Below are 54064 nucleotides of genomic sequence, written 5' to 3'. Positions count from 1 at the left end.
TGATCGCCTTCTATGAGCGCCGCGGCTACGTGCGCACCGGGATCAAGAAGCCGTTCCCGTACGGCGACGCGCGCTTCGGCACGCCCAAGCGCGACGACCTGCGCTTCGAGATCCTGGAAAAGCCGCTGGCGGCCCAGGCGTGAGCGAGACCTGGACCTTCGTCTGCGCCAGCGCCGAGCTGCTGGCCGGGGAAATGAAGAGCACCTTCGACGAGGTCACCGGCACCCCGATCGTGGTGTTCAACCTGGACGGCGAGCTCTACGCGCTGGAAGACCAGTGCACCCACGATGAGTTCGAGCTGTCCTCGGGCACGTTCGACACCGCCGAGGCCAGCATCGAGTGCGTTCTGCACGGGGCACGCTTCGACATCCGCGACGGCCGCGCCCTGTGCGCCCCGGCCTACTCCCCGGTGGCCAAGTTCCCGGTCAAGCGCGAACACGACGGGGTCTGGACCCGCGACGACCGCGACTGAACGCCCGGCGTTTTGAAAATGCGAATTGCTAGCATTACCATGTGCACCGCGGCCGCCTGGCCGCGCCTGCTTGGTCGCCCGTGTCTCTCACCCGTTCCGCCATCGGTGTTGTCGTCCTGTGGGCCACGTTCTGCGTGGTTCTGCTGGCCGCCGGTTGGCTGAATACGGGCGCCACCCGCGGCCTGCAGGACGGTCCTGGACCGCTTGCACAGCAGGTTGAATCCGGCGCCATGGCCACCGACACCGGCCAGAAAGCGCCTTCGCTGCCCTGCCCTGATGCGCCGGCCAGCGAAAACAGCGCCAAAAGCGACGCGAGTGCCGATGCCGAGCCCGGGAGCGCTGCCGCACTGTTCCCGTTGCGCCGCAACGCGTGGGTAGCGGCGATTCCGCCATGGCCTGCCGATGCACTGCGCTGGCAGCGGATGGAGCCTTCGCTGCGCCTCAACCCCGGCCACGCCCCTCCCACCGCCTGATCCCGGCCGCACGCCCCGCGTGACGGCCCCGCCCTGTCTGCGCCTGCGCAGCCAGCGGCCCCGCCTGTTCGTTTGTTCGCTTTCCCGACCTTCCCACCCGCTCGCCGCCGTGACCGCCCTGCCGGTCCGCCCTTGCCCGTACGTCCAGGACCTCCCATGACCGTTCGCCCGACCCCGTTGTCGTCCGCCCTGCTGCTGGCCATTGCCGCCCCCGCCATCACCCATGCCGAAACCGACGCTGCCGCCGAGCCGCAGCGCGCGACCGAACTGGACGGCGTGGACGTGCACGGCGAGCGCGTGCGCGCGCAGTCGTCCAAGTTCACCGCGCCGCTGCTGGATACGCCCAAGTCGGTCAGCGTGATCTCCCAGCAGGTGATCGAGCAGACCGCGGCCACCACGCTGCTGGACGCGCTGCGCACCGTGCCGGGCATTACCTTCGGTGCCGGCGAAGGCGGCAACCCGACCGGCGACCGTCCCTTCATCCGCGGCTTCGATTCGGCCTCGGACATCTACGTGGACGGCCTGCGCGATGCCGGCAGCCAGACCCGCGAGGTGTTCGCGATCGAGCAGATCGACGTGGTCAAGGGCCCCAGCTCGGCCTACTCCGGTCGCGGTTCGGCCGGCGGCACCATCAGCCTGGTCAGCAAGACCCCGAAGCTGGACAACTTCGTGCAGGGCTCGCTGGCCGCCGGTACCGACAACTACTACCGCGGCACGCTGGACGCCAATCAGGTCATCGGCGACGGCATCGCCGCGCGCGTGAACCTCATGAAGCACGAGGCCGACGTGGCCGGCCGTGATGAAGTCAACAGCAGCCGCTGGGGCATCGCGCCGTCGCTGGCGTTCGGGCTCAACGGTCCGACCCAGGCGGTGATCAGCCACTACCACATGGAAACCGACGACCTGCCCGACGCCGGCGGCTTCCCGTACAGCAACCCGTTCACCAGCGGCGCCAACCTGGCGCTCAACGGCAACGGCAGCCCGATCGTGACCAACCGCGACGCGTTCTACGGCCTGGTCGACCGTGACTTCCAGAAAACCCGCGCCGACATCACCACCGTGAACCTGTCGCATGATTTCGGTGGCATCGTGCTGCGCAACATCACCCGCTACGGTGATACCCGCAACGATTACCTGTGGACCCAGCCCGACGACAGCAAGGGCAACCCGAACCTGTACGGCACGGTCTGGCGCCGCACCAACTCGCGCGCGACCCAGACCGACAGCTTCATCAACCAGACCAGCGTGACCGGCGACATCGAGACCGGCCCGCTGCGCCACAGCTTCAACGCCGGCGTGGAATACAGCAGCGAAAAGACCGTGCGCGGCAACTACCTGATCGGCGAGGTGCGTCGCCCGAACGGACAGACCACCGCCGGCACCAACAACCCGATCACCGGCAACCAGAACTGCCCGACCACCGGCGCGGCCACCGGCTACAACTGCACCGACCTCACCAATCCGAACCCGAACGATCCGTGGGCGTCGCTGCACACCGTGACCCGCAGCAACCCCGCCAATGACGTGCGCCAGACCACGCGCACGAAGTCGGCGTACGTGTTCGACACCATCAGCTTCAGCGAGCAGTGGATGCTCAACCTGGGTGCGCGCTTCGACGACTACAGCACCCACCAGTTCAACCCGACCGCCGCGGCCAACCTGCAGCACCTGCGCAACGACACCTCGTTCTGGAACGGCCAGGCCGGGCTGGTCTTCAAGCCGGTGGAAAACGGCAGCATCTACCTGTCCTGGGGCACCTCCTCCACCCCGGTGGGCACCGACGGCGGTGATGGCGCCGATGGCATCAGCGCCACCATCCAGGATCTCAAGCCGCAGCGCAGCCGCAACATCGAACTGGGCACCAAGTGGGACCTGTTCGATGCGCGCCTGTCGCTGACCGGTGCGATCTTCGAAACCGAGATGACCAACGCGCGCGTCACCAGCGATGCGGGCACCACCCAGAACGCGGGCAGCAAGAAGGTCAAGGGCGCCGAGATCGGCTTCAGCGGCACGATCGTGCAGGGCTGGCAGGTGTTTGGTGGCTATACCTACCTGGACGCGGTAGTCGAGGACAACGGCTTTGCCCTGGTCAACGGGGTGTACGTGCCCTCGCCGTTCAACGGCAACCAGTTCCCCAACACCGCCAAACACAGCGCCAGCCTGTGGACCACCTGGGCGCCGTCGTTCGTCGAAGGCCTCAGCCTCGGCGCCGGCGCGAACTACGTGGACAAGGTCTACGGCAACGTCAACAACACCAAGTGGGTGCCGTCCTACACCCGCTGGGATGCAATGGTGGGCTACGCCTTCAGCGAGCGCTACAGCCTGCAGTTGAACGTGCAGAACCTGACCAACAAAACCTATTTCACCAAGGCGTACGCTTCGCACTACGCTGCCATCGCGCCGGGTCGTTCGGCCACGCTGGCCTTCAACTTCACGTTCTAAGCGATACGCTCCCTCCCGCGCTCCGGTGCGGGAGGGGCTGGAGCCGATCATGCTGCTGCACATCCCCGACGTCCTCAGCGCCGAGCAGGTCACCCTGGCCCGCAAGCAGCTGGCCACCGCCGGCTGGACCGACGGACGGCTGACCGCGGGCTACCAGTCCGCGCAGGCCAAGCACAACCTGCAGCTGCCCGAGTCCGACCCGGCCGCGCGTGCGGTGGGTTCGACCATCCTGGATGCGCTCGGGCGCAACAGCAGCTTCTTTTCGGCCGCCCTGCCGCGACGGATCTTTCCGCCGCTGTTCAACTGCTACCAGCCCGGCCAGACCTTCGGCTTCCACATCGACAACGCGGTGCGCTACGACTACAGCGTGGCCGGGCAACCGCAACCGGTGCGCACCGATGTGTCGGCGACCTTGTTCCTGAGCGATCCGGACGAGTACGAAGGCGGCGAACTGGTCATCGAGGACACCTTCGGCACCCAGCGGGTGAAGCTGCCCGCCGGGCACATGGTGCTGTACCCCGGCACCAGCCTGCACCAGGTCACGCCGGTCACCGCCGGGACGCGACTGGCCTCGTTCTTCTGGATCCAGAGCATGCTGCGCGACGACGGGCAGCGCCGCCTGATGTGGGACATGGACAACGCAATCCGGCGCCTCACCCACGACCACCCCGACCATCCCGCGCTGGTGAACCTTACCGGCGTGTATCACAACCTGCTGCGGCAGTGGGCTGATGTCTGAGCCGACCCCGCCCGCACTGGATGCCACCGCGCTGGCCGCGCAGCTGCAGCACGACCCCACCGCCGCACTTGCCACGCTGATCCCGATCGCCCAACGCGGCGACGTGCAGGCGCAGTTCCTGCTCGGCCAGGCCTGCATGGAAGGCCGCGGCATCCCGCAGGATCCGGCCGCCGCCGTGCTCTGGTTCGAGCGCGCCGCCAACGGCGGGCTGGGCATCGCCATGAACATGCTCGGGCGCTGCCATGAGCTGGGCAGCGGCACCGTGCAGAACCTGGAACTGGCGGCGGTCTGGTACCGCAAGGCCGCCGACAGCGGCCTGGACTGGGGCATGTACAACCTGGCCAACCTGCTGGGCACCGGCCGCGGCGTCACCCGCGATGAACCTGCCGCGTTTGCGCTGTACCTGCAGGCCGCGCGCCTGGGCCATGCCAAATCGATGAACCTGGTCGGCCGCTGCCTGGAAGACGGCGTTGGCGTGGCCGCCGATCCGGCCGCCGCTCCGGCGTGGTACCTGCGCTCGGCTGAGGCGAGCGACTTCCGCGGCCAAGCCAGCCATGCCTCGGTGCTGCTGGCGGCGGGTGAGATCGATGCGGCTGCGGCGTGGCTGGAACGCGCACTGGCCCATGGCAGCCCATCATTCCTTGCCCACCTCCGCACGGCCCTCGCGGCCTCGCCGCATGCCGCATTGCGGGCACTGGTCGATCCGCCTTCGACGCGGTAGATCCAAAATCCCCTATTCGCAAATCATTCCTATTTGCGTCCGCGAACGGATCTCACTACACTCCGCCGCGTCATCGAGGTCCGCTCGTGATCGGGAGCGTCATGTTCCCCACCCAACACGCTTGAGCAGGGATTCCGTCTTGCGCCACCCGCACCGCCTTCGCAACTTCGCCCCCGCCGTGCGCGGGCAGCGTCCGGCGTTGGCGAGCGTGCTGGCGTGGCTGGGCCTGCTGGCGATGCTGTTCACCGCCCTGCCGGTGCTGGACCGGGCGTTGCCGGGCAGTGCCGCGCTGGTACTGCAACTGCCGGCCGAAGAACGTCGCGGTGGCGGTGAAACCACGCCGCAGGAAGAAGTAGCGGCCAAACCGCGTCGGCTCACCAGCGTGCGTCCGGCCAACACCCCGCCACCGTTGCCGCCGGCCTTGCCCGACGCGCTGGACCGGTTGCTGGCGACCTGGGTCGACCTGCCGCCGCAGGTGGCCCCGTCGGTGGATTCGGCGCCTGCCATTCCGCTGCCGGCTGCGCCCGGCCTGCGCGTTCAACGCGGACAAGCCCCACCGCAGGGCTGATTCCGACACGCGCGTCGCGGTAGTGACGCGCCCCCCGTCGATGGCGACACCTGCCTGTTCCCGGGCACTTCCCTGATTCCTGCAGCGCTGCGACCGCCGGTCGTGGCGTCCCGCGTCCGTCTTTCCTTTTCGAGGTTACCCCCATGGCCCAACGCGATCGTCGTCGCATGTCCCTGTCCCGCCACGCCCTGAGCCTGGCCCTGCTCGGCGCGATCAGCGCGCCCGCCTTCGCCAACGGCGACGCCGCCGCACCGACCACGCTGGACAAGGTCGTGGTCACCGCCGCCGGCTTCGAACAGAAAATCACCGACGCCCCGGCCAGCATCAGCGTGGTCAGTCGCCAAGAGCTGAGCAAGCGGCCCTACACCAGCCTGGTCGACGCGCTGCGCGACGTGGAAGGCATCGATGTGGGCATGGAAACCACCGACAAGAACGGCCGCGCCACCCTCTCCATGCGCGGCATGCCGTCGGAGTACACCCTGGTGCTGATCGACGGTCGCCGCCAGAGCAACGTCGGCCAGCTCTATCCGAACAACTTCGGCGGCGGCCAGTTCTCTTACCTGCCGCCGCTGGATGCGATCGAGCGCATCGAAGTGGTGCGTGGCCCGATGTCCACCCTGTACGGATCGGACGCGATGGGCGGGGTGATCAACATCATCACCCGGCGCAACCAGGACAGTTGGCACGGCTCGCTCACCCAGGGCGCCACCGTGCAGCAGGACGACCAGTTCGGCGATGCGCGCACCACCGATGTGTACCTGACCGGGCCGCTCGTCAAAGATCGCCTGGGCCTGGCGGTGCGGGGCAGCTACTACGACGCCAAAGCCTCCAACCCGGAATGGGACGACCTGCCGCTGCCGGACGGCACGCTGTGGGAGCGCAGCATCGGCTTCGGTGGCGGCGGCAAGGCGGTGGCCAATACCAACTGGAACACCGGCGTGCGCGTGAACTGGACGATCAACGACGACCACGACCTGACCCTGGACTACGACGTGTCGCGGCAGAAATACGACAACAGCGAGGGCCAGACCGGCACCCTGGACAGCCTGGCCAGCCTGTGGCGCGTCGGCAACGCCACGGTCCCCCATCCGAACGGCACCGGCACCCTCACCCGCCGCGTAGTTCAGCCGCGCGTGGGTTATACCGCCTACCAGCGCTACGAGCGCGACCAGCTGGCGCTGAGCCATCAGGGCCGCTACACATTCGGCACCTGGCAGACCACGCTGACCCACACCATCAGCAACAACCTCGGCCGTTCGCTGCCATTGACGCTGGACGAACGCGATGACCTGCAGACGCTGTGGAACGACGTCTGCCGCCGTACCGGCGCCGCCGCCAACTGCGCGGCCGGCCGCGGCAACGCGCTGAGTGCGCTCAATGCCAGCGAGCAGGCACGCCTGCAGGCATTCCTGCCGCGCCCGCTGCGCACGATGGAGCTGGAAGGCTACGTGCTGGACACGATGCTGGACATGACCTTCGGCGCGCACAAGCTGACCGTGGGCGGCCAATACAACGACACCGACATGGTCGACGGCGTGTTCGGCATGGACGGCGCCGGCTACCGCGCCAACGTGAAGCAGCAGCATCGGATGTGGTCGGTGTTCGCCGAGGACAACTGGTCGCTGACCGACACGCTGACCGCCACGGTGGGCGTGCGTTATGACGACCACAACATCTTCGGCAGCCACGTCAGTCCGCGCGGATACCTGGTGTGGAACGCCAGCGATGCATGGACGATCAAGGGCGGCGTGAGCACTGGCTACAAGACCCCGCGCCCCGACCAGCTGTTCCCGGGGGTGACCGGCTTCGGCGGCCAGGGCGTGCTGCCGTTGGTGGGTTCGCCGAACCTGAAGCCGGAAACCAGCACCAACTATGAGATCGCGACGTACTACGAGGGCGCGCAGTGGGGCTTCAACGTGACCGGCTTCCTCAACAAGTTCGACGACAAGATCGCCAGCGGCGGCACCTTCCCGAACTGCGAAGTGGCACCGGCCGGCAGTGGCTACTGCGTTGACGTCGGTCCGGGCTGGGCAGCGTTGGGCTACAGCACGTTCGCGCAGAGCGTGAACGTGGACAAGGCCGAGACCAAGGGCATTGAAACGGCCGCTTATGTGGACCTGCTGGACAACCTGCAGCTGCGTGGCAACTACACCTACACGCGCTCCGAGCAGACCAGCGGCGTGGACAAGGGCAAGCCGGTGGGCGGCACCACGACGCCGGCCAGGCACATGGCCAATGCCAGCCTGAACTGGCAGCTCAGCGATGCGGTCAGCCTGTCGTTGATCGGCGAGGGGCGTTACGACCGTTACCGCGACACGCTGCTGAGCAACGTGGGCGGGGTAAGCACGTCGCAGGTGCGCTACTACGAGGACTACACGATCTTCCACCTGGGCGGCAGCTGGAACATCAATCCCTGGCTGACGCTCAACGCGCGGGTGAACAACCTGTTCGACAAGGACTTCGTGTCGCAGTCGTGCGTGCTGATCAGCGACAGCGAGTACAACTGCGTGGACGATTACGCCACCAAGGACCAGCGCCGGAGTTACTGGATCTCGGTGAACGCGAAGTTCTGAGGGCGACGGCAACGGCGGACGGCCTGCGCACTGCGGGGGCGGTGCGGTGGGGGCGGAAGTGGGATCCGGAGCAAGGGCAAGGGCGGGAGCGGGAGCAGGAGCAAGAGCAGGAGCAGGAGCAGGAGCAGCCGAGCATGGCTCGGCTCTACTACCAGGGGCCGTGTACCGGTAGTGCCGAGCCATGCTCGGCAGCCCTCAGTAAACAAACTGCGAGGCACCCGCTTTTACCCACATCCGTCGGCCAGCTACGGATCTGGACGTCCCGCGCTTGCGACGCTCGCCTCCAAGCACAGGAGCCCCGCGAACCCAGAAATTGCGAACCATTCTCATCAATGGTGTAATTCGCCATTCAGTTCCCAGCAGCGTGACCGTGGCCACTCCCTCCTCCAGCGTGCAGCAGCAACAACGTCGTGGCTTCTGGCTGCGCACCCTGCACCAGTGGCACTGGATCAGCTCGGCCGTGTGCCTGATCGGCATGCTCCTGTTTGCCGCCACCGGCATCACCCTCAATCACGCGTCCAGCATCGAAGCCACCCCGAAGGTGGTCAATCGCCAGCTCGAATTGCCCGCCGACCTGCTCGCACAACTTGGCGACCGCACCGACGGCAACGCCCCGATTCCGCGCCCCGCCGCGCGCTGGCTCGATGCGCAGCTGGCCATTTCCGTCGGCGGCCGCCGCGCCGAATGGTCCGAGGGCGAAATCTACCTGTCCATGCCCAGCCCCGGCGGCGACGCCTGGCTCAGCATTGATCGCGACAGCGGCGCGGTCGAATACGAAGCCACCTCGCGCGGCTGGATCTCCTATTTCAACGACCTGCACAAAGGCCGCAACGCCGGACCGGCCTGGGGCTGGTTCCTGGACGTGTTCGCCGTGGCCTGTCTGGTGTTCTGCATCACCGGCCTGTTCCTGCTGCACCTGCATGCCCGCCAGCGCCGCATGACCTGGCCGCTGGTCGGCCTGGGCCTGATGATCCCGCTGCTGATCGCCCTGATCCTGATCCACTGACCCTCCTACCTTGATCGTCCCCCACGGAGCCGCACCATGCGCGTCACCCTGACCATCGCCCTGAGCGGCCTGCTGGCCGCCACCCCGGCCTACGCCGCCACCCTCGACATCAACGTCGAAGTGCCCAAGCTCAACGTCGCCGAATACCATCGCCCGTATGTCGCCGTGTGGCTGGAAGGGGCCGACCAGAAAGTGGCCGCCAATCTCTCGGTCTGGTACCAGCAGACCGGCAACAGCGAAGGCCACGGCACCAAGTGGCTACCCGACCTGCGCCAGTGGTGGCGCAAGAGCGGCCGTACCCTGGACGTGCCCGTGGACGGCGTCACCGGCCCCACCCGCCCGGCCGGCAAGCAGGCGCTGTCGTTCGACGACAAGCAGCCGGCACTGAAAGCCCTCGCCCCGGGCAATTACACTCTGGTGGTCGAAGCGGTGCGCGAAGTCGGCGGCCGCGAACTGCTCAAGATCCCCTTTACCTGGCCGGCCACCACCGTCCAGAACGGCAAAGCCCAAGGCGCCACCGAACTCGGTCTGGTCACCCTCACGGCCAAGCCCTGACTTGTCGCCCGCCCTCACCGGCGGGTTCCCCTCGGGACGTCGCGCAGCGGCGTAGCGTCGGCCTCCGGGCCGATCCCCAGTTCACCGAAGCTGTCCACTACATGGAGTTTTTGATGAAGCGCTCGCTCGTCCTAGCCGCCGCCCTGGCCGCCGCACTTCCGTTCTCCGCCCTGGCCCACAAAGCCTGGCTGCAGCCCTCGCAGACCGTGATTGCCGGTGAGAACCCGTGGATCACCGTCGATGCGGCCGTGTCCAACGACCTGTTCTACTTCAACCACGTGCCGCTGCGGCTGGACAGCCTGGTCATCACCGCGCCGGACGGCAGCACCGTGCAGCCGCAGAACGCGTCCACCGGCAAGTACCGCAGCGTCTTCGACGTGGAACTGACCCAGCAGGGCACCTACCGCCTGGCCTCGGTCAGCAGCGGCCTCTCGGCCAGCTGGGAAGAAGCCGGCAAGCCCAAGCGCTGGCGCGGCACCCCGGCCACCTTCGCCACCGAAGTGCCGAAGAAAGCCAAGAAGCTGCAGGTGTCGCAGTCGGTCAACCGCATCGAGACCTTCGTCACCAACGGCACCCCGAACGCCACCGCGCTGGCCCCCACCAAGCAGGGCATCGAGCTGGTCGCTCTGGGTCACCCCAACGACCTGGCCGCCGGCGAAGCGGCAAGCTTCCGCGTGCTGGTCGATGGCAAGCCGCGCGCCGGCCTGGCGTTCGAGATCACCCGCGGCGGCACGCGTTACCGCAACGCCCAGAATGAGATCAAGGTGAGCACCGACAAGAAGGGCGAGTTCACCGTCACCTGGCCCGAAGCCGGCATGTACTGGCTGGAAACCAGCAGCGAAGACAAGAAGACCTCGCTGAAGCAGGCCAAGACCCGTCGCCTGAACTACGTTGCCACGCTGGAAGTGCTGCCGCAGTAATCGCCCAAGGCGTTCACCGCCGCGCAGGTCACGTCCAGCCTGCGCGGTTGCCACGCCCCCTTCAGCATGGAGGGGGCCTTTCACCAGACCCTTATCGGCAATCGGGCCGACCGTGCCCGCCATGCCCACCTCATGAACAACACGGATTTCGACATTGCCAGCCTCGGTGGCCACACCATGGGCACCACCTGGCAGGTAAAGCTGGTGGTGGCGCGTACGCGCGATCTGCATTCGCTGCACACCGGCATCCAGGCCCAGCTCGACGCCATCGTCGCGCAGATGAGCACCTGGGAAGCCGGCAGCGATATCTCACGCTTCAACCGCGCCGACAGCGGCAGCGTACATCCGCTGCCGCCCTTGTTCGCGCAGGTACTCGACGCCGCGCTGGACATCGCCGCGCGCAGCGGCGGTGCCTTCGATCCCACCGTCGGCCCGCTGGTGGCGCTGTGGGGTTTTGGCGCGCACGCCCACGCCCAGCGCATCCCCGATCCGGCGGTGCTCGCGGCCACCCGCGCGCGTTGTGGCTGGCAACGCCTGCTCTGGCGGGACCGCGCGCTGCAGCAACCCGGCGGCGTCGCGCTGGACCTGTCGGCGATCGCCAAGGGCTTCGGCGTGGACCAGGTGGGCCACTGGCTGCGCGAACAGGGCGTACGCGCGGCGCTGGTCGACGTTGGCGGCGAGCTCTACGGCTACGGTCGCAAGCCCGATGGCCAACCGTGGCGCGTGCTGGTGGAAGCCGGCCCGGAAGAAGAGGCCAGCACCGACCTGCCGCCGCGCGTGCTTGGGTTGGATGACCTGGCCGTGGCCACCTCCGGCGACCGGTGGCACCACTTCGAGCAGGACGGCGCGCAGTTCAGTCATACCCTGGACCCACGCAGCGGCGCACCGGTCACCCGTGCCGCCGCAGCCGTCACCGTGGTGGCACGCGATGCGATGCATGCCGACGGCTGGGCCACCGCGCTCACCGTGATGGGCGTCGAGCAGGGGCTGGCGTTCGCGCGCGCGCACGACCTGGCCGTGCGCTACGTCAGCCGTGGCTCCAATGGCATTGAAGAACACATGAGCCCGGCGTTCGAACGTCTGTTCGATGCGCAGCAGGCGCCGGCCGCATGAGCCGTCCGTCGCGCGCCGTGGTCGGCAACCTGCTGGTGCTCGCCGCGTTGGCGGTGTTGGCGTGGTTGCTGTTGCGCCTGCACCTGCAGAAAGACGGGTGGCAGGGCGCGCCGCTGGCCTCGCACTGGCGCTGGGCAATCGGCAGCGTGCTCGGCTATGCCGCGCTATGCGCGCTGATCTGGTGGCGTGGGCGCCCACGCGACGATGCAGGCAGTGAAGGACAGGCACCGATCCTGCTGGTCTGGGCCAGCCAGACCGGCTTTGCCCAGCAGGTGTGCGCGCGCAGTGCCGAGGCACTGCGCGCGGCCGGCCTGCCGGTACGCATCCGGGGTCTGCACCAGATCGACAGCAACGCGTTGCAGCAGGCGACGCAGGTGTTGTTCGTGGCCAGCACCACCGGTGAAGGCGATGCACCCGATCATGCGCTGCCGTTCCTGCGCACCGTGATGTCGCAGTCGTTGGCGCTGTCCCACCTGCAGTACGGCGTGCTGGCGCTTGGTGACCGCAGTTATGGGCATTTCTGCGCGTTCGGCCATCAGTTGGATACGTGGTTGCGCCGGCAGGGTGCGCACCCGCTGTTCGACACCGTCGAGGTGGACAACGCCGATCCGGCCGCGCTGCGCCACTGGCAGCAGTTGCTAGGCCAACTTGGTGGTACGGCGACCGACCTGCCCGACTGGACTCCGGCCGAGTATCAGCACTGGCAGCTGCGCAGCCGTGCGCTGCAGAATCCCGGGAGCCCTGGCGCGGGCACCTGGGCGGTATCGCTGGTACCGGCCGACGGTGTGCTGCCGGTCTGGCAGGCCGGCGATGTGGTGGAGATCGGTCCACGCCACGCGCCGGCCGCTGTCGAGGCATGGCTGGCCGAGGCCGCATTGGACGGCTCGCAGGTGATCGACGGCGTCGCGTTGCGCGAGCATCTTGCCCGTGCGCACCTGCCGACCGCTGAAGAAACACCGTGCGCCGATGCCGCATCGCTGGTTTCCGCGCTGCGACCGCTGCCCCATCGCGAATACTCCATCGCCAGCATGCCGGTCGAAGGTGACGTGCAGCTGTTGCTGCGCCGCCAGTTGCGTCCCGATGGCACGCCCGGCCTGGGCAGCGGCTGGTTGTGCGATCACGCCGCCCTCGGCGGCCGCATCGACCTGCGCTTCCGCAGCAATCCGAATTTCCACGCGCCTGCTACCGACGCACCGCTGATCCTGATCGGCAACGGCACCGGCATCGCCGGCCTGCGCGCGCACCTGCGTGCACGCAGGGATGCCGGCGCGCGGCGCAACTGGCTGCTGTTCGGCGAACGTACCGCCGCGCATGACTTCTACTTCGGCGATGAACTTCAGGCCTGGCAGCAGGCCGGCTGGATCGAGCGCCTGGATACGGTGTTCAGCCGCGATGGCGGCGAGCATCGTTACGTGCAGGACCGGCTGCAAGCCAACATCGACACGCTGTGGCAGTGGGTCCGCGACGGCGCCACGATCCTGGTCTGCGGCAGTCTGCAGGGCATGGCCCCGGCGGTGGACGACGTGATCGAACGCGCACTGGGACGCGAAGGCAAGGAAGCGTTGATCGTGGCCGGCAGGTACCGCCGCGACGTGTATTGAGCGCACCCGGTGCACCGCAGCCGATAGGGTCGGTTCCCAAACGAACGCCGATGACAGTGATCGGCGCGACACACGCATGACCTCCACCGAAGCCGCCTTCGCAACCGGTCAGGTCGCCACCGAACCGGGCACACGGGTATCGGTGATCGATCGGGATGCGCCCCTAACGCGGACTCAGCCGGATCGCCAGCAACTCGCCGCCACCGCGCAACGCAAATCGCTTGCGCGCGCCAGCGGCCAACCAGGCGGTGTCACCCGCCTCCAACGGTGGCATTCCGGCCTCCTCCTCGAACGTGGCCTGACCGGCCAGCAGGTGAATCGCCCAGGCCACCGCGGGCTCGGTGAAGAAGAACATGCTGCCCACCAGCGGTCGGTGCAGTAGCGCTGCATCGAGCGTGTCGCGCCGCCACATCAGGTTGAAATCGTGGGTGAGGCCATCGACCAGCTCGCCGCTGACCTGCGCCTCGCCGGCAAAACGCAGCCGGTCGTGCGGGGGTGACAGTGTATGCACCACGCCATCCGCGAAACGCAGACGCAGCCCTTCCCCACGCAGCAGCACCAGCTCGCGCTCGATGCCGGGGAACGCGGAAAACGCCGCGTCCTGTTCGATCTCGGCAATCGACAAGCGCACCTGCCAGCCATCGTTGTCCGGCACGCGCAGGATTTCTCGGGTCCAGCCCATGCCGTTGCGCCAACGTTCGCGACGGTATTCGAAACTGGGAATGACGCGCGTGGCCGCGCTCAGGACGGTATCGGTCGACATGCCGCCATTGTGCCCCAGCACGCTCAGCCGGCGCTGCCACCGCAGTCCGGACCGAGCAGCTGAGAGCGCGCCAGCCACTCCTTGTCCGGGTAGTAGGCGAACACCATCGCACCGCCGCGCAGACTGTCGATGAGCGGCTTGGCCACCGTGAGGCGTACTGCCGGGCAGCCCAGGCTGCGGCCGAGGCGGCCCTGCAGGCGCGCCATGGTCGGATTCACGTACGGCGCCCCGTGGATGACGATGGCGCGGTCGCGCGCATGGTCGTTGAAGCCCGGCTCCAGGCCTTCCAGGCGCAGCGAGTAGCCGTTGCCGCCCATGTAGGTTTCCTTGGCGGTGAACGCGCCCAGGCTGGACATGAAACTGCCGTCGCGGTTGGAGAAGTGCTCGGTCTGGTTGCCGCCACTGTTGCGGCCATGCGCCACCCATTCTTCGAACAGCAGCTTCTGCCGGGCCAAGTCGAACACCCACATGCGCTGCTGGGTCGAGGGCCGCGAATAATCGATCACGCTCAGCCGGGTCGGATCGATGCCCAGCTCCGGCCGACGCAGCGCACAGGACATCGCCCTGGCCGCAAGCTGCAGGACCTTGCGGTCCGCGCCGGGCGCGGCGCGGGCGAGCATGTCGGCCAGCTGCGCCGGCGGCAACGTCCCGGCCGCCACTGCCGGGGCAGCCTCTACCGCGGCGGCCGACGCAGTCAGCGCCAGCCCGCACAGGATATTCCAGGAAAAGGTGGACACACGCATCAACGGCATACCCGCAGGACCCATGCCTACAAGGTGGACCCGCCAGCGTCGGATTCCAACACCGGCTGCAGATTCTGTTCATCGGCCTCCGGGCGCACCGCCGGCAGGCTGGTGACCAGCAGGGTGGTACCCGGCACCAGGGCCTTGTAGAGCTGCTCGGCGAATTCCGGTGGCAGCGCCATCGGCAGGCTGGGCGTGGCCAGCAGGTCCGGGCTGGCATTGCCCGCGCTCTGCCCGAGCAGCGGATAGGCGGTCCACTTGTGCAGGCGCTGATGGGCGTCCAGCGGGCTGGGCACATCCGAGTAGCCCTGCTGCATCACGAACAAGGTGGTGCCCTCGAACGCCGGCAGCGCCTTGGCCTGCAGCCGCGATTCGCCGATCAGTACCCCGTCGCGCAGCACGTACAGGCGCTGGTCGTGCAGGCTCACCAGGATGCCGACCTGCCCGCTGGGGGCGGCCGCATCGTTCCAGTAATGCTCCGGCGCAGCGTTGGTTTCCACCAGCGGCTTGCCGGTGCTGTTGACCGGCGCCAGCACCGCCGGATAGGCCAGCGTCATCGGCGCGCTCTTGGCATCGGCCACCACCACGGTGTCGCCGCGCTTGGTTTCGCCGAACAGCTTCTGCGCGAACGCCTGCGGCAGGCGCACGCAGCCATGCGAGGCCGGGTGCCCGGGCAAGCTGCCGCCGTGCAGGGCGATGCCGTCCCAGGTCAGCCGCTGCATGTAGGGCATCGGCGCACTGTTGTAGAGGTTGGACTTGTGGTCCTTGTCCTTCTGCAGAATGGTGAATACGCCAGTCGGCGTTTCATGCCCGGTCTTGCCCGAGCTGATCGTGCTCAGGCCGATGGCGATGCCGTTGCGATACACGTAGGCGCGCTGCTCATCCAGACTGACCACCAGCACGATCGGACCGGCCGGGGAGATTTCCGGATGCCACAGGAACTCGCCGGGTTTGAGATCGGTGGGACCGCGCGGCGCGGCAACGGCCTTCGCGGCGGCGGTGCTGGCGGGCGGCGTGGCGGTCGCGGCAGCAGCCGAGCCCATACCGGCGGCGAACAAGGTGGCCAGGGCCAGGGTAAGCAACGCGCGGCGTGGCGCCATGTGGTTCATTCCATGCAGTGATGCGACGACGCTACACCAACGCGCTGCATGAAACAGGTGTTGGCGTGGGCGTGCACGTCGCCCAAAAGAAATTGCCCGGCCACGCATCCCTGCGCAGACCGGGCAATCGTCACGTCCTTGTCGGCGTCCAGCCTTCCCCCTGTGCATCCTGCCCAGTGTGGGTCCGGCCATGCTCCCTGCACTCGGCCGTAAATCGTTCCGCCATCGCAGCCCTTCCCGGGTCTGGACGCCACCGTCCAGGTGGATCCGCGCCACTCCTTCCGCGCCGCATCCGTGCGCACCGCTTCCCTGCGTGTGTCGGTGTCATCGCGCGTCCTGCGCGGCGACCAGTGACCAGCTCCCTGCCCGTCCCCGACCTGTCCTGTTGGTCATCGCCTTGGTACGGCTGCCGGCAACGCCCTCCTGGGCGGTTCCGCTGCGGGGCTCTTCATGACCCCCGCCGTCATCCGTTGTCGATTCCGTTCGACCGTTACTGTCCCTATCCCCTTCACCCGTGCCAGATCCTCGATCCGGAGGAAAGGTCCGTGTTGTCGCCGGTACGCGACGATCGCGTCGGCCTTGCGTGGCCCCACGTTCGTCAATCCCTGCTGCAGCGTCGACGCATCAGCCGTATTGATGTCGATGCGGTCGGCCGCGTGAGCGGCTCCCATCAACAGCAGTCCCAGCGCAAGCGCCTTCCACGAAAACCAAGGCCCCACCTTGCTACTCCTTGTGGCTCGGAACCGGTGCCTGCCGGCTATCCCGTCGGAGGCTCCAGCATCCCTCGCCACATACACACAGCCTATCGTCCACAACGCCTTCACACAGCCAGCCAAATACCTGACGTGATGTAGGGAAATCCCTACCCCGACCAGCGGCGTAGAATGTGACGACTAGCCAATGCCTCCGGAGTGTCAGATGGACAGCACCAAACTCGGCCAATTCGTCAGTGAGAAGTGGGACAGCGAAATCGTCCCGCAATTGGTCGATTACATCCGTATTCCCAACAAATCGCCGATGTTCGACGCAGATTGGGTGGCCAATGGGTACATGGAGCAGGCCGTCACCCTGATGGAAACCTGGGCCCGGGCCCAGAACCTGCCGGGCCTGAGCGTGGAGGTGGTGCGCCTGGAAGGCCGCACGCCGCTGCTGCTGCTGGAAATCCCCGCCTCCGGCGCCGAGACCGGCGACGACACCATCCTGCTCTACGGCCATCTGGACAAGCAGCCGGAAATGACCGGCTGGGACGACGACCTCGGCCCGTGGGTGCCAGTGCTGCGCGGCGACAAGCTGTACGGCCGCGGTGGCGCCGATGACGGCTATGCGATGTTCGGCTCGCTGGCTGCCGTGCTGGCGCTGCAGGAACAGGGGCTGCCGCACGCGCGTTGCGTGGTGCTGATCGAAGCCTGCGAAGAATCGGGCAGCTACGACCTGCCGGCCTACGTGGACCACCTGGCCGACCGCATCGGCAAGCCGTCGCTGGTTGTGTGCCTGGATTCGGGCTGCGCCAACTACGACCAGCTGTGGTGCACCACCTCGCTGCGTGGCCTGACCGGCGGCAATTTCTCGGTCAAGGTGCTCAACGAAGGCGTGCACTCCGGCGATGCCTCCGGCGTGATTCCGTCCAGCTTCCGTCTGCTGCGCCAGTTGCTGTCGCGGATCGAGGACGAGAACACCGGCCGCATCCTGATCGACGGCATGAACGTGGACATCCCGGCCGAGCGCTTGGAACAGGCCAAGCGCGCCGCGGACGTGGTAGATACGGCCATCTTCGAGAAATTCCCGATGGTCGACGGCCTCAAGCCGATGAACGAGGACCTCACCGAACTGGTGCTCAACCGCACCTGGCGTCCGGCGCTATCGGTCACCGGCGTGGACGGCATGCCGCCGCTGGCCTCGGCCGGCAACGTGCTGCGCCCGCACACCGCGGTGAAGCTTTCGCTGCGCCTGCCTCCGACCGCTGATGGCAAGGCCTGCGGCGAGCTGCTCAAGGAGGCCCTGCTGCGCGATCCGCCGAACGGCGCCGAAGTGAAGCTCGACCTTGAAAAGGCCTCCAGCGGCTGGAACGCACCGGCGATGGCGCCGTGGCTGACCCAGGCGATCGATGCTGCCAGCCAGACCTTCTTCGGCAAGCCGGCGATGTACATGGGCGAAGGCGGCTCGATCCCTTTCATGGGCATGCTCGGCGAGAAGTTCCCCGGCGCGCAGTTCATGATCACCGGCGTGCTCGGTCCGCATTCCAACGCCCATGGCCCGAACGAGTTCCTGCATATCCCGATGGGCAAGAAGGTCACCGCGTGCGTGTCCAAGGTGATCAGCGAGCATTACGCGGCCAGCCTGCGCGGTGAGACCAGCGGTTCGCCGGTGGCGGCCGACAGCGGCACCCGCCACGGCGGCCACGGCTGCTGCTGAGCGCACCTGGCGTGACGGACGCGGCCTGGCCTTGCTAGGCTGCGTCCACCCTCCGAAGGCGCAAATGGCATGAACGGACTGTTCGGCAGCACCAGCTGGCTCTACATCATCCTGGTCGGCTTCGTGGTCGGCCTGCTCGGGCGCTTCTTCATGCCCGGCAACAACCGCATGGGCTGCTTGCTGACCATCGTGCTCGGCATCGTCGGCGCACTGCTGGCCGGCTGGTTCGGCCAGTACATGGGCTGGTATGCCGCCGGTGAGCCGGCCGGCTTCCTCGGCGCGATACTCGGTGCAGTGGCCGTGCTTGCCGTGCTGCGCCTGGTCAGCGGCAACGGCAAACGCTGAGCCCGCCCTCCCCTCTTTTCCCTGGCGCCTGCACGGTGCCGCTTCGACGTACCCGTCCATGAACGATCCCGCTTCCGATCCCCTGCGCGCCGACCTCCGCCGCCAGTGGGCCAGTACCGCGCTCAACGACCCGCACCTGGCGCTGGACCGGGCCTCGGTCGACGCCGGTTTCCGCAGTTACTGGCGCACCACCAGCACGGCCGGGAGCCACATCGTGATGGACTCCCCGCCCGGGCTGGAAGACGTGCGCCCGTGGCTGCGCATGCATGACCTGCTCGAACCCAACGGCGTGCGCGTACCGCGCGTGCTCGAGCGCGATGTCGAGCAGGGCTTCCTGCTGCTGGAAGACCTCGGGGGCCCGACGCTGGCGCGGCATATCGACGACGACAATGCCGACGCATGGTTCGATGCCGCCTTCGCACAGCTGATCCGGCTGCAGCAGATTCCGGTGCCCGAAGGCATGGGGTCGTTCGGCGAGGCGCTGCTGCAGCGTGACGCGGCGCTGTTCGACGAATGGTTCCTGCAGCGCCATCTGGGCCTGCAGCTGGACTGCGGCGAACTGGAACAGCTGCAGTGGGTGCATCGCCGGCTGATGGACAACGCACTGAACCAGCCGCAGGTCCTCACCCACCGCGACTTCATGCCGCGCAACCTGATGCCGGTCGACGCCGGTCCGGCCGTGCTGGATTTCCAGGACCTGGTGCGTGGGCCGATCGCCTACGACCCGGTCAGCCTGTTCAAGGATGCCTTCCTGAGCTGGCCGTTGGAGAAAGTGGATGCCTGGCTGGCGCGGTACCACGCCCAGGCATTGGCCGCAGGCCTCCCGGTGCCCCCATGGCCGCAGTTCCTGCGCGATGCGGACTGGATGGGCGTGCAGCGCCACCTCAAGATTCTCGGCCTGTTCGTGCGCCTGCGCGACCGCGATGGCAAGGGCCATTACTTCGACGACGCGCCGCGTTTCATCCGTTACCTGGACGAAGTGCTGCCGCGCCATCCCGAACTGGCGGCGCTGGATGACTTGCTCCAGCAGCGCATCAAGCCCGCGCTGGCGCAGCTGGCCGGCCCGATCCCGGCACGCCCATGAAGGCACTGATTTTCTCGGCCGGCAAAGGCGAGCGCATGCGCCCGCTGACCCTGCATACACCCAAGCCGCTGCTGGTGGCCGGTGGCAAGCCGTTGATTGCCTGGCATCTGGAAAGACTGGCCGCTGCGGGCATCCGCGAGGTGGTGGTCAACACCTCGTGGCTGGGCGAGCAGTTCGCCCCCGCCTTGGGTGACGGCGCGCGCTGGGGCCTGCGCCTGCACCTCATCGACGAAGGCCCGGTGCCGCTGGAAACCGGCGGCGGCATCCTCAACGCACTACCGGTGCTCGGCGATGCGCCGTTCCTGGTAGTCAACGGCGATGTGTGGACGGACGTGGACTTCGGCACGCTGCCGCGTGATCCCACAGGGGATGCGCACCTGCTGCTGGTGGACAACCCCGCCCAGCATCCGCGCGGCGATTTCATCCTGCGCGGCGATGGCCAGGTCAGCGACGAGGGCGAGGCCGCGCGGCTCACCTATGCCGGCATCGGCGTGTATCGGCCGCGGATTCTCGATGGGTGGCGCGCGGTCATCGGCGATACCCCCGGCGCGGCTGCGCAGCCGCCGCAGTTCGGCCTGGCCCCACTGCTGCGTCACGCCATGGCGCAGGGCCGCGTGAGCGGGCAGCACCACCGCGGTCAATGGACCGATGTGGGTACGCCGGAGCGTCTGGCGCAGCTGGACGCGCACCTGCAATACCCGCACGGGTAACACCGCGGACACCCCCTGGGCGACCCGCTGGTAGAGCCGACCGTTGGTCGGCTGCTGGGCTGGTAGAGCCGACCGTTGGTCGGCTGCTCTCCGCCCCGCTGGTAGAGCCGACCGTTGGTCGGCTGCTCTCCGCCCGAGCCCACCAGAGCAGCCGACCAACGGTCGGCTCTACAACCGGGGCGGGCCATCCTCCAGCACCTGACGCAGGAACGGCACGGTGATGCGCCGCTGCGCGGCCATGGATTCACGGTCCAGCCAGTCCAGCAGGCTTACCAGGCTGCCCAGCTCGCGGCCGGTGCGGGTCAACAGCCATTCGATCGCCGCTTCGTCGATCGCCAGTCCACGCCGCAGCGCGCGCTCGCGCAACACCGCCGCGCGGCCTTCGTCATCCAGCGGCTGCAGCTGCAGGCGCACGCACTGCTGCAGGCGCGAACGCAGGTCCGGCAGCACCAGGCCCAGCTGGTCCGGGCCGTGCTGGGCGGTATACAGCAGGGTAATGCCGGCGCTGCGCGCACGGTTGTGGAAATCGAACAGCGCCACCTCGTCCTCGCGCTGGCCGGCCACCGCATCCAGCCCATCCAGCGCGACCAGGTCGCGGCCTTCCAGCGATTCCAGCGCGGCGCGGGTACGCCCCACCACCGCCTTCAGCGGCAGGTAGGTTGGCTGCCGGCCAGCCTGTTCGGCGAGCGAACACATCGCCAGCGCCTGGTGGGTCTTGCCGGTGCCGGCCGCGCCTTCCAGGTACACCCAGTCGTGCGCGGCGCCCACCGCGATGGCACGCAGCTGCGCCAGCGCACCGTCGGGTGCGCCGATGAAGGTTTCCAGGCGCTCGTCCTGCGGATAGCGCAGGGCGAGCGGCAGCTGCGGGACGACACTCACTGCGGGTCAGGCGCCTTCGGTGAGGTCTCGACAATGATCGTCGGCTTGTCGATGTAGGAATCCAGCACGATCGCCGAGCGCTCGCCGGCGTACAGGTCACTCTGCCGATAACGCTGGTGCGCGTATCGCAGCAGCACGTTGCTGACCGCCGCCACCGGCAGTGCCAGCAGCATGCCGAGGAAACCGAACAGCTGGCCACCGGCCATCACCGCGAAGATCACCGCCACCGGATGCAGGCCGATCTTGTCGCCGACGATGCGCGGGGTCAGCACGTAGCTTTCCAGCAGCTGGCCCACGGTGAACACGACACCGACCAGGATCAGCAGCTTGAGGTCGAAGCCCTGCGCCTGCACCAGCGCGGCGGCAATGGCCATCACGATGCCGGTGGTCGCGCCCAGGTAGGGGATGAAGCTGATCAGGCCGGCCACCAGGCCGATCAACAGGCCCAGCTTCAGGCCCACCAACGACAGGCCGGCGGCGTACACCACGCCCAGCGCGATCATCACCAGGAACTGGCCACGGATGAACGCACCCAGCACTTCGTCCGATTCGCGGGCCAGCTTGGTGATGGTGCCGATGTGATTGCGCGGGATCATCGAGGCCACCCGTTCGACCAGCTTGTCCCAGTCACGCAGGAAGTAGAACGCCAGGATCGGCAGCAGCAGGATGTTGACCACCCAGGTCACCATCGTGAAGCCCGAACGCGAGACGTAGCCGAAGAACGTCTTGGCGAAGCCGCCCGCCTGCTGCCAATGGCTGCGCACCCACTCGATCAGGCGGTCCGGATCCATCCACTGCATGATCTCCAGGCCGGTCTTCTGCTCGAACCAGGGAATGCCGGTCTGCATCAGCCACTGCTGCGCCTGCGGAATGGCCGCCACCAGCGTGGCGATCTGGCGTTCGATCATCGGCACCAGGATCAGCAGCGCGGCGGTGATCATCAGGATCATCGCCACGAACACCAGCACCACGCCGGTATTGCGCGAACGGCCGGTCGCCTCGATCCGGTCGACCAGCGGGTCGCCCAGCCAGGCCAGCGCCAAGGCGAGCACGAACGGGGTCAGGATCGGGCCCAACAACCAGATCACCCAACCGGCCGCCAGCGCCACCAGGACGTACTTGAGGCGGCGCAGGAACTGCGCGATCTCCGCTTCGGGGGTCAGGATCATCGCAGGCGGTACTCGTTGCTGGCCGGGGGCGGCGGGGTGCCGGGCGCTTCATTGGGATCGATCGGTACCGGCAGCGGGGCCAGCGGCACGATCACGCCGTTGTCGCCCAGCATGCGGTTCAGGCCGGCCAGGCCGGTGGTCATGTCCAGCGACAGCTCCAGCCGGTTGCCCGAGGCACGCAGCGGGGTGATGTTGCGCACCACCGGGTTCTCGCGCAGGCCTGCAGCCAGGCGCAGGTAATCCTCGGCGCTGTCCAGCCCGGTCACCGCGATGGTGTAGCTGCCAGCCGCACCCGTGGCGACACCGGCCTTGGCATACCGACGCACCAGCGCATCGGCAGTGCCGTCAGCACCGCCGGCCATGGCCCGGCGGGCATCGCTGTCCTTGGTGGTCCACTTGTTCAGTTCCTTGCCACCGTCCACGAACACCCAGTCGGCCACCCAGCCGCCGTTGGCGCGGTACAGCTTGCCCACCAGCTGCATCGGCGGGGCGTAGCGCGAGGACGCGCGCGCCACCGCAGCGGTGTCCTGGCGCCAGATCGCGCCGACCAGCGCCTGTTCGGCCGCGCTGCCGCCGGGCAGGCCCAGCTTGTAGCCACGCTCGACCGCACGGGCCAGCAGCGGGCGGGCCGCATTGGCCTGCTGCACGCTGACCAGACGCGGGCCGGAGCCGTCGTCGATGGCCAGCCAGACCACCGGCTTGGGCCGCGGCTGCGGCCACAACGGCAGGCCCAGCGCGGAGATCAGGCCGTCCACCTCGTCCTCGCGGAACCGGGCCACCAGCATGGTGCGGAAACTGGGGGCACCGCTGGCCGAGGTGCTCTGGTCCTGGAGGTAGTCATAACTGGCCACGTAGTCCTTGGCCCCGCGCAGGGCCTGGGCCACGCCCGGGCGCGCCATGACGCTGCGGTCGCCGGACAACTTGCCCAGCACCACGCCCAGCGCGCGCGACAGGGCGCCGTTGCGGTCGGCATCGGCCTGGCTGTTGACCGGTACTTCGGCCTCGTAAGCACCGCTGGCAGTGGCCACGTCGCCTTCGGTACGCAGCCCGCTCTGGGCCATCGTGGCCACCGGCAGGCATAGCGTGAGGAGCATCATCAAAAAGAGGCTGCGGCGCATCAGGACTTCCATTGAGCGTATCCGGGGGGAATTGTTGCCCGAATAGGGCCTGCGCGCCAACGTGGCCTGTTAAAATCGCGCTTTCACCCCAGCGCAGCGCCGACGCCCGTGACCAATTCCCCGTCCAATCCCTCTCCCCTGACCTACCGCGACGCCGGCGTCGACATCGACGCGGGCAACGAACTGGTCGAGCGCATCAAGCCGCTGGTCAAGCGCAGCTTCCGCCCTGAAGTGATGGGCGGGCTGGGTGGCTTCGGGGCCCTGTTCGACCTGTCCAACAAGTACCGCGAGCCGGTGCTGGTGTCGGGGACGGACGGCGTTGGCACCAAGCTGAAGCTGGCACAACAGCTGGGCCGCCACGACACGATCGGCATCGATCTGGTCGCCATGTGCGTGAACGACGTGCTGGTGCAGGGCGCCGAACCGCTGTTCTTCCTGGATTATTTCGCGACCGGCAAGCTGGACATCGACACCGCCGCAGCGGTCGTGGGCGGCATCGCCAACGGCTGCACCGAGGCCGGCTGCGCGCTGATCGGTGGCGAAACCGCTGAAATGCCGGACATGTACGCCCCCGGCGAGTACGACCTGGCCGGCTTCACCGTCGCCGGTGTCGAAAAGAGCGAGCTGAAGGACGGGGCCAGCGTGGCCGCCGGCGATGTGCTGATCGGCATCGCCTCCTCCGGCCCGCACTCCAACGGTTATTCGCTGGTGCGCCGCATCTACGACCGCGCCGGCCAGCCGGCCGACCTTGAGCTGGAGGGCGGGGTCAAGCTGGTCGATGCACTGATGGCCCCGACCCGCCTGTACGTCAAGCCGATCCTGGCGCTGCTGAAGAGCCACGGCGCGGCCATCCACGGCATGGCCCACATCACCGGCGGCGGCCTGACCGAGAACATCATCCGTGTGGTGCCTGAAGGCCTTGGCCTGAACATCCAGGCCGATGCCTGGACCCTGCCGCCGGTGTTCCAGTGGCTGCAGAAGGAAGGCGCCGTGGCGGACGCCGAGATGTGGCGCACCTTCAACTGCGGCATCGGCTTCGTGCTGATCGTGGCCGCCGACCAAGTCCAGGCCGTCTCCGCTGCCGTCTCCGCGCAGGGCCTGGATCACTGGACGATCGGTGAAGTCACCACCGCCAGCGGTGCCGAACGCGTGCGGATCGGCTGATCCACGTCGTGGCGCCCCGCCTGGAGGCCGACACGCCACCGACGCTGCCGGCCTCGCCGCCGGCCGTGCCGGCTGCGCGACTGTCGCACAACGACGTGTCGCAGCTGCGCACGCTGTCGATCCTGCATTACGTGCTGGCCGGCTTCGTGGCCTTTTTCTCGCTGTTTCCGCTGATCTACCTGTTCCTCGGCATCGCGCTGCTGAGCGGCTCGATGCCGCTCGATGGCGGTGCGTCGGGCGCGCTGGGTGCCGAAGCGGTCGGGGTGATGTTCGTGGTGATGTCGCTGTTCTTCATCCTCGCCGGGATGACGCTGGCCGGCCTCATGGTGTTCGCCGGGCGTTGCCTGATGCAGCGTCGCCGCCACACGCTGTGCATGGTGGTGGCCGGCCTGAGCTGTCTGTGCATGCCGCTGGGCACGGTGCTGGGGGTGTTCACCCTGATGGTGCTGTCACGCGCCCCGGTACGCGAGAGCTTCCTGGGCACTGCGCCCCCGCTCGCACCGACGCCCTGATCCGCCGCCACCGCCCCCCATGACCCTCCCCCGCCGAATCGTCGCGCCCATGTCCATTGCCAAGAAGACCGCGTTCGCCGGGGTGCTGGCCGTGTTCGCCGCCACCTGGGTGCATCCGCTTTGGCCAGCCGAACAGGCATTGCACGGCTCGCTCGCGGTGATCGGGCTGGCCGCGCTGTGGTGGGTGGATCGCCGCTGGCGGCTGGGCAATGGCGCCTTCATCGCGATCTGCGCCTTCATCGCCATCCACTGCGTGGCCGCGCGCTGGCTCTATTCCAATGTGCCCTACGACGCCTGGCTGCAGGCCGCAACCGGCTGGTCGCCGAACGTGGCGTTCGGCTGGCAGCGCAACCACTTCGACCGGCTGATCCACCTGCTCTACGGCCTGTGCTTCACCCCGCCGCTGGTACAGTTGGTCCGGCATGGCTGGCCGGCCCTGCGCATCGGCCAGGCCTTCACCCTGTCGGTGATGGCGATCATGTGTTCCAGCCTGGCCTACGAATGGCTGGAATGGGGCATCGCGCTGCTGTTGTCGCCCGAAGCGGCCGAGGCCTACAACGGCCAGCAGGGTGACATGTGGGATGCGCACGCGGACATGCTGCTGGCCACGCTGGGCAGCCTGCTGGTGTGGCCGTTGGCGCGCCGGGAGGCGCGGTGATGCGTACGCGCAGCCGCATCGCGGTGCTGGCCTCCGGCCGTGGCAGCAACCTGCAGGCGATCCTCGCCGCAATCGGCGCCGGCCGGCTCGATGCCGAGGTGGTCGCGGTGCTGTCGGACAAGCCTGAGGCGCCTGCGTTGCAGCACGTGGCGGCCGAACAGCGCTGGGCACGCTCGCCCCGGGACTTCGCCGACCGCGACGCGTTCGATGCCGCGCTCGGCGATGCGCTGGCCGGCTTCGCGCCGGACTGGGTGGTCTGCGCCGGTTACATGCGCATCCTCGGCCGGCATTTCGTTGAACGCTTCGACGGTCGGCTGGTCAACATCCATCCCTCGCTGCTGCCGCTCTACAAGGGCCTGCATACGCATGCGCGCGCGCTGGAGGCTGGCGATGCCGAGCACGGCGCCAGCGTGCACTTCGTGGTGCCCGAGCTGGATGCCGGCACCGTACTGGCCCAGGCGCGGGTGCCGGTAGCGCCCGGCGACACCGCCGAAACCCTGGCCCAGCGCGTGCTGGCGGTGGAACATCCGCTGCTGATCGCCAGCCTGCAATGGCTGGTGGCCGGGCGCGTGGCTGAACGTGAGGGGCAGCTGCAGGTCGACGGTCACCCCCTGTTTAGGCCGCTGCGCCTAGATTGCGCCGGCAAGCTGAACGCGTGACCGGCACGCACACGCGCTGCTGATCCGTTCGCTGGCATCCTCTTCCCTCCCTTCTTTCCCTGCCCGCATGAAGACCTCCCCGTCCAAGCCCGTGCTGCTGCTTGCATCCCTGCTGTGCACCGTGGCCATCGCACAGGCGCAGGAGCCGCCGGCCCCGGCCGCGCCCCCGGCGATGCCTGCGATCAGCTGGGAGGCACCCGCGCTGGAACCGTTCACCGCCACCTACCAGGCCCTGTACAAGGGCAAGGAAGCCGGTGACGCCACCATGCGCGTCACCCACACCGGCGGCGCGCAGTGGCGGGTGGACATGCAGGTGGTCGGCCGGCGCGGCTTTGCCAGCGTGCTCGGTTTGAACCTGGAACAGAGCACGGTCTTCGAAAAACAGGGCGACACCTACGTGCCCATCAGCCAGGCCACCGTGCGCAAAGGCCTGTTTCTAGGCAAGAAGGTCAGCGGCACCTATAACTGGCAGGCCGGTACCGCGCAGTGGCTGGGCGACCTGAAGAAGGAACGCACCCAGCCGATCCCGCTGCAGCCCGGCGATCAAAGCGCGCTGCTGATCAACCTGGCGATCATGCGCGACGCCCGTCCGGGCGGGCAGATGCACTACCGCTACGTCGATGTCGGCCGCGTGCGCCAGCACGATTACCAGGCCGCCCCCGACACCGAGAACGTGCAGGTCGGCGAGCTCTCCTACAACGCGCTGCGGGTCCATCGGACCAACGGCGGCAATGACGAAACCATCCTCTGGATCGCCAACGGTGTTCCCACGCCGGTGCGCATCCTGCAACGCGAAGATGGCGAAGATCGGATTGATCTGCGCCTGATCGAATACCAAGGAGTCTGAGCATGAACCTGATGAACCGTCCGCTGACCTGGATCGCCGCTGGCGCCCTGGCCGTGGTCAGCCTGCCGGCCATGGCCCTGCAACCCTTCAAGGCCGACTACCAGGCCAGCTACATGGGCATGCAGGCCAATGGCACCATGACCCTGGCCAGCGAAGGCGCCAACAAGTGGCGCTACAGCCTCAACGTCAAGAACCAGCTGGCCGATCTCAGCCAGAGCACGGTGTTCGAGGAAGCCAACGGTCGCCTGCGCCCGCTGAGCAGCAACGACCGCTCGGTGCTGCTGGTCAAGAAGCGCAATGTGGATGCCACCTACAACTGGTCCAGCAACCAGGCCACCTGGACCGGCGACGTCAAGCCGGACCGCCGTGGCCCGGTGGCGCTGAAGGCCGGTGACATGGACGCATTGCTGATCAATCTGGCGATCGCGCGCGACCTGGCCGCCGGCAAGCCGTTGAACTACCGCATGGTCGACGAAGGCCGGATCAAGCCGATGAGCTACAAGGTGGTCGGCAAGGAGAAGATCACCGTCGCGGGCAAGTCCTACGATGCCACCAAGGTCTCGCGTACCGATGGCAACAAGGAACTGATCGCCTGGATCGTGCCGGAGTTCCCGGTGCCGGCCCGCCTGCTGCAGCGGGAAAGCGGCAAAGATGCGCTGGACCTGACGATCAAGGGCATGAACTAGTAGAGCCGACCGTTGGTCGGCTGCAGGCCAACAACCACCGGCAAAGGTAGAGCCGACCGTTGGTCGGCTGCAGGCACCATCAACCGCAACGGCGAGCCGGCCAACGGCCGGCACTACCGGGACGCGAACGATCAAAAAAAACGCCCGCTTGCGCGGGCGTTTTTTCATTCCTTTTTGGCCTCTTCGCCAAACACCGTCTTGCAGTCCACGCGGATCTGCTCGCCGTTGTTGCGCCAGTAGAAGGTGCGGCAATGCCGGTTGCCTTCCTGCTTGTTGGTCACGCCCACCGCGTAGAACGCCTGCAGCACTTCGGTGCGGCTGACCGTGCCGTCGGCGTTCCAGTCCATGTCCTGCTGCTCGATGCCCTGGGTGATGGCGATGTCGGCATACCAGGCGTAGCCCAGCCATGCCAGCACCACCAGTACCAGCACCAGCAGCGCCTTGCGGCGGCGGGTGAACTTGCCGCGCAGGATCATGCGGCTACGCGACGGATGGTCGCACCCAGCGAGGACAGCTTCTCTTCGATGTTCTCGTAGCCGCGGTCCAGGTGGTAGATGCGGTCGATGGTGGTGTCGCCCTCGGCCATCAGACCGGCCAGGATCAGCGAGGCCGACGCGCGCAGGTCGGTGGCCATGACCGGCGCGCCACTGAGCGTTTCAGCGCCACGGATGATCGCGGTATGTCCTTCGACCTGGATGTCCGCGCCCAGGCGCAGCAGCTCGTTGACGTGCATGAAGCGGTTTTCGAAGATCGTTTCGTTGATCACGCCCACGCCATCGGCCACGCAGTTGAGTGCCATGAACTGCGCCTGCATGTCGGTCGGGAAGGCCGGGTACGGCGCGGTGGTCAGATTGACCGCACGCGGGCGCTTGCCGCCCATGTCCAGGGTGATGCTGTCGTCGGTGGTCTCGATGTGCGCACCGGCTTCGACCAGCTTGGACAGCACCGCGTCCATCGTGTTCGGGCGCGCGCGGTTGACGGTGACCTTGCCGCCGGTCATCGCCGCGGCGACCAGGAAGGTGCCGGTCTCGATGCGGTCGGGCAGCACTTCATGACGGCCGCCGGACAGCTTTTCCACGCCTTCGATCACCAGGCGGGCGGTGCCCAGGCCTTCGATCTTCGCGCCGAGCGCGATCAGGCAGTGCGCCAGGTCGGTGACTTCCGGCTCCATCGCGGCATTGTCGAGCACGGTGGTGCCTTCAGCCAACACGGCGGCCATCAGCACGTTCTCGGTGCCGGTGACGCTGACCATGTCGAAGGTGAAGTGCGCGCCCTTCAGGCGCTTGGCCTGGGCCTTGATGAAGCCGTTCTCGACGGTGATCTCCGCACCGAGGGCCTGCAGGCCCTTGATGTGCTGGTCCACCGGCCGCGAGCCGATCGCGCAGCCGCCGGGCAGCGACACTTCGGCCGCGCCGAAGCGGGCCAGCAGCGGGCCCAGCACCAGGATCGAGGCGCGCATGGTGCGCACCAGTTCGTACGGGGCCACGTGCTGGTTGACCGGGCGCGGATCGACCACGATCGCGCTGCCACGCGACAGCGTGCCCTGGTCGATGGTGACCTTGGCCCCCAGTTCGCCGAGCAGCTTCACCGTGGTGACCACATCGTGCAGGTGCGGCACGTTGGTGATCTCCACCGGCGCATCGGCCAGCAGGGTGGCGCACAGGATGGGGAGGACGGCGTTCTTGGCGCCGGAAATGTTCACTTCACCGTGCAGCGGCTTGCCGCCGGTCACTACGATCTTGGCCATGGAGTCTACTTTGAATGAGGTAGAGCCGACCGTTGGTCGGCTGATCTAATCGGTCCGCGGACTAACCCGCTTCGCCCGGGGTCACGGTCTTCAGCGCCAGCGCGTGGATCGCCCCGCCCATCAGATCGCCCAGGGTGGCATAGACCATGCGGTGGCGCGCCAGCGGCAGTTTGCCGGCAAAAGCGTCGCAGACCACGGTGGCCTCGAAGTGCACGCCATCGTCGCCCTGCACGTCCGCGCGGGCGCCGGGGAGGCCGGTTTCGATCAGATTGCGGATGGTCTCGGCGTCCAACGGGCTTTCCTAATAAAATGAGCGCTCATTCTACTCTTCCGCGTGGCGCCCGCATGGCTGTATCGCCCCTGCTCCCTCATCCGGCCGACCCTGCGGCACTGGTCGCCAGCGGCCGCCGCGTGTTCCAGATCGAGGCCGATGCCCTGGCCGCCGTCGCCGATCGCCTCGGCGATGCCTTCAGCCAGGCCTGCCAGCTGATCCTGCAGGGCAAGGGCCGGGTGGTGGCCACCGGCATGGGCAAATCCGGCCATGTGGCGCGCAAGATCGCCGCTACGCTGGCGTCCACCGGCACCCCGGCGTTCTACGTGCACCCCGGTGAAGCCGGCCACGGCGACCTCGGCATGATCACCGAGGCCGATGTGGTGGTGGCGCTGTCCTACTCGGGCGAGTCCGACGAGCTGCTGATGCTGCTGCCCGTGCTCAAGCGCCAGGGCAACCGGCTGATCGCCATGACCGGCCGGCCGCAGTCCAGCCTGGCCCTGGCGGCCGACGTTCATCTGGATGTCAGCGTGCCAGCCGAGGCCTGCCCGCTGGCACTGGCCCCCACCTCCAGCACCACCGCCTCGCTGGCGATGGGCGATGCGCTGGCGGTGGCCCTGCTGGACGCGCGCGGCTTCACCGCCGACGATTTCGCCCGCTCGCACCCCGCCGGCAGCCTCGGCCGCCGGCTGCTGCTGCACATCACCGATGTGATGCACAGCGGCGAGGAACTGCCGCGCGTGGACGCGGGCGCCACGCTCAGCGAGGCCCTGGTGGAGATGAGCCGCAAGCGGCTGGGCATGACCGCCGTGGTCGATGCCGACGACCGACTGATCGGCCTGTTCACCGACGGCGACCTGCGCCGCGCGCTGGATACCGACCTGGACGTGCGCAGTGCGAAGATCGCCGAGGTGATGACCCGCAATCCGCGCACCATCGGCGCCGACCAGCTCGCCGCCGAGGCCGCCCGGCTGATGGAAACCCACAAGATCACCGGCCTGATGGTGGTCGACGCCGCCGGCCGGCTGGTCGGCGCACTCAACATTCATGACCTGTTGCGGGCGCGGGTGGTTTAAACCACAGTTCCCTTCCTCCATTCAGCCAACCTGCCCCCTGCCGATGCCCTATTCCCCGCTGCCCGGTTTCCCGTCCCACCTGCATGCCATCGCCGGCCGTATCCGGCTGGCCTGCTTCGACGTGGACGGCACGCTCACCGATGGTCGGCTCTACTACGACCGTGACGGCAACGAGAGCAAGGCGTATTACGTGCAGGACGGACTTGGCCTGAAACTGCTGCAGCAGCACGGCATCCACCCGGTGTTGATCACCGCGCGCAACAGCCTGTCCGCGCAGAAGCGCGGCGCGGACCTGGGCATCGACACCCAGATCGCGGTCGGCGACAAGCTCGCCAGCGTGCGTGCACTGTGCGACACCCATGGCATCGGCCTGGAGCAGGTCGCGTTCATGGGCGATGACCTGCCCGACCTGGCGCCGCTGTGCGCGGTCGGCCTGGCCGTCGCGCCGGCCAACGCCCATCCGTGGATCGCCGAGCGCGTGCACTGGCAGACCCGTGCCGACGGCGGCCGTGGCGCCGCACGCGAGCTGTGCGACGTGCTGCTGGCCGCGCAGGGCCATGTGGATGCGGTGCTGGCGAGGTTCGGCGCATGACCTGGCGCAACGCCTTGGGCGCCCTGCTGCTGGTCGCCGCGCTGCTCAGCGGCTGGTCGCTGCTGCGCCACCGCGACAAGCCGGCTGCCGACGTCACCGACGACGGCACCAAGGACTATGTGCTGCACGACTTCCAGATCGTGGCGCTGGACGACCAGGGCAAGGAATCCACCACCCTGCAGGCCCCGCTGCTGGAGCGCCTGCGCAGCGATGAGACGATGAGCATCGTCACCCCGCTGTTCCTGCTGCCCGACAACGAAGGTAACCACTGGGAACTGCGCAGCGAAAAAGGCTGGGTGAGCGCCAACGGCGAACAGCTCAAGCTGACCGGCAACGTCAGCGGCGACAGCCCGAAGGTGCCCAGCGTGCCGCCGACTACCTTCCGTACCGACCACCTGGACGTGTTCCCCAAGGAAAACCGCGCCAAGACCGACGCCCTGGTCACCATGACGCGCCCGGGCATGACCCAGTCCGGGGTCGGCTTCGAGCTGGATTCCAAGAGCAAGACCTACACCTTCCTGAGCCAGTCCAAGGGCCGCTACACGCCCCAACGCTGAGCCGGTGCCGCCCGGGCGACGTCCTCTGGACCGGCGCCGGCGGCACAGCACCACCCGACTCACCGGCCAGGCCCACCCGCCTGGCCACGACCCCGACAATGCCCGGCCGCCCCCGGCCACGCCCCCTACACTGGCAGGACAAACCAACTCCATGAAGATCCTATTTGCAGCCGCCTGCGCGATCAGCCTTCTGGTCCCCTTCGCCGCCAGCGCGAAGTCCACGGACCGCAACGAAGACATGGCCATCGACGCCGGCGCCCAGTCCGGCACCCTGGTCGGCGACGGCAAGACCGTGCTTTCCCAGGGCGTGATCGTCACCCAGGGCACCCTGGACCTGCGCTCTTCGGACGCGGAGATCTACATGAAGGACGGCGAGGCGGTGCGCGCGGTGTTCACCGGCAAGCAGGCCAAGCTCAAGCAGCAGCTCGATGACGGCACCTGGATGGACGCCAGCGCCGACCGCATCGACTACGACATCAAGTCCGAAGTGCTGACCATGACCGGCAACTACCACGTCAAGAGCGCGCGTGGCACCAATGCCGGCCAGAAGATGACCTACAACACCCGCACCGGCGAGATGAACAGCGGCGGCGACGGCACCCGCGTGCGCACCGTGATCCCGCCCAAGAACAAGACCGCCGCCCCGGCCGCCGCCACGCCGGCAACCAAGACCACCGTTCCCACCGCCGGGAGCAAGAAGTAATGCTCGTCGCCAAAGGTCTGCGCAAGCGCTACAAGCAGCGCGAAGTGGTCAAGGATTTCGGCCTGACCCTGGAGGCCGGTGAAGTGGTCGGCCTGCTCGGCCCCAACGGTGCCGGCAAGACCACCTGCTTCTACATGATCGTCGGTCTGGTCGAGACCGACGCCGGCAGCATCGTGCTGGACGGCAAGGACATTACCAGCGACCCGATGTATACCCGCGCCAAGCAGGGCGTGGGCTACCTGCCGCAGGAACCGTCGGTGTTCCGCAAGCTGACCGTGGCCGACAACCTGCGCCTGGTGCTGGAACTGCGCGAAGACCTGGACAAGGCCGGCCGCGAAAAGGAACTGGCCAGCCTGCTGGACGAACTGCAGATCAACCACGTGGCCGACCAGCTCGGTGCCAGCCTCTCCGGTGGCGAGCGCCGCCGCTGTGAAATCGCCCGCGCGCTGGCCGCCAAACCGCGCCTGATCCTGCTCGACGAACCCTTCGCCGGTGTCGACCCGATCTCGGTGGGTGAAATCCAGCGCATCGTCACCCACCTCAAGCAGCGTGGCATCGGCGTGCTGATCACCGACCACAATGTCCGCGAAACCTTGGGAATCTGCGACCGCGCGTATATCCTCAACGAAGGCAGCGTGCTGGCACAGGGCGCGCCGGACGAGATCCTGGCCAACGCCGACGTCCGCCGCGTCTACCTTGGGGACACCTTCAAGCTCTGATCCAGCGGCCGCCGCAACGCCTTCCTTCCGTTCGGCACAGGCATGAAAGCACGGCTGCAGACATCGCTGGGACAACAACTGGTCATGACGCCGCAGCTGCGTCAGGCCATCAAGCTGTTGCAGATGTCCAGCGCAGAACTGGAGCTGGAAATCGCCGAGGCGGTGGAGACCAACCCGCTGCTGGACTGGGCCGAGAACGCCGAGCCGACGCTGGACGTTGCGCCCAGCGACGACGAGCGCCCTCCGACACCGGCCGACACGCACACCGACGGCGAGCACCAGGCCTCGGCCAGCGACGACTGGTCGCCCGGTGAAGGCGACTGGAGCAGCGGCAACAGCGGTGGCTCGTTCGACGATGACGACAACGGCAGCGCTGCCGAGCGCGTGGCCGAAACCGAAAGCCTGGCCGACCACCTGCTGTGGCAGCTGCACCTGTCGCACCTGTCCACGCGCGACCGCAGCATCGGCGCGGCGCTGATCGACGCCTTCGAAGACGACGGCTACCTGCGCGAGCCACTGTCGGCCATCGCCGACACCCTGCTCCCGGCCATTCACGCCGATGAAGCCGAAATACTGACCGTGCTGCACCAGATCCAGCGCTTCGACCCGATCGGAGTCGGCGCGCGCAGCCTGGGCGAATGCCTGCAGCTGCAGCTGGACGTGCTGTCCGCCGATACCCCCGGCCTGGCGCTGGCCCGGCGCATTGCCGACGGCCCGCTGGAACGGTTGCCGCGCAGTGGCGTGGCCGGGTTGGCGCAGGAACTGCGCGAACCGCTGGCCGAGGTCGACACCGCCGTGCAGCTGCTGCGCTCGCTGGACCCGCGTCCGGGGACCCAGATCGGCGAGCTGGCCCATGACAGCTACGTGGTGCCCGATTGCGTGGTGTGGCGCCAGAACGGGGTGTGGCGCGCCGCCCTGGCCGCCCATGCCGGACCGAAGGTGGTGATCCACCGCGGCTACGAACAGATGATCCGCCGTTGCGGTGACGCCGACGCCGGCTACCTGCGCGCCCACCTGCAGGAAGCGCGCTGGCTGCTCAAGGGCCTGGAGGCGCGTGGCGAAACCCTGCTGAGGGTGATGCGCAGCCTGCTGCAGCAGCAGGCCGCGTTCCTGGAGTTCGGCGAACAGGCGCTGCGCCCGCTGACCCTGCGCGAGGTCGCCGGCGAACTGGGCCTGCACGAATCGACCATTTCCCGCGCCATCGCCCGCAAGTACGTGCGCACCCCGCGTGGCACCCTGCCGCTGCGCGCGTTCTTCGCCTCCGGCATCGACACGGACAGCGGCGGCGAAGCCTCCAGCACCGCCATCCAGGCCATGATCCGGCGCCTGATCGACGACGAGAACCCGCGCAAGCCGCTTTCTGACGCCAAGCTGGCTGACCTGCTCAAGACCACCGGAATACCGGTGGCGCGCCGCACCGTGGCGAAGTATCGTGAGGCCATGAACATTTCCGCCTCGCACGAAAGGGTACGAATCGTCTGACGCTCCACCGCGCCTGGCGGGAAGGTTCATTGGCACATCCGAACAAAGGAGATACCCGATGCGCATCGAGACGTTTGGCAAAGACGTGGAAGTCACCCCGGCCCTGCAGGAATACGTGGAAACCAAGTTGCAGCGCCTGGGCAAGCACTTCGACCAGCACTGCGAGGTTCGGGTGACCCTTGAGCTGCGCAAGAACGAGCATCACGCCGATGCCAGTGCCAACGTTCCCGGCCAGACCCTGCACGCCGAGGCCGGCGGCCAGACCATGTATGCGGCGATCGACATCCTGGCCGACAAGCTGGACCGCCTTGTGATCAAGCACAAGGAGAAAAAACAGCAGCACGCACCGCTGCCCGTGGGCGACAATGACGACTGACGTCCTCGCGCTTTCCCTGACATGCCTTTGACTGATCTTCTGGCGGCCGTGCGCACGCAAGTGTTGCCGGCCGCCGATCGCGACAGCGTCCTGCTGGCAGCCGCCCGGCTGCTGGCCTGCCGCGAAGCCAATGCCGAGCAGATCTACCAGAACCTGTGCCAGCGCGAGCAGCTGGGCAGCACGGCGATCGGCCATGGCATCGCCATCCCGCACGGCCGCGCGCCGCTGCTTGAACGTCCCCGCGGCGCCCTGCTGCGGCTGGAAGCCCCGGTCGAGTTCGGCGGCGACGAGCCGGTGGACCTGGTGTTCGCCATCGCCGTCCCCGCCCATTACACCCATCAACACCTGATGCTGCTGTCCGAGCTGGCCGAGCTGTTCTCCGAGCCGGCCATCCGCCAGGCGCTGCGCGACGCGCGCGACGGCGAGGCACTGCGCCAGGTCATCGAATTTCCCCCGCCAGCGAGCGCCGCATGAACACCAGCATCACCGCGCGTGAGCTGTTCGAACAGCAGCGCGACCGCCTGGCCCTGCGCTGGGTTGCCGGCAAGCAGGGCGAGCGCCGCGAACTGGAAGCAGGCAACACCGTCTCGCGGCGCCCATCGCTGGCCGGCTACCTCAACGCGATCTACCCCAACAAGGTGCAGATCCTGGGGACCGAGGAACTGTCCTGGCTGGACTCGCTGGACTCGCGCCAGCGCTGGGAGACCATCGAGCGGATCATGCAGTCGCACCCGCTGGCGCTGGTAATCACCCGCAATCAGCCCTGCCCGGAAGACCTGCGCGCGGCCGCCGACGAATCGCAGACGCCGCTGTGGATCTCGCCCAAGCGTGGCCACGAGCTGCTCAACCACCTGTCCTACCACCTGGCGCGCACGCTGGCGCCGCGGGTGATCCTGCATGGCGTGTTCATGGAGATCTACTCCATCGGCGTGCTGATCACCGGCGAAGCGGGCTCGGGCAAGAGCGAGCTGGCGCTGGAGCTGCTCAGCCGCGGCCACCGCCTGGTCGCCGATGACGCCCCCGAGTTCACCCAGATCGCCCCGGACGTGCTCGACGGCACCTGTCCCGAGCTGCTGCAGGACCTGCTGGAAGTGCGCGGCCTGGGCGTGCTCAACGTGCGCGAGATGTTCGGTGATACAGCGGTAAAGAAGAACAAGTACCTTCGGCTGATCGTCCACCTGACCAAGCCCATGACCGAACCCACCCCGCACGGCTACGAGCGCCTGACCGGCGATTCCGGCACCCGCCACGTGCTGGACCTGGACGTGCCGCTGATCACCCTGCCGGTGATGCCCGGCCGCAACCTGTCGGTGCTGACCGAGGCGGCCACCCGGCTGCACATTCTACGTACCAAGGGCATCGACCCCGCGGCGATGTTCATCGCCCGCCACAGCAACCTGCTGGAACGCCGAACGCCATGAATACCCCCGCCTCCGCGCCTGCCGCCGCCACCCTGATCATCGTCAGTGGGCTGTCGGGCTCGGGCAAGACGGTCGCGCTGAAGACCTTGGAAGACCTGGACTACTACTGCTCGGACAACCTGCCGATCAACCTGCTGCCCGACTTCGTGCGCAGCCTGCTGGCCGGTCACGATGCCGACGCTCCACGGCGGCTGGCGGTGGGCATCGACGTGCGTGGGCAGAGCGATCTGAGCCAGCTGTCGCACTGGCGCGAAGAGGCCCAGGCCGCCGGGCTGGATGCGCAGCTGCTGTTCTTCGATGCCACCGACGAAACCCTGCTCAAGCGCTACGCCGATACCCGTCGTCGCCACCCGTTGAGCCAGCTGGGGCTGTCATTGCCCGAGGCGATCGCCCGCGAACGCGAGCTGACCGCGCCGCTGCGCCGTGCCGCCGATGCGGTGATCGACACCACCACGCTCAACGTGCACCAGCTGCGCCGCAAAGTGGTGACCGAGTTCGCCATGACCCATGGCAACAAGCTGTCGCTGCTGTTTGAATCCTTCGCCTACAAGCGTGGCGTGCCGGCCGAAGCGGACTTCGTGTTCGACGTGCGGGTGCTGCCCAACCCGCACTGGGACCCGGCGCTGCGCCCGTTGTCCGGCCGCGATGCCGGCGTGCGCGAACACCTGGACGCGCAGCCGGACGTGCAGCGCTACGCCGCCCAGTTGATCGACTTCCTGGACACCTGGCTGCCACGGCTGGGCAATGACACCCGCAGCTATGTCACCGTCGCCTTCGGCTGCACCGGCGGCAAGCACCGCTCGGTCTACATGGCCGAACGCATGGCCCGGCATGCCCGCGACCAGGGCTGGGCCGAAGTGGCCACCTTCCATCGCGAGCAGGATTGACGGCGGTAGCGGTCACCGGCCGTGGAACACACCTATGTCAGCCGGCCGGCTGCTCCGCGCCCGGATGCGCTTTTTCAAGGGTCGGCGTGCCCACGGCCTCGACCCGGGATACGCCACATGCGGCCCACCCCCTACCCCCAATTCATGTTGACCTGTTAACGTTCGAAGATGACCTGTGGCATTCTCCTCGTAACTCATCCTGGCGTTGGCACCTCCCTGCTGGAGGTGGCGACCCGGCTGCTGCGGCACCTGCCGCTGAAGACCGACGCTTTCGAAGTGCCGTTCGACGCAGACCTGGACGTCCTGTTACCGCTCGCCTCGGCCGCTTTGCGCCGGGTGGACAGCGGCCAGGGCGTGCTGATCCTGACCGACCTGTACGGCGCCAGCCCCAGCAATCTGGCCGGGCAACTGGCTCGTCTGGGCACCCCGGTTCGCCGGGTTTCGGCGCTTAGCCTGCCGATGTTGTTGCGGGTGATGAATTATCCGGAACAGGGACTGGATCAACTGCCTGCCACAGCCGCGGCAGGCACTCGCAATGGAGCGATTGTCGACGATGCTTGAACGTGAACTCACCGTATCCAACCGCCTGGGCCTGCACGCCCGCGCCACTGCAAAGCTGGTGCAGGAGCTGGCGCCTTTCCGCTGCAATGTGACCATGGCCGCCAAGGGCCGCGAGATCAACGCCAAGAGCATCATGGGCGTGATGCTGCTGGCCGCCGGCCAGGGCACCCCGGTCACCGTGCGCATCGACGGCGAGGATGAAGCCGCCGCGATGGAGGCGGTGGTGGGACTGTTCGAACGGCGTTTCGACGAGGACAGCTGAGCATGGGGGGGCAGCCGCGACCGGGATCCTCCGCACCGGCCCGGACCGCGTCCGGGGCGATGCTGTTGTCCGGCCACGGTGCCTCGCGCGGCAACGCCCTGGGCCGCGCCCGGGTGCGCCTGCCGCATGCGCTGGAAGTGGCCGAACAGCGGATTCCGCCGGGCAAGATCGAGGCTGAGCTGGAGCGTCTGCACGTGGCCGTGGAAGCGGCCCGCGGCGAAATGCACGACCTGCGCCAACGCCTGCATGGCGCGCTCAATCAGGAAGTCGGCGAATTCCTCGACCTGCACGCGCTGCTGCTGGATGACCCCGAGCTGCTGTTTGGCCTGGACGAGCTGATCCGCAGCGGTCCCTACAGCGCCGGCTATGCGCTGCGCGTGCAGCGCGACCGCCTGGCCAAGGTCTTCGATGGCATGGACGATGCCTACCTGAAGAGCCGCATGGACGACCTGGACCATGTGATCGGGCGCATCCACGCCTTCCTGCAGAAGCGCCCGCCGGACGTCAAAGGGATGGCCGGGGAAATCCTGGTCTGCGACAACATCGCCCCCTCCGAGCTGGCCCAGCTGCAGGCCCACGGCGTGGTCGGCATCGTCACCGCCGGCGGCAGCGCGCTCTCGCACAGTGCGATCCTGGCGCGCAGCCTGCACCTGCCCCTGATCGTCAACGTACCCAACGTGCTGCAGAAGGTCGCCGACGGCGACGTGCTGATCATCGATGGCAGCGACGGTACCGTCACCATCAACCCGCAGGCGCCCGACCTGCGCGACTACCGCCTGCGACTGCGTGAGCATGCGCGCGAGCAGCGCGAACTGGGCCGGCTGCGGACCAAGCCGACCCGCACCCGCGACAACGTCGACATCGCCCTGCTGGCCAATGCCGAATCCAGCGAGGACGTCACCCAGGCGCATGCGCTGGGCGCGCACGGACTGGGCCTGTACCGCACCGAATTCCTGTTCCTGCAGCGCAACGAACTGCCCGACGAGCAGGAGCAGTTCGAAACCTACCGCGATGCCGCGCTTGGCATGAGCGGGCGGCCGGTCACCATCCGCACCCTGGACCTGGGCGCGGACAAGGCCGACCGCACCGGGCTGACCCTGAGCAACGAAGAGAACCCGGCGCTGGGCCTGCGCGGCGTGCGCCTGTCGTTGGCGCGGCCCAAGGTCGCCGACACCCAGCTGCGCGCGATCCTGCGCGCGTCGGCCTACGGCAAGCTGCGCATCCTGATCCCCATGGTGAGCACCCGCGAGGAAATCCTGGCGGTGCGCCGGCGCCTGCACAAGCAGGCCGCGCTGCTGCGCACCGAAGGCTACGAGGTGGCCGAACACATCCCGTTCGGCGCGATGATCGAAGTGCCCGCCGCGGCGATCGCGCTGGAGAGCTTCATCGACCTGGTCGACTTCCTGTCCATCGGCACCAACGACCTGGTGCAGTACCTGCTGGCCGCCGACCGCAACAACGAAGCGGTCGGTGAGCTGTACTCGCCGCTGCATCCGGCGGTGGTGCGGCTGCTGGCGCATATCCTGCGCACCGGCCAGGCCTACGACATCCCGGTGGCGGTGTGCGGGGAGATCGCCGGCGACCCGCTGATGACGCCGCTGCTGCTGGCGCTGGGCTTGACCGAGTTCAGCCTGCACCCGGGCACGCTGCTGGAAGTGCGCCGCGCGATCCGCGACAGCGACCTGTCGGTGTTGCAGGCGATGGCACCGAAGCTGCTGCAGGCACGCGACCGACGCGGGATTGAACGCTGGATCGAGAAGGCGGGCCTGGCCACGGCATGACCGGTGGTGCCGGCCGGCGGCCGGCACCACCGTCGCCGAGTGCGTGCGTCCACACGCGCATCGCCGCCTGCGCACCTACCCGATTGACACACAAGCACGCGATAATGACGCGGTGACCACCGCACATGCCGCATCCTGTTCCGGATAGCGGCCTTTTCTTTTCCGCAGGAGCTGCCCATGGCCGAAGCCGTACGCCACGACAAGACGGCACGCCAACTGCGGCTGTTGTCCGATGCACTGGACAGCGGGCGACTGGGTCCGGTGCGCCGGCTGGTCAACACGCTGGCGCCGGCCGAGATCGGCAACCTGCTCGAATCGCTGCCGCCGGGCAAGCGCGAGGTGGTGTGGGGCCTGGTCGATCCGGAAGACGACGGCGAGGTGCTGGTCCACGTCGGCGAGGAAGTGCGCGAAAGCCTGCTGGCCGACATGGACCCGGACGAAATCATCGCCGCGGTCGAAGACCTGGACATCGATGACCTTGCCGACCTGGTCGAAGATCTGCCCGATACGGTCATTGATGAAGTGCTCAAGTCGATGGACCGCGAGAACCGCGAGCGGCTTGAGCAGGTGCTGTCCTATCCCGAGGACAGCGCCGGCCGCCTGATGAACCCGGACGTGGTGACCGTGCGCGCCGACGTCAACGTGGACGTGGTGCTGCGCTACCTGCGCCTGCGCGGCGAACTGCCCGACCACACCGATCACCTGTTCGTGGTCAGCCGCCGTCACCAATACCTGGGCCGGCTATCGCTGGCCGCACTGGTGACCCACGAGGACAACACCCCGATCAACCGGCTGATCGATGACGAACAACCGGCGATCGACGTGGGCGAGAACGCCGATGAAGTGGCCCGGCAGTTCTCCGACCATGACTGGGTGTCCGCGCCAGTGGTGGACGACAACAACATCCTGCTCGGCCGCATCACCATCGATGACGTGGTCGACATCATCCGTTCGCAGGCCGAGCACCAGGCGCTGGGCGCCGCCGGCCTGGACGAAGAAGAAGATCTGTTCTCGCCGATCAAGCGCGCCGTACGCGGCCGCGTGGTCTGGCTGGGCATCAACCTGTGCACCGCGTTCCTGGCCGCCAGCGTGATCGGCCAGTTCGAGCTGACCCTGCAGAAGGTGGTCGCCCTGGCCGTGCTGATGCCGATCGTGGCCGGCGTCGGCGGCAACGCAGCGGTGCAGGTGCTGACCCTGATGGTGCGCGGCATCGCGCTGGGCCAGGTCGGCCCGAGCAATGCACGCATCCTGCTGTGGAAGGAATCGCGCGTGGCGCTGATCAACGGCACGTTGATCGGCACGGTGGTGGGCATCATCGCTTATGTGTGGTTCCACAGTTTCCTGCTGTCGCTGGTGATCGCCATGGCGCTGGTCATCAACTTCTGCGCGGCCGCCCTGGCCGGCGTGCTGCTGCCGCTGATGCTCAAGCGCATGAACGTCGACCCGGCCGTGGCCGGTACCGTGGTGGTCACCGCGGTCACCGACGTCATGGGCTTCTTCAGCTTCCTCGGCCTGGCCACCCTGATCCTGCTGCATTGATTCCGGACCCCGCATGGCCCTGACCCTCGACAACTATTTCCAACCCGGCTGGCGCGATGCCCGCTACACCTGCCCTGCCTGCGAGTGGCAGGGCAGCGCGCGTCAGATGCCCATGGAACTGCACGAAGACGAGGCGCAGTTCGACTGCCCGCACTGCGAGAATCCGATCCTGCTGGTGGTCCACCCCAGCCTGGCACAGGTGCAGGCCGCCGCCGCCGACGGGCATCCCGAGGCGATCGAGCAGATGGAGATCCTGGCCGCCGCGCCGCGCCCGGACTGATGCACTGCAAGATGCCCCCCGCCGCCAGGGCGCCTAGACTGAAAACGATTTCAATCAGGGCACGACAATGGCGCGACGTTGGGGTGGGTGGCTGCTGTGTGCGGTGGCGATGATGGTCATGAGCGGTTGCGCGAGCGTCCCGGAGACAGCACGCGGCCACTTCGTCGCGCGCGCGGTCAAGGTCGAGGGGCGCACGGCGCACTACCAGGTGTTCGTGCCGCGTGCGGCGGCGGCCGATGCCGGCCCCTTGCCGGTGGTGCTGTTCCTGCACGGCTCCGGCGAGCGTGGCCGCGACGGCCGGCGCCAGACCAAGGCCGGCCTCGGCCCATACCTGCACCGGCACGCTGACCGCTTCCCTGCCCTGGTCGTGTTGCCGCAGGCACCCGCTGGCGAAGAATGGTCGGGGGCCAACAACCGGATGGCATTGGCGGCCCTGGATGCCGCCCTTGCCGAGTTCGGTGCCGACCCGCAGCGCCAGTACCTGACCGGCATGTCGATGGGCGGCTACGGCAGCTGGAACATCGCCTTGGACAATCCGCAGCGTTTTGCCGCCATCGTGCCGGTCTGCGGCGCCGTGCTGGCCCCGCGCGCGGTGCGCCCCACCCTGTTCGTGGAGGACGTGGCCCATGAAGCCGATCCGTACGCGGCCATCGCCAAGCGCCTCAAACACGTGCCGATCTGGATGTTCCATGGCGCGCTGGATGACGTGGTGCCGCCGGAGGACGACCGCCGATTGAAGGCCGCATTCGCCGAGGCGGGCGCCGACGATGTGCGCTACACCGAGTATCCGGACGGCAACCACAATGCCTGGGATGCCACCTATGCCGATGCGGCGATGTGGGCGTGGCTGTTCGCGCAGCGCCGCTGATCGCGCCGGGTAGTGCCGGCCGCTGGCCGGCTCCCGATAAACCCACAATCCCCGGGTAGTGCCGGCCGCTGGCCGGCTCCCGATAAACCCACAATCCCCAGGTAGTGCCGGCCGCTGGCCGGCTCCCCATGCCGTTGGATTCATGCAGAGCCGGCCAGCGGCCGGCACTACCGGGGCTCTTCCCCACACGTGCCTTGGTATTCGACCGGCATCGTGAAGCTGTGGGATCGCTGAAGATGCGTCATGAGCTCCTCCCGACTACGCGCAGGCCGCTGTTCGCTTCCCGGCCAGAGCTACGTCTTGACGATGGTCTGCGACAACCGCCGCCGCTGGTTCGCAGACCCCCGCGCAGCAGCCATTGCCATCACCCACCTGCAGGAGATCGATCAGCGCGGCTATGCGCGGTCGTTGGCCTGGGTGGTGATGCCGGACCATGTGCATTGGCTGTTGGAGTTGGACGCAAAACCACTGAGCGATGTAGCACGCCGCTTCAAATCATCGAGTGCGTTGGCACTCAACCGCATGCGCGGCCGTGGCGGCGCGGTGTGGCAGGCGGGGTATCACGATCACGCGGTGCGCTCTGAAGATTCCCTGCATCGGCATGCCATGTACATCCTCGGCAATCCGGTTCGCGCAGGCTTGTCCGAACAGATCGGGAACTATCCATACACATGGAGCATCTGGCCCCATGACCGGTAGTGCCGGCCGCTGGCCGGCTCATCACGAGGGTGAGGTTCATGCGGAGCCGGCCAGCGGCCGGCACTACCCGGTTTGCTGTGGAGCCGGCCAGCGGCCGGCACCGCCAGGCTGGTCAGCCCAGCAGGGTTTCCAGCACCGCCATGCGGACGGCGACGCCGTTGGCCACCTGGCGCAGCACCCACGATTGCGGGCCATCGGCCACTTCGTCGGTGACTTCCACGCCGCGGTTGATCGGGCCGGGGTGCAGCACGGCCGCATCGGTGCCGGCGCGCTTGAGGCGCGCGGCATCCAGGCCGTACTGTGCGTGGTACTGCTCGATCGAGGGCACCAGGCCTTCTTCCATGCGCTCGCGCTGCAGACGCAGCATCATCAACGCATCGGCGCCTTCGAGCAGGGCGTCGAAGTCCTGGCCAACGATGCAGCCCTTGAGGGTGTCATCGTCGGGCAGCAGTGACTGCGGGCCGCAGACGCGGATTTCGCCCACGCCCAGCGTGCGCAGCGCATGCAGGTCGGTGCGGGCCACGCGCGAATGCTTCACGTCGCCGACGATCAGCACCTTCATCTTCGAGAAATCGCTGCCCTTGGCCTGGCGCAGGGTGAGCATGTCCAGCAGGCCCTGGGTAGGGTGCGCGCTGCGGCCGTCGCCGGCATTGATCAGCGCGGTGCCTTCGCCGGCGGCGGACGCCAGTTCGGCCACGGCGCCATCGTCGGGGTGGCGCACGACGAAGCCACGCACGCCCATCGCTTCCAGGTTCTTCAGCGTGTCGCAGGCGGTTTCGCCCTTGCGCGTGGACGAGGTGGACGCATCGAAGTTGAGCACGTCCGCACCCAGCCGCTGCGCGGCCAGCTGGAACGAGCTGCGGGTGCGCGTGGAGGGTTCGAAGAACAGCGTGCACACCGCCGACCCGCCCAGCACATGGCGCTTGTTGCCCACCCGGCCAACCGCCGCATCGCGGATCTGACCGGCGCGGTCGAGCAGCTGCAACAGGGTTTGACGGGGCAGACCTTCCAGGGTCAGCAGGTGGCGCAGGCGTCCATCGGAATCGAGTTGCGAGGCGGTCATGGGCAGGGTCTGGGGCTCAGGAAACGGGGGTGGCGTCGTCGGGGCTGGACAGCCAGCGTTCGATGATCACCGCGGCGGCCACCGCATCCAGGGTGGCGGCGTCGCGGCGACGCTTGCGGCCTTCGGCGCGCTCGACCGCGAACCGGCGGGCCGCCTCGACCGAGCTGGAGCGCTCGTCGACCAGCACCACCGGCAGCTTGAAACGTTCCCGCAGCTGGCGGGCAAAGCCCTGCGCGCGCTTGCGGTTGGGCTGGTCCTGGCCGTCCAGGGTCAGCGGATCGCCGACCACCAGACCATCAGGCCGCCATTCCTTGATCAGGCGTTCGACCGCGGCCCAGTCCGGTCCGTTGCCGTGCACGTCGATCACCGCGATCGCCCGCGCATGGGTGCCGAACGAACTGCCGATCGCGACACCGATCCGGCGTGAGCCGACATCGAAGCCGAGCACCGTGCCGTCGCGACGGATGCCCGGTGGCGTGCCGGCAGACGCCGCTGGCGCGGTCGGTTCAGACATGGCCGCTGTAATCGGTAAGGCGGAACAGGTCCACGCCGATCCGCGACGCCGCGCCTTGCCAGCGCTGGTCCAGCGGCGTGCTGAACAGGAGATCGGTATCGGCCGGCACAGTCAACCAGCTGTTCTCGGACAGCTCGCTTTCCAGCTGGCCTTCGCTCCAGCCGGCGCAGCCGAGGGTGACCAGCGCATTGCGTGGCCCTTCGCCGCGCGCCATCGCTTCGAGGATGTCGCGCGAGGTGGTCAGGAACACGCCCTGTCCCACGGCCAGGCTGGAATCCCAGCCGCGTGCATCGTCATGCAGCACGAAGCCGCGCTCGGGATGCACCGGGCCGCCATTGAGTACGACCTGCCCGCGCAGGGCGCTGTCGTCGGTGTCGATATCCATCTGCGCCAGCACTTCGCCCAGCGTGTACTCGGAAGGCTGGTTGACCAGCACCCCCATCGCACCGTTGTCGTCGTGCTGGCAGATCAGCGCGACACTGCGCGCGAAGGTGGGATCGGTCAGCGACGGCAGCGCGACCAGCAGGTGATGGGCGAGGGAGGTGGAAAGCTCGGACATGGGGGCCATTCTAGCCGCTGGCCGCGATGTGCGCTTTCGCGCTGACATAATGCAGGCCTGCGCGTGCCCCGGCCTGCGCGGTTGACCCGCTATTCCAAGGAGCTGCACGTGTCCGGCTACTGCCTCATCGCCCCCGGCCATCCCGTCCACGGCCACTACCACGACCACGAGTACGGCTTCCCGCAACGCGAGGAGCGCGAGCTGTTCGAGCGCCTGCTGCTGGAAATCAACCAGGCAGGGCTCAGCTGGGAGACCATCCTGAAGAAGCGCGAGGGCTTCCGCGCAGCCTACGACGGCTTCCACGTGGACACGGTGGCCGCGTATGGCGAACGCGACATCGAGCGCCTGCTGGGCGATGCGCGGATCATCCGCAACCGGCTCAAGGTGCATGCAGCAGTCCACAACGCGCAGGTGATCCAGCAGTTGCGGGCCAGCCATGGCAGCTTCGCGGCGTGGCTGGACGCGCACCACCCGCAGGACAAGGCGGGGTGGGTGAAGCTGTTCAAGAAGACCTTCCGCTTCACCGGCGGTGAGATCACCGGCGAGTTCCTGATGAGCCTGGGCTACCTGCCCGGCGCGCACAGCCCGGACTGCCCGGTGTACGCGCGGCTGCAGAAACTGCGTGCCGACCCGCGGCCCGCGTCGGCCGGTCGGTAGACGGCTACCGTTGGTGTTGACCGTGGCGGGGATCGCGCACCGACAGCGGTCGGCACCTACCGGTTAGACGCCCATGTACCGGCCCGGCCGGTGGTTGAACATCAGCACCAGGCTGAGCACCACCGCGCCGATGGCCGAGTACATCACCTGGGACGGGGACAGCACGAAGAAAGCCACGCACATCAGCAGCGTGTCGAAGGACATCTGCACCTTGCCTGCGCTCCAGCCACGGGTGCGCTGCAGGTACACCGCGAGGATGCCGATGCCGCCGAGGCTGGCGCGGTGGCGGATGTAGAACAGGATGCCCAGCCCGGCCAGCGCGCCGCCCACCAGCGCCGAGTACAGCGGGGCGATGTGGGCAAAGTCGGCCCAGCGCGGCAGCAGGTCGGTGAGCACGCCGCAGGCGGTGACCGCGGCAAAGGTCTTCAGGGTGAACTCCCAGCCCATCCGGCGCACGGCCACCCAGTAGAACGGCAGATTGACCAGCACGAACACCAGGCCGAAATTCCAGCCGAAGGCGTAGTGGGCCAGGAACGCCAGCCCGGCCATGCCGCCGATCATCAGCCCACCCTTGGCGAAGATGGCCAGCCCCAGCGAGGCCACCAGCGTGGCCAGGACCATGCCCTGCACGTCCTCGGCCACCGAATGGCGCAGCGCTGTTTCGTCGGCGACGGTACCGGCACTGTCCGGCGGCGGGGTCAGCGGGCCGGCGGTGACCAGATGGCCGTCAGCGTCGTCGCACGGCGCGGGGCCATGGGAATCAAGGGACATGGGGGTGGGGGGTGAACGTGGGGAGCGGTATTAGACACGATCGGCGTGACAGTTGCAGGTGAACGCGATTCAGCCGCCCCTCTGCGGGGTCAGCCGCTCTTGAGATGGTGCGCCACCAGCGCATTGGCATGCCCATGGCCGAGCCCGTGCTCGGTCTTGAGGAAGGCCACCAGTTCCATGTGCCTGCCCCCGCCCTGGGCTACCAGCAGCGCCAGCCAGTGCCCGACCGGCTGGCCGTAGGTCTTCTCGATGGACGGGAAATACGACGCCGGGCCATTGACCTTGGGGGTATCGCGCATGACGTTGCCTCGCTGGGGGGGTGCGACCGCGCCGGAATGGACGGTTCTGCTCCTACGACGCACCAGGGCGGGGGAAATCGACATCGGTCTTTCATGCCGGCTGAACGCGCTGCTGCGCAGCATGCCAAGGCACTTCCCGCCCCGCCCTTCCCTCCCCCGGAGTCCGCGTCATGCCTTTTGTCACCACGCCCGACAAGACCGAGATTTTTTACAAAGACTGGGGCCACGGCCAGCCCATCGTGTTCCACCATGGCTGGCCGCTCAGCGCCGACGACTGGGATACCCAACTGCAGTTCTTCCTGTTGCAGGGCTATCGGGTGATCGCCCATGACCGGCGCGGCCACGGCCGTTCCTCGCAGACCAGCGGGGGCCATGACATGGACACCTACGTGGCCGACGTCAACGCGCTGGTCGACCACCTGGACCTGCGCGATGCGGTCCATATCGGCCACTCCACCGGCGGTGGCGAGGTGGCCCATTACGTGGCCCAGGCCAAACCCGGCCGCGTGGCCAAGGCGGTGCTGGTCGGTGCGGTGCCGCCGATCATGATCAAGAGCGCGGCCAATCCCGGCGGCACGCCCAAGGACGTGTTCGACGGCTTCCGCGCGCAACTGCTCGCCGGCCGCGCCAATTTCTACCGCGAGGTGCCCATTCCCTTCTACGGCTTCAATCGCGAGGGTGCGCCGGTGCAGCAGGGCGTGGTCGACAACTGGTGGCGGCAGGGCATGGCGGGCGCGATCAACGCGCACTACGACTGCATCCAGGCGTTTTCAGAAACCGACTTCACCGAGGACCTGAAGAAGATCGACGTGCCGGTGCTGGTGCTGCACGGCGACGACGATCAGATCGTGCCGATCGCCGACTCGGCCGAGCTGTCGATCACGCTGCTGAAACACGGCACGTTGAAGGTCTACAAGGGCTACCCGCATGGCATGTGCACGACGCACGCGGACGTGATCAATGCGGACCTGTTGGCGTTCATCCGGGGCTGAGGAGGCGTGCCGACCCATGGTCGGTACCTACCGGGATGTCCGGTGCGTGGCGTGATGACCGACGGTCGCTACGCCGCGCACCGGTAACGCACGACCATTGGTCCTGCGTCCGGGCAGACGGATGCCAGCTCAGCGTGCGACCAGCTTCTGTCGCGCGGCGTTGTAGCGGTCACCGACGATGGCGATGCTGTCCAGCGCATCGCCAATCTGCTGCAGGTCGGCGGCATCGAGCTGCAGCGATACCGCGCCCAGGTTTTCCGCCAGGCGATGCAGTTGGGTAGTGCCGGGAATCGGCACGATCCACGGCTTGCGCGACAGCAGCCAGGCCAGGGCGACCTGTGCGGGCGTGGCGCCCTTGGCCGTGGCAATGGCACTGATGCGGTCGACCAGGACCTGGTTGGCCTGGCGCGCATCAGCGGCAAAACGCGGCACGCTGTTGCGGAAGTCATCGGCGGCGAACTGCGTATCGACGTTGATCGCGCCAGTCAAGAAACCCTTGCCGAGCGGACTGAACGGGACGAAGCCGATCCCGAGTTCCTCCAACACCGGCAGCACGCTCTGCTCGGGTTCGCGCCACCACAACGAGTACTCGCTCTGGAGTGCGGCCACCGGCTGCACCGCATGCGCGCGACGGATGCTGTCCACGCCGGCTTCGGACAAACCGAAGTGCTTCACCTTGCCCTCGGCGATCAGATCCCGGACCGTGCCGGCGACGTCTTCCATCGGTACATTGGGATCGACCCGGTGCTGGTAGAACAGATCGATGCGGTCGGTCTTCAACCGCGACAGGCTGGCCTCGGCCACCGCGCGGATACGCTCGGGACGACTGTCCAGGCCGGCATCGGCATGCCCGTCCTTGAACCCGAACTTGGTGGCGATCACCAGCTGGTCGCGGTACGGCGCCAGCGCCTGGCCAAGCAGTTCCTCGTTGCGGAACGGGCCATAGACCTCGGCGGTATCGAAGAAGGTGACGCCCTGTTCGACCGCCGCGTGCAGCAGCGCGGTGGCCGCGCGGGTTTCGGTGGCCGGGCCGTAGCCGAAGCTCAGGCCCATGCAGCCCAGGCCGAGCGCTGAAACGCGCAGGCCGCTGTTGCCCAGTTCTCGTGATTGCATGGGAGTTCTCCTGCGGCCGTCAGGCGCGCGGTGGATGGCCTGCCACCATACAGACCTCCCGGAGCGGGATTGAAGGCGTCCAGGTGCAGTCGGTCATGAACCCAGATCATCAATCCAAGTCAGCGTGCCTTGCGGCAGGTTGATGCTTACTTCGCCCAGGATGATCACCGCCAGGAGCATCAACAACAACATGCCGCCTGCCAGGAGGATCAGGACGTGCCAGATCGTCAGGCGGTCCAGTCGCGTGCTGTCGATGCGCTCGTCGCGATGGTACTGGCGCAGTAGCGCGTTGACCGGCAACAACGGAACGAAGCTCAGGAACGCCAGCAGGGAGGCGGCGTTGTCCAGCCGGCCGACCAGGTTGAGGACCAGGAACACAATGCCCAGCAGCGCCACTGGAAAGGCCAGTTCGCGGCGGCGGCCGCGCACCAGATCGGCGAGCTGGGCAAAGCAGGAGAAGCACCAGAGCGGGCAGAACACTGCACGTGCCCACGGCCACAGGTCTTGGCCGCTTTCGCGCTGGATGGCCTGCCAGTTACGCCAGAACCAGTACATCGTGTACAGGCCGAACGTCGCCAACGACATCGCGGCAAGCTTGAACGTGCCGGGAGCGAAGTACATGGGCTTGTCGGTCGCCTGCAGCAGCCCCGCACGCTGGTCCGGCGGCAGGGGCGCCGACATCGGCTGACCAGCCGAGGGTAACGTCTGGCGCGGCGGGCTGTAGGGGTTGTGCATGTCCATATGCAGTCTTGCCTGGCAGGTTGTGGGCCGGCGGCCGCCGGTACCGCGCCCCCGATCGGGGGGCGGCGCGACTATGCCAGCGAAGAATTACGTCCGCCAGCGGGTGGGCATGCGTCGGCCACGGGCAGGATCGCGCGCCTGCCGCTGGCCGTGGGAACGCGGCCGAGGCCTCAGCGCATTTCGGAGATCTCCACCCCGTCCAGGCCCTGCGACAACGTGCGCGCATCCCCGCCCTGGGACAGCTTGATGCGCAGGCGCACTTCGTTCTGCGAGTCGGCGTAACGCAGGGCGTCCTCGTAGCTGATCTCGCCGGCCTGGTACAGCTCGAACAGGCTCTGGTCGAAGGTACGCATGCCCAGCTGCACCGACTCCTTCATCACTTCCTTGAGCTTGTGGATTTCGCCATCGCGAATGTAGTCCTGCACCAGCGGCGTGCCGAGCATGATCTCCATCGCGACCTTGCGCGACTTGCCATCCGGCGAGGGCACCAGCTGCTGGGCGACCACGCCCTTGAGGTTCAGCGACAGATCCATCAACAGCTGGTTGCGGCGGTCTTCGGGGAAGAAGTTGATGATGCGGTCCATCGCCTGGTTGGCGTTGTTGGCGTGCAGCGTGCACAGCACCAGGTGACCGGTTTCGGCAAACGCGATGGCGTGGTCCATGCCCTCGCGGGTACGCACTTCGCCGATCATGATCACGTCCGGTGCCTGGCGCAGGGTGTTCTTCAGCGCCGCTTCCCAGCTGTCGGTATCGATGCCCACTTCACGCTGGGTGATGATGCAGCCTTCGTGCTTGTGCACGAATTCGATCGGGTCCTCGATGGTGATGATGTGCCCGGTCGAGTTGTGGTTGCGGTAGCCGATCATTGCCGCCAGCGAGGTGGATTTACCGGTACCGGTAGCGCCCACGAACAGGATGATGCCGCGCTTGGTCATCGCCAGCGTCTTGATGATCGGCGGCAGGTTCAGCTCTTCAACCGTAGGGATGCGCGTTTCGATCCGGCGCAGCACCATGCCGACCTGATTGCGCTGGTAGAAGCAGCTCACACGGAAGCGACCGACACCGGACAGGCCGATGGCGAAGTTGCATTCGTGGGTCTTTTCGAACTCTTCGCGCTGCGCCGGCGTCATCACGTTGAGCACCATGTCGCGGCTCTGCTGCGGCGTCAGCGGGGTCTGGGTGATCGGCGAGATCTTGCCGTTGACCTTGATCGCCGGCGGCATGCCCGCGGTGATGAACAGGTCCGACGCCTTCTGGTGCGCCATCAGTTTGAGGAACGAGGTGAAGTCGATGGTGGTGGTGCTCATCGCGGTGTACTCCGAAGGTTTCCAGGAGCCGGCCAGCGGCCGGCACTACCACTATTCGAAAATCCGCTTGTCCTTGGCGTACTCGCGCGCCTGGTTGCGGGTGATCAGGCTGCGCTTGACCAGGTCCTGCAGGTGCTGGTCCAGGGTCATCATGCCCATCTGCTGGCCGGTCTGGATCGCGGAGTACATCTGCGCCACCTTGTCCTCGCGGATGAGGTTGCGGATGGCCGGGGTGCCCACCATGATTTCCCACGCGGCGGTACGCCCGCCACCGACCTTCTTCAACAGGGCCTGGGAGATCACCGCGCGCAGCGACTCGGACAGCATCGAGCGCACCATCGGCTTTTCGCCGGCGGGGAACACGTCGATGATGCGGTCGATGGTCTTGGCCGCCGAACTGGTGTGCAGCGTGCCGAACACCAGGTGGCCGGTTTCCGCGGCGGTCAACGCCAGGCGGATGGTTTCCAGATCGCGCAATTCGCCGACCAGGATGATGTCGGGATCTTCACGCAGGGCCGAGCGCAGCGCTTCGTTGAAGCCGTGCGTGTCGCGATGCACTTCGCGCTGGTTGATCAGGCACTTCTGCGAGGTGTGCACGAATTCGATCGGATCCTCGACGGTGAGGATGTGGCCGTATTCGTTCTTGTTGATGTAGTCGATCATCGCCGCCAGCGTGGTCGACTTGCCCGAACCGGTCGGGCCGGTGACCAGGATCAGGCCCTGCGGCTGGTCGATCAGCTCGCGGAAAATCGGCGGCGTGTTCAGGTCTTCCAGCGTCAGCACTTCGGACGGAATGGTGCGGAATACCGCACCGGCGCCACGATTCTGGTTGAAGGCGTTGACGCGGAAACGTGCCAGCGACGGAATCTCGAACGAGAAGTCGACCTCGAGGAATTCCTCGTAATCGCGACGCTGCTTGTCCGACATGATGTCGTAGACCAGCGCGTGTACCTGCTTGTGGTCCAATGCCGGAATATTGATGCGACGGACATCGCCGTCGACGCGGATCATCGGCGGCAGGCCTGCCGACAGATGAAGATCCGACGCTTTGTTCTTTACGGAAAACGCCAACAGTTCGGCGATATCCATGCGCTGCTACTCCCCATGACTGCTGCGACTGGAAGGTTCTTTCCCCGGGCGGCAGTATAGCGTTCCTGATCTACCGGAAAACGCCCGTGTCCGCGCTGCCCCTGCCGACGATTTTGCTGAACCTGCACAACGCAGCCGCCGCCGCCGGACGGCCAGACCCTGCCCTGCTGGCCGTGTCCAAGACCCAACCGGCCGAGGCGGTGGCGGCATTGGCCGCCCAGGGCCAGCGCGCGTTCGGCGAGAACTACGTGCAGGAAGCGCTGGGCAAAATCGAGGCGCTGGCCGCAGCGGGCCTGGAATGGCACCTGATCGGCCACCTGCAGTCGAACAAGGCCGAGCTGGCCGCCCGGCACTTCGACTGGGTGCAGAGCGTGGACCGGCCCAAACTGGTGACGGCACTGGCTACGCATCGACCCGCCGCCCTCACCCCGCTGAACGTGCTGATCCAGGTCAACATCGACGATGAGGACAGCAAGCACGGCTGCGATCCCGAGGCGGTGCCGGCGTTGGCGGCAGCGATCAGCGCCGCGCCACAGCTGCGGTTGCGTGGGCTCATGGCCATCCCCGCGCCGTGGCCCGATGCCGCACGCCGCCAGCAGGCCTTCGAGCGCATGCGCGACCTGTTCCGGTCGCTGTCGGCGACGTATCCGCAGGTGGATACGCTGTCGATGGGCATGAGTGGGGATTATCCCGACGCGATCGCCCATGGCGCGACCATGGTGCGGATCGGCACCGCCCTGTTCGGCACGCGCCCGCGCGCGGCCTGATGCTTCATCAACCCCATTCCCAAGGAGATCGCATGAGCGCTTCCCCGCTTACTTTCATCGGCGGCGGCAACATGGCCCGCAGCCTGATCGCCGGGCTGATCCGACAAGGCGTGGCGCCGGCGCAGATCCATGTCGCCGAGCCCGTCACCGGGCTTCGCGAACAGCTCACCGCCGACTTCGGCGTGAAGACTTACGCCAGCGCCACGGAGGCCGCCGCCCAAGGCACGGTGTGGGTGCTGGCGGTGAAACCGCAGGTGCTGCGCGATGTGTGCGCCGCGCTGTCGGACCTGGCGCGTGCGAAGCAGCCGCTGGTGCTGTCGATTGCCGCAGGCATCACCA

At 67.6% G+C, this 54064-nt stretch carries 63 protein-coding genes (2 of these 63 cut by a window edge); 44 read left to right on the top strand and 19 right to left on the bottom strand.

Going from position 1 to position 54064, the window contains the following annotated elements; genetic code table 11:
- The 13 genes from NR101_RS13160 to NR101_RS13100 all read left to right on the top strand — a co-directional run.
- On the top strand, positions 1 to 143 hold the 3' end of the coding sequence (locus tag NR101_RS13160; RefSeq protein WP_256775752.1) for a GNAT family N-acetyltransferase. 394 nt of this gene lie to the left of the window's left edge; 143 of the gene's 537 nt are visible here — the last part of the coding sequence; its start codon lies beyond the left edge, outside the window; its stop codon occupies positions 141 to 143.
- On the top strand, positions 140 to 472 hold the full coding sequence (locus tag NR101_RS13155; RefSeq protein ID WP_256775751.1) for a non-heme iron oxygenase ferredoxin subunit: 333 nt from the start codon (positions 140 to 142) through the stop codon (positions 470 to 472). Before NR101_RS13160 ends, NR101_RS13155 begins: the two co-directional genes overlap by 4 nt.
- An 80-nt stretch (positions 473 to 552) precedes the next feature.
- Entirely contained in the window at positions 553 to 945 is a 393-nt protein-coding gene (locus tag NR101_RS13150; RefSeq protein WP_256775750.1) for a hypothetical protein, read from the top strand.
- Positions 946 to 1101: 156 nt separating this feature from the next.
- Positions 1102 to 3387, top strand: a complete 2286-nt coding sequence (locus tag NR101_RS13145) for a TonB-dependent siderophore receptor (RefSeq protein ID WP_256777743.1) — start codon at positions 1102 to 1104, stop codon at positions 3385 to 3387.
- A 49-nt stretch (positions 3388 to 3436) separates the two neighbouring features.
- The gene (locus NR101_RS13140) at positions 3437 to 4126 is read left to right on the top strand and encodes a Fe2+-dependent dioxygenase (protein WP_256775748.1); all 690 of its coding nucleotides are present in this window, start codon (positions 3437 to 3439) and stop codon (positions 4124 to 4126) included.
- Positions 4119 to 4847 (top strand): tetratricopeptide repeat protein, encoded by a 729-nt coding sequence (locus NR101_RS13135; RefSeq protein ID WP_256775747.1) that lies wholly within the window; start codon positions 4119 to 4121, stop codon positions 4845 to 4847. Before NR101_RS13140 ends, NR101_RS13135 begins: the two co-directional genes overlap by 8 nt.
- A 139-nt stretch (positions 4848 to 4986) precedes the next feature.
- Positions 4987 to 5415, top strand: a complete 429-nt coding sequence (locus tag NR101_RS13130; RefSeq protein ID WP_256775746.1) for a hypothetical protein — start codon at positions 4987 to 4989, stop codon at positions 5413 to 5415.
- Positions 5416 to 5558: 143 nt separating this feature from the next.
- Complete coding sequence (locus NR101_RS13125) at positions 5559 to 7988, top strand: TonB-dependent receptor (protein ID WP_306175523.1); 2430 nt, start codon at positions 5559 to 5561, stop codon at positions 7986 to 7988.
- Positions 7989 to 8358: 370 nt separating this feature from the next.
- Positions 8359 to 8994 carry a PepSY-associated TM helix domain-containing protein gene (locus NR101_RS13120; protein WP_256775744.1) on the top strand — a complete coding sequence of 212 codons (636 nt, stop codon included), beginning with the start codon at positions 8359 to 8361 and terminating at the stop codon, positions 8992 to 8994.
- 36 nt (positions 8995 to 9030) lie between these two features.
- A complete protein-coding gene (locus tag NR101_RS13115) occupies positions 9031 to 9549 on the top strand; it encodes a DUF2271 domain-containing protein (protein WP_256775743.1) in 519 nt (172 codons plus the stop codon).
- 113 nt (positions 9550 to 9662) lie between these two features.
- On the top strand, positions 9663 to 10469 hold the full coding sequence (locus NR101_RS13110; protein WP_256775742.1) for a DUF4198 domain-containing protein: 807 nt from the start codon (positions 9663 to 9665) through the stop codon (positions 10467 to 10469).
- Positions 10470 to 10601: 132 nt separating this feature from the next.
- The gene (locus NR101_RS13105; protein ID WP_256775741.1) at positions 10602 to 11582 is read left to right on the top strand and encodes an FAD:protein FMN transferase; all 981 of its coding nucleotides are present in this window, start codon (positions 10602 to 10604) and stop codon (positions 11580 to 11582) included.
- On the top strand, positions 11579 to 13183 hold the full coding sequence (locus NR101_RS13100) for a sulfite reductase subunit alpha (protein WP_256775740.1): 1605 nt from the start codon (positions 11579 to 11581) through the stop codon (positions 13181 to 13183). The genes NR101_RS13105 and NR101_RS13100 overlap by 4 nt, the downstream gene beginning before the upstream one ends.
- A gap of 163 nt (positions 13184 to 13346) precedes the next feature.
- Here the strand turns inward: NR101_RS13100 and NR101_RS13095 are convergent, their stop codons facing one another.
- The 4 genes from NR101_RS13095 to NR101_RS13080 form a co-directional block, all read right to left on the bottom strand.
- Positions 13347 to 13946: a HutD family protein gene (locus NR101_RS13095; RefSeq protein WP_256775739.1), complete on the bottom strand. Its 600-nt coding sequence runs from the start codon at positions 13944 to 13946 to the stop codon at positions 13347 to 13349.
- Between the two features lie 23 nt (positions 13947 to 13969).
- Positions 13970 to 14689 (bottom strand): murein L,D-transpeptidase catalytic domain family protein, encoded by a 720-nt coding sequence (locus tag NR101_RS13090; RefSeq protein WP_256775738.1) that lies wholly within the window; start codon positions 14687 to 14689, stop codon positions 13970 to 13972.
- 26 nt (positions 14690 to 14715) lie between these two features.
- Positions 14716 to 15789, bottom strand: a complete 1074-nt coding sequence (locus NR101_RS13085) for a L,D-transpeptidase (protein WP_256775737.1) — start codon at positions 15787 to 15789, stop codon at positions 14716 to 14718.
- 389 nt (positions 15790 to 16178) lie between these two features.
- Positions 16179 to 16460 carry a helix-hairpin-helix domain-containing protein gene (locus NR101_RS13080; RefSeq protein ID WP_256775759.1) on the bottom strand — a complete coding sequence of 94 codons (282 nt, stop codon included), beginning with the start codon at positions 16458 to 16460 and terminating at the stop codon, positions 16179 to 16181.
- Between the two features lie 247 nt (positions 16461 to 16707).
- On the opposite strand from NR101_RS13080, the gene NR101_RS13075 reads away from it, so the two are divergent.
- The 4 genes from NR101_RS13075 (at position 16708) to murU (ending at position 20340) form a co-directional block, all read left to right on the top strand.
- Positions 16708 to 18201 carry a M20 family metallopeptidase gene (locus NR101_RS13075; RefSeq protein WP_256775736.1) on the top strand — a complete coding sequence of 498 codons (1494 nt, stop codon included), beginning with the start codon at positions 16708 to 16710 and terminating at the stop codon, positions 18199 to 18201.
- A gap of 69 nt (positions 18202 to 18270) precedes the next feature.
- Positions 18271 to 18546 carry a GlsB/YeaQ/YmgE family stress response membrane protein gene (locus tag NR101_RS13070; protein WP_256775735.1) on the top strand — a complete coding sequence of 92 codons (276 nt, stop codon included), beginning with the start codon at positions 18271 to 18273 and terminating at the stop codon, positions 18544 to 18546.
- Between the two features lie 58 nt (positions 18547 to 18604).
- Positions 18605 to 19630: a phosphotransferase gene (locus tag NR101_RS13065; RefSeq protein WP_256775734.1), complete on the top strand. Its 1026-nt coding sequence runs from the start codon at positions 18605 to 18607 to the stop codon at positions 19628 to 19630.
- A complete protein-coding gene (gene murU / locus NR101_RS13060) occupies positions 19627 to 20340 on the top strand; it encodes an N-acetylmuramate alpha-1-phosphate uridylyltransferase MurU (protein WP_256775733.1) in 714 nt (237 codons plus the stop codon). Before NR101_RS13065 ends, murU begins: the two co-directional genes overlap by 4 nt.
- 168 nt (positions 20341 to 20508) lie before the next feature.
- Here murU and hda read toward each other — a convergent pair whose 3' ends face one another.
- Genes hda through NR101_RS13045 form a run of 3 tightly spaced genes read right to left on the bottom strand, consistent with a single transcriptional unit; the run spans position 20509 to position 23506 of the window.
- Positions 20509 to 21219, bottom strand: a complete 711-nt coding sequence (hda, locus tag NR101_RS13055; RefSeq protein WP_256775732.1) for a DnaA regulatory inactivator Hda — start codon at positions 21217 to 21219, stop codon at positions 20509 to 20511.
- Positions 21216 to 22388: an AI-2E family transporter gene (locus NR101_RS13050; protein WP_256775731.1), complete on the bottom strand. Its 1173-nt coding sequence runs from the start codon at positions 22386 to 22388 to the stop codon at positions 21216 to 21218. The genes hda and NR101_RS13050 overlap by 4 nt, the downstream gene beginning before the upstream one ends.
- Positions 22385 to 23506: a DUF2066 domain-containing protein gene (locus NR101_RS13045; RefSeq protein WP_256775730.1), complete on the bottom strand. Its 1122-nt coding sequence runs from the start codon at positions 23504 to 23506 to the stop codon at positions 22385 to 22387. Before NR101_RS13045 ends, NR101_RS13050 begins: the two co-directional genes overlap by 4 nt.
- Positions 23507 to 23644: 138 nt before the next feature.
- Between NR101_RS13045 and purM the strand changes: the two genes are divergently transcribed.
- From purM to NR101_RS13015, 6 genes are all read left to right on the top strand, one after another.
- Complete coding sequence (gene purM / locus NR101_RS13040) at positions 23645 to 24670, top strand: phosphoribosylformylglycinamidine cyclo-ligase (RefSeq protein WP_256775758.1); 1026 nt, start codon at positions 23645 to 23647, stop codon at positions 24668 to 24670.
- A gap of 44 nt (positions 24671 to 24714) precedes the next feature.
- Positions 24715 to 25182, top strand: a complete 468-nt coding sequence (locus NR101_RS13035) for a hypothetical protein (protein WP_256775757.1) — start codon at positions 24715 to 24717, stop codon at positions 25180 to 25182.
- Positions 25183 to 25231: 49 nt separating this feature from the next.
- The gene (locus NR101_RS13030) at positions 25232 to 25840 is read left to right on the top strand and encodes a DUF2238 domain-containing protein (RefSeq protein ID WP_256775729.1); all 609 of its coding nucleotides are present in this window, start codon (positions 25232 to 25234) and stop codon (positions 25838 to 25840) included.
- Positions 25840 to 26499: a phosphoribosylglycinamide formyltransferase gene (purN, locus tag NR101_RS13025; protein ID WP_256775728.1), complete on the top strand. Its 660-nt coding sequence runs from the start codon at positions 25840 to 25842 to the stop codon at positions 26497 to 26499. Before NR101_RS13030 ends, purN begins: the two co-directional genes overlap by 1 nt.
- A 67-nt stretch (positions 26500 to 26566) precedes the next feature.
- Entirely contained in the window at positions 26567 to 27346 is a 780-nt protein-coding gene (locus NR101_RS13020; RefSeq protein WP_256775727.1) for a DUF3108 domain-containing protein, read from the top strand.
- 2 nt (positions 27347 to 27348) lie between these two features.
- A complete protein-coding gene (locus NR101_RS13015; RefSeq protein ID WP_256775726.1) occupies positions 27349 to 28032 on the top strand; it encodes a DUF3108 domain-containing protein in 684 nt (227 codons plus the stop codon).
- Positions 28033 to 28196: 164 nt separating this feature from the next.
- On the opposite strand, the gene NR101_RS13010 is transcribed toward NR101_RS13015, so the two are convergent.
- From NR101_RS13010 to NR101_RS13000, 3 genes are all read right to left on the bottom strand, one after another.
- Entirely contained in the window at positions 28197 to 28508 is a 312-nt protein-coding gene (locus tag NR101_RS13010; RefSeq protein ID WP_256775725.1) for an EF-hand domain-containing protein, read from the bottom strand.
- A complete protein-coding gene (gene murA, locus NR101_RS13005) occupies positions 28505 to 29779 on the bottom strand; it encodes a UDP-N-acetylglucosamine 1-carboxyvinyltransferase (RefSeq protein WP_256775724.1) in 1275 nt (424 codons plus the stop codon). Before murA ends, NR101_RS13010 begins: the two co-directional genes overlap by 4 nt.
- Positions 29780 to 29840: 61 nt before the next feature.
- The gene (locus NR101_RS13000; RefSeq protein WP_038689964.1) at positions 29841 to 30071 is read right to left on the bottom strand and encodes a BolA family protein; all 231 of its coding nucleotides are present in this window, start codon (positions 30069 to 30071) and stop codon (positions 29841 to 29843) included.
- Positions 30072 to 30124: 53 nt separating this feature from the next.
- On the opposite strand from NR101_RS13000, the gene NR101_RS12995 reads away from it, so the two are divergent.
- From NR101_RS12995 to NR101_RS12915, 17 genes are all read left to right on the top strand, one after another.
- Positions 30125 to 31126, top strand: coding sequence for a KpsF/GutQ family sugar-phosphate isomerase (locus tag NR101_RS12995; RefSeq protein WP_256775723.1), 1002 nt, complete (start codon positions 30125 to 30127; stop codon positions 31124 to 31126).
- A gap of 43 nt (positions 31127 to 31169) precedes the next feature.
- Positions 31170 to 31718 carry an HAD hydrolase family protein gene (locus NR101_RS12990; protein WP_256775722.1) on the top strand — a complete coding sequence of 183 codons (549 nt, stop codon included), beginning with the start codon at positions 31170 to 31172 and terminating at the stop codon, positions 31716 to 31718.
- Positions 31715 to 32275, top strand: a complete 561-nt coding sequence (lptC, locus tag NR101_RS12985; RefSeq protein ID WP_256775721.1) for an LPS export ABC transporter periplasmic protein LptC — start codon at positions 31715 to 31717, stop codon at positions 32273 to 32275. Before NR101_RS12990 ends, lptC begins: the two co-directional genes overlap by 4 nt.
- A 151-nt stretch (positions 32276 to 32426) precedes the next feature.
- The gene (gene lptA, locus NR101_RS12980; RefSeq protein WP_256775720.1) at positions 32427 to 32978 is read left to right on the top strand and encodes a lipopolysaccharide transport periplasmic protein LptA; all 552 of its coding nucleotides are present in this window, start codon (positions 32427 to 32429) and stop codon (positions 32976 to 32978) included.
- Positions 32978 to 33697, top strand: a complete 720-nt coding sequence (gene lptB / locus NR101_RS12975; RefSeq protein ID WP_019185407.1) for an LPS export ABC transporter ATP-binding protein — start codon at positions 32978 to 32980, stop codon at positions 33695 to 33697. The genes lptA and lptB overlap by 1 nt, the downstream gene beginning before the upstream one ends.
- Before the next feature lie 42 nt (positions 33698 to 33739).
- Entirely contained in the window at positions 33740 to 35179 is a 1440-nt protein-coding gene (locus tag NR101_RS12970) for an RNA polymerase factor sigma-54 (protein WP_256775719.1), read from the top strand.
- 58 nt (positions 35180 to 35237) lie between these two features.
- Positions 35238 to 35555 carry a ribosome-associated translation inhibitor RaiA gene (raiA, locus tag NR101_RS12965; RefSeq protein WP_256775718.1) on the top strand — a complete coding sequence of 106 codons (318 nt, stop codon included), beginning with the start codon at positions 35238 to 35240 and terminating at the stop codon, positions 35553 to 35555.
- A gap of 21 nt (positions 35556 to 35576) precedes the next feature.
- Complete coding sequence (locus NR101_RS12960; protein WP_256775717.1) at positions 35577 to 36029, top strand: PTS sugar transporter subunit IIA; 453 nt, start codon at positions 35577 to 35579, stop codon at positions 36027 to 36029.
- Positions 36026 to 36976, top strand: coding sequence for an HPr(Ser) kinase/phosphatase (gene hprK, locus NR101_RS12955; protein WP_256775716.1), 951 nt, complete (start codon positions 36026 to 36028; stop codon positions 36974 to 36976). The genes NR101_RS12960 and hprK overlap by 4 nt, the downstream gene beginning before the upstream one ends.
- Complete coding sequence (rapZ, locus tag NR101_RS12950) at positions 36973 to 37863, top strand: RNase adapter RapZ (protein ID WP_256775715.1); 891 nt, start codon at positions 36973 to 36975, stop codon at positions 37861 to 37863. The genes hprK and rapZ overlap by 4 nt, the downstream gene beginning before the upstream one ends.
- A 168-nt stretch (positions 37864 to 38031) precedes the next feature.
- On the top strand, positions 38032 to 38424 hold the full coding sequence (locus NR101_RS12945) for a PTS fructose IIA subunit family protein (RefSeq protein ID WP_256775714.1): 393 nt from the start codon (positions 38032 to 38034) through the stop codon (positions 38422 to 38424).
- Positions 38417 to 38686, top strand: a complete 270-nt coding sequence (locus tag NR101_RS12940) for an HPr family phosphocarrier protein (protein WP_256775713.1) — start codon at positions 38417 to 38419, stop codon at positions 38684 to 38686. Before NR101_RS12945 ends, NR101_RS12940 begins: the two co-directional genes overlap by 8 nt.
- Before the next feature lie 59 nt (positions 38687 to 38745).
- A complete protein-coding gene (ptsP, locus tag NR101_RS12935) occupies positions 38746 to 40467 on the top strand; it encodes a phosphoenolpyruvate--protein phosphotransferase (protein WP_256775712.1) in 1722 nt (573 codons plus the stop codon).
- Positions 40468 to 40644: 177 nt separating this feature from the next.
- A complete protein-coding gene (gene mgtE, locus NR101_RS12930) occupies positions 40645 to 42006 on the top strand; it encodes a magnesium transporter (RefSeq protein WP_256775711.1) in 1362 nt (453 codons plus the stop codon).
- Between the two features lie 13 nt (positions 42007 to 42019).
- Positions 42020 to 42286, top strand: a complete 267-nt coding sequence (locus NR101_RS12925) for a hypothetical protein (protein WP_256775710.1) — start codon at positions 42020 to 42022, stop codon at positions 42284 to 42286.
- A gap of 67 nt (positions 42287 to 42353) precedes the next feature.
- Positions 42354 to 43154 (top strand): prolyl oligopeptidase family serine peptidase, encoded by an 801-nt coding sequence (locus NR101_RS12920; protein ID WP_256775709.1) that lies wholly within the window; start codon positions 42354 to 42356, stop codon positions 43152 to 43154.
- A 243-nt stretch (positions 43155 to 43397) separates the two neighbouring features.
- A complete protein-coding gene (locus tag NR101_RS12915; RefSeq protein WP_256775708.1) occupies positions 43398 to 43853 on the top strand; it encodes a transposase in 456 nt (151 codons plus the stop codon).
- A 112-nt stretch (positions 43854 to 43965) separates the two neighbouring features.
- Here the strand turns inward: NR101_RS12915 and NR101_RS12910 are convergent, their stop codons facing one another.
- From NR101_RS12910 to NR101_RS12900, 3 genes are read right to left on the bottom strand one after another with little or no spacing between them, the layout of a single operon-like run.
- On the bottom strand, positions 43966 to 44916 hold the full coding sequence (locus NR101_RS12910) for an aspartate carbamoyltransferase catalytic subunit (protein ID WP_256775707.1): 951 nt from the start codon (positions 44914 to 44916) through the stop codon (positions 43966 to 43968).
- 16 nt (positions 44917 to 44932) lie between these two features.
- A complete protein-coding gene (ruvX, locus tag NR101_RS12905; RefSeq protein ID WP_256775706.1) occupies positions 44933 to 45430 on the bottom strand; it encodes a Holliday junction resolvase RuvX in 498 nt (165 codons plus the stop codon).
- Positions 45423 to 45989, bottom strand: a complete 567-nt coding sequence (locus NR101_RS12900) for a YqgE/AlgH family protein (RefSeq protein WP_256775705.1) — start codon at positions 45987 to 45989, stop codon at positions 45423 to 45425. Before NR101_RS12900 ends, ruvX begins: the two co-directional genes overlap by 8 nt.
- A gap of 108 nt (positions 45990 to 46097) precedes the next feature.
- Here NR101_RS12900 and NR101_RS12895 point away from each other — a divergent pair, with 108 nt between their 5' ends.
- Positions 46098 to 46646, top strand: coding sequence for a DNA-3-methyladenine glycosylase I (locus tag NR101_RS12895; RefSeq protein ID WP_256775756.1), 549 nt, complete (start codon positions 46098 to 46100; stop codon positions 46644 to 46646).
- A 63-nt stretch (positions 46647 to 46709) separates the two neighbouring features.
- On the opposite strand, the gene NR101_RS12890 is transcribed toward NR101_RS12895, so the two are convergent.
- Entirely contained in the window at positions 46710 to 47417 is a 708-nt protein-coding gene (locus NR101_RS12890) for a YitT family protein (RefSeq protein WP_256775704.1), read from the bottom strand.
- Between the two features lie 89 nt (positions 47418 to 47506).
- Positions 47507 to 47716, bottom strand: coding sequence for a DUF4287 domain-containing protein (locus NR101_RS12885; RefSeq protein ID WP_256775703.1), 210 nt, complete (start codon positions 47714 to 47716; stop codon positions 47507 to 47509).
- Positions 47717 to 47886: 170 nt separating this feature from the next.
- Here NR101_RS12885 and NR101_RS12880 point away from each other — a divergent pair, with 170 nt between their 5' ends.
- Complete coding sequence (locus tag NR101_RS12880; protein ID WP_256775702.1) at positions 47887 to 48708, top strand: alpha/beta hydrolase; 822 nt, start codon at positions 47887 to 47889, stop codon at positions 48706 to 48708.
- Positions 48709 to 48837: 129 nt separating this feature from the next.
- Here NR101_RS12880 and NR101_RS12875 read toward each other — a convergent pair whose 3' ends face one another.
- The 4 genes from NR101_RS12875 to NR101_RS12860 form a co-directional block, all read right to left on the bottom strand.
- Positions 48838 to 49821 (bottom strand): aldo/keto reductase, encoded by a 984-nt coding sequence (locus NR101_RS12875; RefSeq protein WP_256775701.1) that lies wholly within the window; start codon positions 49819 to 49821, stop codon positions 48838 to 48840.
- 93 nt (positions 49822 to 49914) lie between these two features.
- Positions 49915 to 50502, bottom strand: a complete 588-nt coding sequence (locus NR101_RS12870; RefSeq protein ID WP_256775700.1) for a hypothetical protein — start codon at positions 50500 to 50502, stop codon at positions 49915 to 49917.
- A 230-nt stretch (positions 50503 to 50732) separates the two neighbouring features.
- Entirely contained in the window at positions 50733 to 51869 is a 1137-nt protein-coding gene (locus NR101_RS12865) for a PilT/PilU family type 4a pilus ATPase (RefSeq protein WP_256775699.1), read from the bottom strand.
- A 51-nt stretch (positions 51870 to 51920) separates the two neighbouring features.
- On the bottom strand, positions 51921 to 52958 hold the full coding sequence (locus tag NR101_RS12860; RefSeq protein ID WP_256775698.1) for a type IV pilus twitching motility protein PilT: 1038 nt from the start codon (positions 52956 to 52958) through the stop codon (positions 51921 to 51923).
- 86 nt (positions 52959 to 53044) lie between these two features.
- Between NR101_RS12860 and NR101_RS12855 the strand changes: the two genes are divergently transcribed.
- Both NR101_RS12855 and proC read left to right on the top strand, forming a co-directional pair.
- Complete coding sequence (locus tag NR101_RS12855) at positions 53045 to 53725, top strand: YggS family pyridoxal phosphate-dependent enzyme (RefSeq protein ID WP_256775697.1); 681 nt, start codon at positions 53045 to 53047, stop codon at positions 53723 to 53725.
- Positions 53726 to 53757: 32 nt separating this feature from the next.
- Positions 53758 to 54064, top strand: partial view of a pyrroline-5-carboxylate reductase gene (gene proC / locus NR101_RS12850; protein ID WP_256775696.1) — the beginning only. It continues 515 nt past the right edge of the window; 307 of the gene's 822 nt are visible here — the first part of the coding sequence; the start codon lies at positions 53758 to 53760; its stop codon lies off the right edge, out of view.

The sequence above is a fragment of the Stenotrophomonas sp. Ste86 genome, assembly GCF_024519465.1.
Lineage (GTDB): Bacteria > Pseudomonadota > Gammaproteobacteria > Xanthomonadales > Xanthomonadaceae > Stenotrophomonas.
This window is presented reverse-complemented; position numbering and strand designations above follow the sequence as displayed.

What these genes read in the sequence shown, in the direction of transcription:
- NR101_RS13145 (WP_256777743.1), top strand. Translation starts at nt 1,102, where the DNA reads ATGACCGTTCGCCCGACCCCGTTGTCGTCCGCCCTGCTGCTGGCCATT.
- NR101_RS13140 (WP_256775748.1), top strand. Translation starts at nt 3,437, where the DNA reads ATGCTGCTGCACATCCCCGACGTCCTCAGCGCCGAGCAGGTCACCCTG.
- NR101_RS13135 (WP_256775747.1), top strand. Translation starts at nt 4,119, where the DNA reads ATGTCTGAGCCGACCCCGCCCGCACTGGATGCCACCGCGCTGGCCGCG.
- NR101_RS13125 (WP_306175523.1), top strand. Translation starts at nt 5,559, where the DNA reads ATGGCCCAACGCGATCGTCGTCGCATGTCCCTGTCCCGCCACGCCCTG.
- NR101_RS13115 (WP_256775743.1), top strand. Translation starts at nt 9,031, where the DNA reads ATGCGCGTCACCCTGACCATCGCCCTGAGCGGCCTGCTGGCCGCCACC.
- NR101_RS13110 (WP_256775742.1), top strand. Translation starts at nt 9,663, where the DNA reads ATGAAGCGCTCGCTCGTCCTAGCCGCCGCCCTGGCCGCCGCACTTCCG.
- NR101_RS13105 (WP_256775741.1), top strand. Translation starts at nt 10,602, where the DNA reads ATGAACAACACGGATTTCGACATTGCCAGCCTCGGTGGCCACACCATG.
- NR101_RS13100 (WP_256775740.1), top strand. Translation starts at nt 11,579, where the DNA reads ATGAGCCGTCCGTCGCGCGCCGTGGTCGGCAACCTGCTGGTGCTCGCC.
- NR101_RS13095 (WP_256775739.1), bottom strand. Translation starts at nt 13,946, where the DNA reads ATGTCGACCGATACCGTCCTGAGCGCGGCCACGCGCGTCATTCCCAGT.
- NR101_RS13090 (WP_256775738.1), bottom strand. Translation starts at nt 14,689, where the DNA reads ATGCGTGTGTCCACCTTTTCCTGGAATATCCTGTGCGGGCTGGCGCTG.
- NR101_RS13085 (WP_256775737.1), bottom strand. Translation starts at nt 15,789, where the DNA reads ATGGCGCCACGCCGCGCGTTGCTTACCCTGGCCCTGGCCACCTTGTTC.
- NR101_RS13080 (WP_256775759.1), bottom strand. Translation starts at nt 16,460, where the DNA reads ATGGGAGCCGCTCACGCGGCCGACCGCATCGACATCAATACGGCTGAT.
- NR101_RS13075 (WP_256775736.1), top strand. Translation starts at nt 16,708, where the DNA reads ATGGACAGCACCAAACTCGGCCAATTCGTCAGTGAGAAGTGGGACAGC.
- NR101_RS13070 (WP_256775735.1), top strand. Translation starts at nt 18,271, where the DNA reads ATGAACGGACTGTTCGGCAGCACCAGCTGGCTCTACATCATCCTGGTC.
- NR101_RS13065 (WP_256775734.1), top strand. Translation starts at nt 18,605, where the DNA reads ATGAACGATCCCGCTTCCGATCCCCTGCGCGCCGACCTCCGCCGCCAG.
- murU (WP_256775733.1), top strand. Translation starts at nt 19,627, where the DNA reads ATGAAGGCACTGATTTTCTCGGCCGGCAAAGGCGAGCGCATGCGCCCG.
- NR101_RS13050 (WP_256775731.1), bottom strand. Translation starts at nt 22,388, where the DNA reads ATGATCCTGACCCCCGAAGCGGAGATCGCGCAGTTCCTGCGCCGCCTC.
- NR101_RS13045 (WP_256775730.1), bottom strand. Translation starts at nt 23,506, where the DNA reads ATGCGCCGCAGCCTCTTTTTGATGATGCTCCTCACGCTATGCCTGCCG.
- NR101_RS13030 (WP_256775729.1), top strand. Translation starts at nt 25,232, where the DNA reads ATGTCCATTGCCAAGAAGACCGCGTTCGCCGGGGTGCTGGCCGTGTTC.
- purN (WP_256775728.1), top strand. Translation starts at nt 25,840, where the DNA reads ATGCGTACGCGCAGCCGCATCGCGGTGCTGGCCTCCGGCCGTGGCAGC.
- NR101_RS13020 (WP_256775727.1), top strand. Translation starts at nt 26,567, where the DNA reads ATGAAGACCTCCCCGTCCAAGCCCGTGCTGCTGCTTGCATCCCTGCTG.
- NR101_RS13015 (WP_256775726.1), top strand. Translation starts at nt 27,349, where the DNA reads ATGAACCTGATGAACCGTCCGCTGACCTGGATCGCCGCTGGCGCCCTG.
- NR101_RS13010 (WP_256775725.1), bottom strand. Translation starts at nt 28,508, where the DNA reads ATGATCCTGCGCGGCAAGTTCACCCGCCGCCGCAAGGCGCTGCTGGTG.
- murA (WP_256775724.1), bottom strand. Translation starts at nt 29,779, where the DNA reads ATGGCCAAGATCGTAGTGACCGGCGGCAAGCCGCTGCACGGTGAAGTG.
- NR101_RS12995 (WP_256775723.1), top strand. Translation starts at nt 30,125, where the DNA reads ATGGCTGTATCGCCCCTGCTCCCTCATCCGGCCGACCCTGCGGCACTG.
- NR101_RS12990 (WP_256775722.1), top strand. Translation starts at nt 31,170, where the DNA reads ATGCCCTATTCCCCGCTGCCCGGTTTCCCGTCCCACCTGCATGCCATC.
- lptC (WP_256775721.1), top strand. Translation starts at nt 31,715, where the DNA reads ATGACCTGGCGCAACGCCTTGGGCGCCCTGCTGCTGGTCGCCGCGCTG.
- lptA (WP_256775720.1), top strand. Translation starts at nt 32,427, where the DNA reads ATGAAGATCCTATTTGCAGCCGCCTGCGCGATCAGCCTTCTGGTCCCC.
- lptB (WP_019185407.1), top strand. Translation starts at nt 32,978, where the DNA reads ATGCTCGTCGCCAAAGGTCTGCGCAAGCGCTACAAGCAGCGCGAAGTG.
- NR101_RS12970 (WP_256775719.1), top strand. Translation starts at nt 33,740, where the DNA reads ATGAAAGCACGGCTGCAGACATCGCTGGGACAACAACTGGTCATGACG.
- raiA (WP_256775718.1), top strand. Translation starts at nt 35,238, where the DNA reads ATGCGCATCGAGACGTTTGGCAAAGACGTGGAAGTCACCCCGGCCCTG.
- NR101_RS12960 (WP_256775717.1), top strand. Translation starts at nt 35,577, where the DNA reads ATGCCTTTGACTGATCTTCTGGCGGCCGTGCGCACGCAAGTGTTGCCG.
- hprK (WP_256775716.1), top strand. Translation starts at nt 36,026, where the DNA reads ATGAACACCAGCATCACCGCGCGTGAGCTGTTCGAACAGCAGCGCGAC.
- rapZ (WP_256775715.1), top strand. Translation starts at nt 36,973, where the DNA reads ATGAATACCCCCGCCTCCGCGCCTGCCGCCGCCACCCTGATCATCGTC.
- NR101_RS12945 (WP_256775714.1), top strand. Translation starts at nt 38,032, where the DNA reads ATGACCTGTGGCATTCTCCTCGTAACTCATCCTGGCGTTGGCACCTCC.
- NR101_RS12940 (WP_256775713.1), top strand. Translation starts at nt 38,417, where the DNA reads ATGCTTGAACGTGAACTCACCGTATCCAACCGCCTGGGCCTGCACGCC.
- ptsP (WP_256775712.1), top strand. Translation starts at nt 38,746, where the DNA reads ATGCTGTTGTCCGGCCACGGTGCCTCGCGCGGCAACGCCCTGGGCCGC.
- mgtE (WP_256775711.1), top strand. Translation starts at nt 40,645, where the DNA reads ATGGCCGAAGCCGTACGCCACGACAAGACGGCACGCCAACTGCGGCTG.
- NR101_RS12925 (WP_256775710.1), top strand. Translation starts at nt 42,020, where the DNA reads ATGGCCCTGACCCTCGACAACTATTTCCAACCCGGCTGGCGCGATGCC.
- NR101_RS12920 (WP_256775709.1), top strand. Translation starts at nt 42,354, where the DNA reads ATGGCGCGACGTTGGGGTGGGTGGCTGCTGTGTGCGGTGGCGATGATG.
- NR101_RS12915 (WP_256775708.1), top strand. Translation starts at nt 43,398, where the DNA reads ATGAGCTCCTCCCGACTACGCGCAGGCCGCTGTTCGCTTCCCGGCCAG.
- NR101_RS12910 (WP_256775707.1), bottom strand. Translation starts at nt 44,916, where the DNA reads ATGACCGCCTCGCAACTCGATTCCGATGGACGCCTGCGCCACCTGCTG.
- ruvX (WP_256775706.1), bottom strand. Translation starts at nt 45,430, where the DNA reads ATGTCTGAACCGACCGCGCCAGCGGCGTCTGCCGGCACGCCACCGGGC.
- NR101_RS12900 (WP_256775705.1), bottom strand. Translation starts at nt 45,989, where the DNA reads ATGTCCGAGCTTTCCACCTCCCTCGCCCATCACCTGCTGGTCGCGCTG.
- NR101_RS12890 (WP_256775704.1), bottom strand. Translation starts at nt 47,417, where the DNA reads ATGTCCCTTGATTCCCATGGCCCCGCGCCGTGCGACGACGCTGACGGC.
- NR101_RS12885 (WP_256775703.1), bottom strand. Translation starts at nt 47,716, where the DNA reads ATGCGCGATACCCCCAAGGTCAATGGCCCGGCGTCGTATTTCCCGTCC.
- NR101_RS12880 (WP_256775702.1), top strand. Translation starts at nt 47,887, where the DNA reads ATGCCTTTTGTCACCACGCCCGACAAGACCGAGATTTTTTACAAAGAC.
- NR101_RS12875 (WP_256775701.1), bottom strand. Translation starts at nt 49,821, where the DNA reads ATGCAATCACGAGAACTGGGCAACAGCGGCCTGCGCGTTTCAGCGCTC.
- NR101_RS12870 (WP_256775700.1), bottom strand. Translation starts at nt 50,502, where the DNA reads ATGTCGGCGCCCCTGCCGCCGGACCAGCGTGCGGGGCTGCTGCAGGCG.
- NR101_RS12865 (WP_256775699.1), bottom strand. Translation starts at nt 51,869, where the DNA reads ATGAGCACCACCACCATCGACTTCACCTCGTTCCTCAAACTGATGGCG.
- NR101_RS12860 (WP_256775698.1), bottom strand. Translation starts at nt 52,958, where the DNA reads ATGGATATCGCCGAACTGTTGGCGTTTTCCGTAAAGAACAAAGCGTCG.